Genomic DNA, 50,688 nt, shown 5'->3' with positions numbered 1-50,688 from the left:
CACCATCGAGCGCTTCCGCACCGGCCGCCTCATCGACGAGGCGGCGGCGGCGGCCGTAGCGCACTGATGATGGCCGAGCTGGCTGTCGCGATGCCGCTGGTGCTGGCGGGGGAACAGGGCATGTTCCACATGCCGACGCCTGAGGAAGTGCGTCTGCAGCCGATCAGCCGCGCCGGCAACGAGACGGGCTGGCCGTTTTCGGCCGACGAAGGAACGCTTGCCTGTGTCTGGGCCGCTGGCCAGAAGGTCGTCATGTTCTTCGAAGGCAGGCCGCATGGGCTTGACGAGGATGAGGATTTCAAGCCGCGCGGCGTCATCGTCACGACAGATCCGGTGCAACTGACCCTCGGCAACATCGCCAACCGGGCCCTGTTTCGCGATTCCGCCGATGTGGCCGAACGTCTGCGGCTCGTCGCGCCGTTCGTGACCGTGGGCCAGAAGCTTTGCGATCAACCTCCCGGCGCGCGTGTCGGCCACGGCGAATTGTAGGAACAAACAGAATGCTTCTCATCCGCTGCCCCTATTGCGAGGAAGAGCGTCCGGAACTCGAATTCCGCAATGCCGGCGAGGCGCATATAGCGCGCTCGGGCAACATTGCCGGCGAGAGCGACGACGATTTCGAAAAGTTCTTCTTCATCCGCTCCAACCCCAAGGGCATCATCTATGAGCGCTGGCGGCATATTCATGGCTGCGCGCGCTTCTTCAACGCGGTGCGCGACACGGTCACCGACAAGTTCGTCATGACCTACAAGGCGGGCGAGCCGAAACCCTCCAAGTTGCCCAAAAACGGCAATGAAGGAGTCGCCAAATGAGCGGCGCGTTCCGTATTCCCGCCGCCGGCCGCCTCAAGCAGGCCAAGACCGCGCGGTTCTCCTTCGACGGCCAGTCCTATACCGGCATCGAGGGCGACACGCTGGCTTCCGCGCTGCTTGCCAATGGCGTGCATCTGGTCGGCCGTTCCTTCAAGTACCACCGTCCACGCGGCATCCTGTCGGCCGGCGCGGAGGAGCCGAACGCGCTGGTGCAGATCGTACGCGACGATGCGCGCAAGACGCCGAACGTGCGCGCCACCGTGCAGGAGCTCTATGACGGTCTTGCCGCCAATTCGCAGAACCGCTGGCCGTCGCTGTCCTTCGACGTCGGGGCGGTCAACGACCTGGCGTCGCCGATGTTCTCGGCCGGCTTCTACTACAAGACCTTCATGTGGCCGAAGGCTGCCTGGAAGAGCCTCTACGAGCCCAAGATCCGCGAGGCCGCCGGCCTCGGCGTTTCGCCCGACCGGCCCGACCCGGACCATTATTCCTCGCGCTACGCCCATTGCGACGTGCTGGTGCTGGGCGGCGGCGCGGCGGGCATCGCGGCGGCCCTGGCGGCGGCCGAGACCGGCGTGCGCGTCATCCTCGCCGACGAACAGGCCGAGTTCGGCGGCAGCCTGCGTTTCGAAAGTGGCGCCAGGATCGATGGCCAGGATGGTTTCGCCTGGGCGCAGGGCGCGGTGGCAAAGCTCGCCGCCATGGACAATGTCCGTGTTCTGCCGCGCACGACGGCCTTCGGCTATTACGCGCAGAATTTCGTCGGCCTGGTCGAGCGCGTCAGCGATCATCTGAAGGCTCCCGGCCACGACCTGCCGCGCGAGCGGCTGTGGCAGGTCAGGGCAAAGCGCGTGGTGCTCGCCTCCGGCGCCATCGAGCGCCACATGGTGTTCGCCAACAATGACCGGCCTGGCGTCATGCTGGCTGGTGCGGCGCGCACCTTCCTCAACCACTACGGCGTCGCGGTCGGCAGGAATGTCGGTGTCTACACCGCCAATGATTCCGCTTACGCGGCGGCGATCGACCTCAAGAAGGCCGGCGTCAATGTCGCGGCGATCGTCGATCTGCGTGACAACCCGACCGGCCCGGTGATCGACGAGGCGAGGGCGCTCGGCATCGAGATCAATTTCGGCCGCGCGGTGATCCGCGCCGGCGGCAAATTGCGCGTGTCTTCGATGACCGTGCAGCCGAAGAATGGCGGCGGCGAACGCACCATTCCGGTCGACGCGATCCTGATGTCGGCCGGCTGGACGCCGTCGGTGCACCTGTTCTCGCAGTCGCGCGGCAAGGTCGCCTTCAACGACGAGACTAAGCGCTTCGTGCCGGGCACCTATGCGCAGGACTGCGTCTCGGTTGGCGCCTGCAACGGAACCGACGGCCTGTCGGGGACGGTAGACGAAGCCTATGCCGCTGGCGCCAAGGCGGCGAAGGATGCCGGCGCGAAGGCGGGCAAGGGCTCGAAGCCCAAGGTCGACGCCTCGGAAAGCTGGTCGCGTGGCATGCTGGGCGCGGCGCCCGGCGCCGGGCCGGATACGACGGTTAAAGCGTTCGTCGATTTCCAGAACGACGTCACCGCCAAGGACATCCGCCAGGCGGTGCATGAGGGCATGCGCTCGATCGAGCATGTCAAGCGCTTCACCACCAACGGCATGGCGACCGACCAGGGCAAGACCTCGAACATGCACGGCCTGGCGATCGCAGCCGAGACGCTGGGCAAGCCGATCCCCGAGGTCGGCCTCACTACGTTCCGCGCGCCCTATACGCCGGTCACTTTCGGCTCGATCGTCAGCCATGCGCGCGGGCCGCTGTTCGACCCGACACGCAAGACGGCGATCCATCCGTGGGCCGAGCGCCAAGGCGCCGTGTTCGAGGATGTCGGCCAGTGGAAGCGCGCCTGGTATTTCCCCAAGGGCGGCGAGGACATGCATGCGGCGGTCGACCGCGAATGCGTCGGCGTGCGCACCAATGCCGGCCTGTTCGACGCCTCGACGCTGGGCAAGATCGAGGTGGTCGGGCCCGATGCGGCGAAGTTCATGGAGCTGCTCTACACCAATCCGTGGGAGAAGCTGGAGCCCGGCCGCTGCCGCTACGGCATCATGCTGCGCGAGGACGGCTTCATCTATGATGACGGCGTCGTCGGCCGCCTGGCGCCCGACCGTTTCCATGTGACGACGACGACGGGCGGCGCGCCGCGCGTCATGAACCACATGGAGGACTACCTCCAGACCGAGTTCCCGCATCTCAATGTCTGGCTGACCTCGATCACCGAGCAGTGGGCGGTCATCGCGGTGCAGGGGCCGAAGTCGCGCGACATCATCGCGCCGCTGGTCGAAGGCATCGACATGTCGGACGAGGCGCTGCCGCATATGTCGGTGCGCGAAGGCAAGATCTGCGGCGTGCCGACCAGGCTGTTCCGCATGTCGTTCACCGGCGAGCGGGGCTTCGAGGTCAACGTGCCGGCCGACTATGGTCAGGCGGTTTGGGAGGCGCTGTGGGCCGAAGGTCAGAAGCATGGCGCCGTCGCCTACGGCACCGAGGCCATGCACGTGCTGCGCGCCGAGAAGGGCTATATCATCGTCGGCCAGGACACCGACGGCACCGTCACGCCGAACGACGCGGGCCTTGACTGGGCCGTCGGCAAGAAGAAGACCGACTTCGTCGGTATCCGGGGCATGATGCGCCCCGATCTCGTCGCCAAGGGCCGCAAGCAGCTCGTTGGCCTCAAGACCAAGGACCCGAAGGTGGTGCTGGAGGAAGGCGCGCAGATCGTCGAGGATCCCAGGCAGCCGATCCCGATGAAGATGATCGGCCATGTCACCTCGAGCTATTGGTCGCAGAATTGCGGCCGCTCCATCGCGCTGGCGCTGGTTGCCGGCGGTCGCGACCGGATGGGCGACACGCTCTATGTGCCGATGCCTGATGGGGTGATCGAAGTGGAGGTTACCGGCATGGTGTTCTTCGATGAAACGGGAGGCCGCCTCAATGGCTAAGGCCGCTGCAAAGACCGCCGCCGCGACTTCGCCGTCGGCGGAACGCCGCCCGGCATTGGCCGGCCGCTCGACTTCTGCGACCGGCGTCAAGGTCGAAGTGCTGGCGCCGGCGGAGCGCATGTCGCTGCGCGCGCCGGAGGCTTCGCTTGCCGCCCTGTCGAAGGCGCTCGGCGTGACCTTGCCGAAGCAGCCGAAGACATCGGCGACGAAGGGTGGGCGCACCGCGATGTGGCTCGGCCCGGACGAATGGCTTGTCATCGACGAGGCCGGCAACGACCCGCTCGCCGACTGCGCCGGGGTTTCGGCCCTGCACTCGGCGGTTGGCATCTCGCACCGCAACATCGGGATATCGGTTGTCGGTCCTGCCGCAGCTGCTGCGATCAACTCCGGCTGCCCGCAGGATCTGTCGCTCGACGCCTTCCCAGTTGGGGCCGCGTCGCGCACCATTCTGGGCAAGGTCGAGATCGTGCTGTTGCGCACGGCTCAGGATGCGTTCCGGGTCGAGTGCTGGCGTTCCTTCTCGGACTATGTCTTTACTTTCCTGTCCGAGGGTGCCCGCGACGCCGCTGGCTGACCCCGGAACGTTTGCCGCGCGCGTCCGTTGTGCGGCGACAGGTCGAGGGAGAATGCCGATGCCGTCGAAGTCCGCGCCGAAGCCGCCCACGAAGAGGACAGCGAAAACCGCGGCGGTCCGATCGCTCGAGCATGAGCGGCATCACGAGGCCGATGCCGAGGAGGAACTCGAAGAGGGCCTCGAGGATACTTTTCCCGCCAGTGATCCGGTGTCCGTCACCAGTTCGGCCATTCCCGGTGCGCCGGCCAAGCCCGGCAAGGCCAAGACCGTGCCCGGGCGCAAGACCCGCAAGCCCTGATCCGTTGAAATTTTGATTGGGAGGCATCTTCCCAAGGTCTCGCCTGATAGGGTATTCAAAGCGCTTTGGAGAGGAAAAATGCGTGTCAAAGCCGTTGTCTGGGGCGAGAACGTCCATGAGCAGACCAATGCCGCCGTACGCGACCTCTATCCGCTGACCATGCATGGCACGATTGCCGCCGCGCTCAACCAGGACAAGGGCATCGAGGCGACCACCGCGACCCTGCAGGAGCCGGAGCACGGCCTGAGCGAGCAACGACTGGCGCAAACCGATGTCCTGCTATGGTGGGGTCATGCCGCGCATGGCGAGGTGAAGGACGAGATCGTCGAGCGCGTGCAGAAGCGGGTCTGGGAAGGCATGGGGCTGATCGTCCTTCACTCCGGCCACTATTCGAAGATATTCAAGCGGCTGATGGGCACGCCCTGCTCGCTGAAATGGCGTGAGGCGGGCGAGCGCGAGCGCGTCTGGGCGATCAACCGCAGCCATCCGATCGCTCAAGGCATCGGCGAATGCCTGGAGATCGGCGAGACGGAAATGTATGGCGAACCCTTCGCGGTGCCGGAGCCGCTGGAGACGGTATTCATCTCCTGGTACGAGGGCGGCGAGGTGTTCCGTTCGGGGCTGACCTACCAGCGCGGCGCCGGCCGCATCTTCTACTTCTCGCCAGGTCACGAGACCTATCCGATCTACCACAATGAGGGCGTGCAGCAGGTGCTGCGCAATGCCGTGCACTGGGCGCACAACCCGGCGCCGGCATGGTCCGGCATCACCAATGCGCCCAACGTGCCGACCGACAAGGCCAAGGAGAAGATCGTGCAGAAGGGCCTGCGTCTGCATGCCGACGGCCACAAGGGCTTGAGTTGATGGTGCACCGCCTGCTTCTGCTCGGCACCGGCGGCATTGCCGGGCACCATGTCGAGGAATTCGCCGGGCTTTCCAATTGCAGCATCGTTGCCTGTGTCGATCAGGTGCCGGGTCGCGCGGCGACGTTCGCCGCCGACAACAAGATCGGCGCTTCCTTCGAGAGTCTCGAGGCGGCGATCGCCTGGGGCGAGTTCGACGCCGCCATCAACGCGACGCCGGACGGCGTGCACAGGGCAACGACGCTGGCCCTGATTGCCGCGAAAAAGCATGTCTTCTGCGAAAAGCCGCTGGCGCCGAACCATGCCGACGCGCTTACCATGACCGAGGCCGCGGAAGCTGCCGGCGTCGTCAACATGGTCAACCTGACCTACCGCAACTCGCCCGCCATCCAGGAAGCGCGGCGCATGGTGCAGGCCGGCGAGATCGGCGACTTGCGGCATGTCGAGGCGAGTTACCGGCAGAGCTGGCTGGTCAGCAAGTCCTGGGGCGACTGGCGGGTCGAGGGCAAATGGCTGTGGCGGCTGTCGAGCCGGCACGGTTCGACAGGAGTGTTGGGCGATGTCGGCATTCACATCCTCGACTTCGCCACCTATGGCGCGGCGCAGGACATTGTCAGCCTGCACGCCGATCTGGTGACGTTTCCGAAGGCCGAGGGCGAGCGGATCGGCGATTATGTTCTGGATGCCAATGACAGCGTGGCGATGACGGCGCGGCTGAAGTCAGGCGCATTGGCGACGATCATGGCCAGCCGTTTCACCACAGGCCATGCCAATGATCTGTCGCTGGCGCTGCACGGCACCATGGGCGCCATCAAGGTCGAGACCGACGGCAAGGCGTCGAGCCTGTCCGCTTGCCTTGGCGAGGATGTCGACCAACAGCGCTGGCGCACGCTCGCGCTGCCGGACGTCAAGCGCAATGCCCGGCGTTTTGCCGATGCGCTGGATGCGGGGCGGAACGGCGATCCATCCTTCAGGCGCGCCGCTGACATGCAGAAGCTGATCGACGCGGCCTTCGAGAGTTCGGCGGCCAGGCTGCCGGTGTCGATCAGCTGAAGTCCATCACCTGGCCGGCTTGTGCCGGCCAGACAGTGCTTTACCCGTCTTAGAACGTGCTCGGCACGATCCACGGATTGATGCTGATGCCCAGGCGCGGGCCCTTGCCCTCAGCGGTGTTTTCCGTGGCGCCCTTCTTCTCGACCGAACCGGTCGAGGTGCAATCGAGCTTCACATTGCTTTTGGTGTCGACGCAGGCCGCGGCGGCCGGATGCTTCACCGGCTGAGTGGCGCCGGCGGCAAAAGCCGAGCCGGAAAGGGCCAGAACGGCGGCGAGGGTGAGGAGGGTCTTTTTCATGGTCAGTCTCCAGTTCGATCGTTGAATTTTTTCCGTACATGTACGATGTAACGTACACATACGACTGGAGATGGCGATTTTCAAGATGAAAAACGTACATGTACGATGAAATTTTTTGAACGCCGAAAACTGCGGCGCGCCGGCATTGTCACGCGGGCAATCCCGATGGGGTCATCAGTCAGCTGGAATTGGAGATATCGTTCAGCAGTTGACCGGCGTCTCGGTCAGCGGCGGCACATCCTTGGTGCTGAGCGAGGCGAGCGTGAAATCGCACATCCGCTTCACGAAAGCCTGCGGGTCACCGAAGGGGTAGAACGGAAAGGTGATCAGCAGCGAGATCGTGCCGTGTCCCACCGCCCATAGCATGGTGGCGATGGCGCGCGGATCGCCCTGCAATTTGCCGGCGGCGACGCAGGCCTCGACCCGTTTGATGAGCACTTTCATCGCCGGGTTGCCTTCCTCCATGTCCTCGTAGCTCCTGCCTTCCGGCAGTCTGGTCTTTTCGGTCATGAAGACGGTGCGGTATTCATTGGGATTGCCGAGGCCGAAGGCGGCATACTCGGTCATCACCGCCTGCAAGGCCTCGATCGGATCGTCGGAGGGATGCTCCTCGATGCGCCGTGCCAGCGTCTCGAAGGCGTCCTCGGCGAGCGCGAACAGGATGTCCTGCTTGTCGGCGAAATAGGAATAGACCGACATCGGCGCATAGCCGACCCGCTTGGCGAGCTTGCGGATGGTCAGGCCTTCATAGCCTTCTTCCTGGACGAGCTTGTGGGCGGCCTCGACAAGCTCAGTGCGCAGTTCGGCCTTCTGTTTCTCGCGGCGTTTCTGGACGCTCAGCGGCAATTCGGGTGCCCTTGTATTTGTGGTGCTTGTATTTGTGGTGCCTGGCTAAATTATATACGCTGTACGGAAACGAACAAGGGCACCTTCCGGTTCCCGGACGGCAGGCATCAGATGGCGCCGATGCCGCCGTCGACAGCGAGCGCATGGCCAGTCATGAAGGAATTGGCCGGGTCGGCGGCGAACAGGATGGCGGTGGTGATTTCATCGACTTCCGCCACCCGCTTCATCGGCACGCCGCGCGTCAGTTCGGCCAGGGCTTCCGCTTCCGGCGCGCCGGAAATGCGCACGAAACCGTCCACCATCGCCGTCCTGGTGTGGGCGGGGCAGATGGCGTTGATGCGCAAGCCCTTGCTCGCATATTCGACCGCCGCCGAGCGGGTCAGGCCGATGACGCCGTGCTTGGCGGCGGCATAGACCGAGAGCTTCGGGGCACCGGACAGTCCGGCGGCCGAGGCGATGTTGACGATGGCGCCACCCCTACTGGTCGCCTTGAACTGCCGCTCCATCTGCGGGATCTGGTGCTTCATGGCATAGAAGACGCCGAGCAGGTCGATTTCCAGCACGCGGCGGGCGTCGTCGGAGGGAACCTGCGGCAGGCGGACGAAACTCTGGACGATACCGGCATTGTTGACGGCGACATCCAGCCGGCCGAATTTCTCGACCGCGAGCCTGACCAGGTCCTCGGACAGGCTTTCCTCCGCGATATCGCCCGCCAGGATCGCAGACTCGGCGGGAAGCTTGCCGGCAAGATCGGCAAGTGCCTCTTCATTGATGTCGGACAGAACCAGCCGCGCGCCTTCGGCGGCGAAGCCGTTCGCCGCGCCTCTGCCCAGGCCGCCCGTGGCGCCTGTGATCAGCACTGTCATCCCGGCAAAGCGCGCCATCGCGGTTCCCTCCGTCAACTATCCTTGTCGATGAGCCCGGCGGCGAGATGCGAAAGCAGCTTCACCGCCTCGCCATAGGTTTTGGCCTTTTCGGGATTGGAGGCGTTGCCGTCCAGCGCCCGTTTGTAGACACCCTGGCAGATCGCGGCCAGCCGGAAGAAGGAGAAGGCGAGAAAGAAGGTCCAGTTGCCGATGCCGGCGAGCCCGCGCCGCCGGCAGTAAGCGGCGACATAGTCCTCCTCGGAGGGCAGGCCGAGCGCTTGCCGGTCGACGCCGCCCAGGCCGCGAAAGCCGGACGCGTGCGGCAGGCGCCACTGCATGCATTGATAGGCGATATCAGCGAATGGATGACCTGACGTCGACAGTTCCCAGTCGAGCACCGCCAGCACCTGAGGTCGGTCCGGCGCGAAAATCAGATTGTCCAGCCGGTAGTCGCCATGCACCAGCGAGACGAGGCCGTCATCGGCCGGTACGTGTGTCTCCAGCCAGGCGATCAGCCTGTCCATGTCGGCGATGGCGCCGGTCTCGGAAGCACGGTACTGGCTGGTCCAGCGGGCAAGCTGGCGTTCGAAATAATTGCCCGGCCGGCCGAAATCGCCGAGCCCGACGGCGGCGACATCGACATCGTGCAAGGCCGCGAGCGTGCCGTTCATGGCGTCATAGATTGCGGTGCGTTCGTCGTTGCCGCGCGCCTCGGGCAGGGCCGGATCCCAGAAGATGCGGCCTTCGACGAAATCCATGACATAGAACATGCGCCCGATCGGCGAGGCCTCGGCCGAAAGATGCAGCATGCGCGGCACCGGCACGGCGGTGCCGGCCAGCGCCTTCATCACCGTGAACTCGCGGTCGACCTGATGCGCGGATTTCAGCAACTGTCCCGGCGGCTTGGCGCGCAGCACGTAACGGCCGCTCGCCGCCGTGACGAGATAGGTCGGGTTCGACTGGCCGGACTTGAACTTTTCGATTGCCTCAAGCCGGGAAAAGCCCGGGATTTGCGCCTCGAGATATGGCGCGAGCGCTGCCTGGTCGAGCGCGTTCGGGTCGCTCATGCGGTCTCGGGCTGGCGCTCGATCAGGGTCAGCGTCAGCCAGCGGGCGGTGAGCGCCGGCTTTTTCGAACCCTCGATCTCGATCGTCACGTCATGCGCCGTCTGCACCCAGCCCGACGGCCTGACCTTGACCTCGGCCAGCACGAAATGGGTGCGGATGCGCGAACCGGTCTTCACCGGCGCCAGGAAGCGCAGCGAATCGAAGCCGTGATTGACGCCCATCTTGCTGTTTTCCAGCGGCGGCATGGTCTCGAACGTCATGGCCGAGAGCAGCGACAGCGACAGGAAGCCATGCGCGATGGTGCCGCCGAACGGCGTCTCGCGCTTGGCCCGCTCGGGATCGCAATGGATGAACTGGTGGTCGTCCGTGGCATCGGCGAACTGGTCGATCATGCGCTGCGTCACCACGCGCCAGGGCGATACGCCGACCTCCTTGCCGACACTGGCCAGAAGCACATCGAGACTGATCGGTTCCACGCTCATGTCCTCCAGTTCACCGCCGGCTTCTGCGGCCGGCAAATGTCATTCCTTGAACAGGGTCAGCCCATGCTGCACCGACTGTCCGCCGTCAATCGGCAGGATGGCGCCGGTGACGTAACTGCCCGCACGGCTGCACAAATAGAGCGTTGCGCCGGCAATGTCATCCGGCGCGCCGATGCGGCCGATCGGAACATGGGCCCCGACATGCCTGGCCTGCTCTTCGGTGCCGGTGGCAAAGGCCGTCATGCGGCTCTGGAAGGGGCCGGGGGCAAAGGCGTTCACGGTGATGCGGCGGGCGGCGAATTTCAGCGCCAGGGTGCGCGTCAGATGGTGCACGGCGGCTTTGGATGCAGTGTAGGAATAGGCGTCGTCGGCGAGCGGCTGTGTGCCCATCACCGAGCCCAGATTGATCACCCGGGCCGGATCGGCGTCGCTGGCGGCTGCTTCGAGCAGCGGCAGCAGTTCGCGCGTCAGGTGGAAGACGGCGGTGACGTTGACCCCAAACACCTTGGCCCAGGCATGATAGGGAAAGCTGTCGAGCGGCGCGCCCCAGGACACGCCGGCATTGTTGACCAGAATATCCAGTTTGGCGGTGCGCGCCTTGACCTCACCGACCAGCGCGGCAATTCCAGCCTCGCTGGAGACATCGCCGGCAAAGCCCTCGGCCCGGCCCGAAGCGCCAAGCTCGTTCAACTCGGCGGCGACCTTGACGCAGTCCTCGCCCTTGCGCGAAGCGATCATCACGTTGGCGCCGGCCTTGACCAGCGCGGTCGCAACCATGCGTCCGATGCCGGTGGCGGCGCCCGTCACCAGGGCGGTCTTGCCGGTTACCGAAAACAGGTCGTCCAGATAACTCATGACAATCCCCCGCGTGCTGCCCCTGTGTTCGGGCAGAGTTCGCGTTGACAAGGCTAGCCGAAGTACGGTCATCCTTGCCACAGGCAAAATGCCTGGCATGCATGAAGGGTTAGCGAGCGATGACGCAGATGGATCTCGGCATGACCGAGCGGCTGAAGCCGATCCACGCACGCGTGGCGGCCATGGTGCGCGACGAGATCATGCCGCTCGACAAGGAGTTCCTGGGCGAGGTCGGCAAGGACGGCGACCGCTGGACGTACAGCAAGCGCCAGACCGAGATACTCGAAGGATTGAAGAAGACAGCGCGCGGGCGCGGGCTGTGGAATTTCTGGCTGACCGGCTCTGAGCGCGGCTACGGCCTGTCCACCGTCGAATACGCCTATCTGGCCGAGGAGATGGGCAAGGCGCATCTCGGCGCCGAAACCTTCAACTGCTCGGCGCCCGACACCGGCAATATGGAGGTTCTGGAACGCTACGGCACGGCCGAGCACAAGCGGGACTGGCTCGAGCCGCTGCTGGATGGAAGGATCCGTTCAGCCTATCTGATGACCGAGCCGGATGTCGCCTCCTCGGACGCCACCAACATCGCGATGCGCTGCGAACGCCGGGGAGACGACTATGTGCTTAACGGCGAGAAATGGTGGGCTTCGGGCGCCGGTGATCCGCGCTGCGCCATCTACATTGTCATGGTGCGAACCGGCGGCGACGAGGCGCCGCAGCATCGCCGCCATTCGATGATCCTGGTGCCATCGGACACCAAGGGCGTGACCAAGGTCCGGGCCATGCGGGTCTATGGCGACGATGACGCCCCACACGGCCACATGCATCTTCGCTTCGACAATGTGCTGGTGCCGGTTTCCAACCTTATCCTTGGCGAGGGCAGGGGGTTCGAGATCGCGCAGGGCCGCCTCGGGCCAGGCCGCATCCACCATTGCATGCGCGCGATCGGCCAGGCCGAGATGGCGCTGGAGATGCTGTGCCAGCGTTCTGTCCGTCGAGAAGCCTTCGGCCAGCCCCTGGCGAAGCTTGGCGCCAATTTCGACATCATCGCCGAATGCCGCATGGAGATCGAGATGGCCAGGCTGCTCTGCCTCAAGGCGGCGTGGATGATCGACCAGGGCGACGCGCGCGCCGCGGCGCCTTGGATCAGCCAGATCAAGGTGATCGCGCCGCGCGTCGCGCTGAAGGTCACCGACGAGGCGGTGCAGATGTTCGGCGCGCAAGGCATCAGCCAGGACACGCCGCTTGCCCGTTCCTGGACGCATCTCAGGACACTGCGCCTCGCCGATGGGCCGGATGCCGTGCACCGGCGCCAGGTGGCGCGCACCGAGCTGAAGAAGTACACGCAGGAAAAAGTCTGAGCGGGGGTTCGGCAAACCGCAGGGTCTTTGGGCCCGGCAAACAAGGAGTGTCATCGATGACCATCCCGTCCGAAATGAAAGCGCTTCTCCTGGTCGGCGACGGCTACACCAGGACGCCGAGCGGCAGCGCGCTGGAAGCGATGGAGCCCTATCTGGCGCCCAGCAGCATCGGCGTGCCGACGCCCGGACCGACGCAAGTGCTGATCAAAGTCAGCCTCGCCTCGATCAATCCATCCGATGTCGCCTTCATCAAGGGCCAGTACGGCCAGCCTCGCGTCAAGGGCCGGCCTGCCGGCTTCGAGGGTGTCGGGACGGTCGTCGCCAGCGGCGATGAAGCCTATCCCAGGAGCCTGGTCGGCAAGCGCATCGCCTTCGCCACGGGGCTGAGCAACTGGGGTTCGTGGGCGCAATACGCCGTCGCCGAGGCGGCAGCCTGCATTCCGCTTCTCGACACGGTGCGCGACGAGGACGGCGCGGCGATGATCGTCAATCCGCTGACCGCCATCGCCATGTTCGACATCGTCAAACAGGAAGGCGAAAAGGCCTTCATCATGACCGCCGGCGCCAGCCAGCTCTGCAAGCTGATCATCGGGCTGGCCAAGGAGGAGGGGTTCCGGCCCATCGTCACCGTACGCCGCGACGAGCAGATCCCGCTTCTGAAGGAGATCGGCGCCGCCCATGTGCTCAACGAGAAGGCGGCGGAGTTCGAAGCCGCTTTGCGCGAGGTGATGAAGGCCGAGCAACCGCGTATCTTCCTCGACGCCGTGACCGGACCGCTGGCGTCAGCCATCTTCAACGCCATGCCGAAGCGTGCGCGCTGGATCATCTACGGCCGGCTCGATGCCGATGCCACCGTGATCCGCGAGCCCGGCCAGCTGATCTTCCAGCACAAGCACATCGAAGGCTTCTGGCTGAGCGAGTGGATGCGGCAGTTCAAAGACCGGCGCGGTCCGGCGATCCTGGAGGCGCAGAAGCGTTTTTCCGACGGGCGCTGGTCGACCGACGTGACAGCCGTCGTGCCGCTCGACGAGGCCATGGCGCGGCTGCCGGGGGAACTCGCCAAGCCGAACGGCAAGGTTTTCATCAGGCCCTGATGCCGCTCCAGGAGGTGGCCTGAGTCAGGACCTTCGAAGGCGCTTCCTCGCCCTTGCCTCGCGATGGCGCAGCCTCAGGGGCGGCACGCGAAGTTGATTGCCGTGGCGCTCAGCCCCTATGCCACTTCGCTTTGTCCGTGATATGCCGCCGCCATCGAAATGCCGGACGGCGCGGGCAAGGGCCCACCGTAGAATGGTATAGGGTGCCTTTGATGACGATGTCCAAGCCGGTTTTCGACCGTTTGGGGTTGAGCCTGTGGATCGGGGCGTTCCTGGTCGTTCTTGTCATGGTCCTGCTGTCGCCGGACACGCGTTCGGTCCTGCCGGCCTACAGATATGGCAGTCAGCAATTCCTGGCAGGCGGGCCGCTCTACAATGTCCAGTCCGAGATGGGATATCTCTACGCGCCGGCCTTTGCCGCGCTCTATGTCCCGCTGTTAAAACTCGGCCCGCACCTGGGCGGCCTGGTGTGGCACATCGTCGGCTTCTCGGTCTTGACCTATGCGGCGATGCGGCAAGTGCGCAAACTCGGCGGCACGGAATTGCCATGGCTGCTTTCCTTCGGGCTCTTCCTTGCCTTGCCGATGGCGTTGGGCGCGATCCGCAACGGCCAGGCGACGATCCTTCTGACCGGCGCCTGCTGGCTGCTCACGCTGTCGGCGCTCGAAGGGCGGCGCGCCGAAGCCTTCTTCTGGGCGTCCGTCGCCATCATCGCAAAGCCCACCGCCATCATCATGCTGCTGCTGGTCGGAGCCCTGCGCCTGCGGCTGATACCGGTGCTGGTGCTGGCGGTGCTGTTCGTGCTCGCCTTGCCTTATGCCTTCGCACCCGCCGGCTATCTCAACGACCAGTATCGCGTTTTCGCCGGGATGCTGACCTCGATGGCGGTCGACAACACCAGCCATTTCGTTCCGACCGATTTCACGGCGCCGTTCACCAAAATGGGCCTGCCGATCCCGGACCTTGGCGCCACGATCATACGCACCGTGATGGCGCTGTTCACGCTTTCGGCCGTGCTCTGGTTCGACCGCAGGCTCGACCGGGGACCGGCTGGTCTCGCCATCTTCCTGACGGCCGCGTTCTACATGTGCGTCTTCAACCCGCGCGTCGAGCCCAACACCTATGCCATGATCGCCGTGCCCGCCGGCCTCGCTATCGCCTTGTTGTGGCGCGAGGAGCGCGGCGGCGTGCTGGCCTCGGTGCTGTCGGCGGTCCTGTTCCTGACGGGGCTGACCAGCGTCGAACGCCACATGCATGAATTCTTCTACCCCTGGTTCCGCCCGATCGCGGTCACCGCTATTGCCGGTTTGCTGATCTGGTGGTTCTGGGCCAAGGCGCGCAACAAGGCGTTGAATGAGGGGTCTGTGGCAAATGGCTGAATCGCGGCCTGTTCTCGATATCGTCGCGCCCTTCCTGAACGAGGCGCAGTCGGCTTCGGCATTCGCGGCGCTGCTCGACAGGCTGGAAGCCGCCGTGTCGCAGCGTTTCGGCATGGCCGTGCACAAGATACTGGTCGATGACGGCAGCCGCGACGATGGTGTCGCGCGGTTTTCGCAGGCGCTGACAGGCTCGTGGGAGATCGTGCGGCTCAGCCGCAATTTCGGCAAGGAAGTCGCGGTGCTCGCCGGTCTCGACCAGACACGCGGCGACATGGTGCTGATCATGGATTCCGACCTGCAGCATTCCATGGACATCAGCCTGAAGATGATCACCGAGCTGGTCGACGACCCGGAGATCGACGTCGTCTATGCGCAGAACGACCGGCGCGAGGCGAGCTGGCGGCGCAGCCAGCTGGCGCGGCTTTTCTACAGCCTGATCAATTCGAGCCAGCGTTTCGACATCCCGGAGAATGCCGGGGATTTTCGCGTCATGCGCGGGTCCGTAGCGCGGGCGATCACCACCTTGCGCGACAAGCGGCGCTTCAACAAGGGTCTGTTCGCCTGGGCGGGCTTCCGCCAGAAGGCGATACCCTATTCGCCGGAAAACCGCGCCAGCGGCACGTCGAAGTGGAGCCGGCTCAACCTGATCGCCTTCTCGCTGGAAGGGTTCACCTCGTTTTCGGTCATTCCGCTGCGCCTGATCAGCCTCAGCGGATTGCTGGCGGCGCTGGCGGGCGCCGTCTATGGCGCCAAGGTATTCTTCGAGGTGATGTTCTACGGCATTGCCGTCCCGGGCTATCCCAGCCTGCTGGTCGCCGTCGTGCTGCTCGGCGGCCTCAACCTCACCTTGCTCGGGCTGATCGGCGAATATGTCTGGGTGACGCTTTCGGAAAGCAAGGACCGGCCGGTCTATATCGTGCGTGATGTCGTGCGCGGTGAAGGTTCGGCGAGGCTGCCGGGCAAGCCCGAGGCATGACACGGCGTATCCGCCTGATCGCTGATGATTATGGGCTGGCCCCCGGGGTTTCGACAGCGATCCTCGATCTGCTCGAGCGCGGCCGCCTGACCGGCACCAGCTGCATGACCGGCTTTACGGAATGGGAGGAAGCGGCGAGGCGGATAAAGCCGCTGTGCGGCCACGCGGCCGTCGGGCTGCACCTGACCCTTACCGATCAGCAGGCCGTAACGGGCCGATCGAGCCTGGCGCCCGAAGGCCGGCTGCCACCGCTGCGAGCGCTCGCATTGCCGGTCGTGCGCGGCCGTGTCGAGGAGCGGGATGTCCATGCCGAACTCGACGCGCAGCTCAGCCGCTTCGTCGGGGTGCTCGGCCGTCAGCCCGACTTCATCGACGGGCACCAGCACGTCCACTTCCTGCCTGTCGTGCGCAAATGGCTGCGGATGCGTTTTTCGGAAGGCTCAGGCCGTCCGCCGCTGCGCGGCTCCCCGGCCCTCGGCGATGCAGCGGTGGCGCCGAAGATCGCGGCGATCGCCGCGGTGGCCGCCGGCTTCAACCGGTCGATGGCGCGCGCAGGCTTCACGATCATGGAACCGCTCACCGGCATTTATGACTGGAAGCAGCCCGACAGGTTCGCTCCCTTGCTGCAGGCCGCGGTCGAGACCCTGGGGGAAAACGGCCTGTTCATGTGCCATCCCGGCCATGTCGACGACACGTTGCGCGCGCGCGATCCGATGCAAAGCGTGCGCGAGGTGGAATTCTCGGCTCTTGCCTCGGACGCGTTCGGCGCAAGCCTGGCCCGGGCCGGCGCCGAGATCATGGACGGCAGGGGATGAGCGGCGCCGAGCAGACCGGACGTTCGACCGGCAGCAAGATCATCCGCTTTGCCATCGTCGGGCTCGCCAACACGGCAATCGACCTTGCCGGCTTTTTCCTGCTGCTCAAGCTTCACGTCCCGCCGCTGCCCGCCAACATCGTCTCGTGGTCTATCGCCGTCATCTTCTCCTTCATGGCGAACGGCTTCTGGTCGTTCGAGCGCAATCATGCCATCCGGCTGCGGGACGCCTTCCTGCGCTTCGTCTCGCTCGGAGCGCTGATTTCGCTCGGCGTCTCCAGCCTGTCGATCGCGCTCTTTGCCGGCCCTGCCGGGGTGTGGCCGGCGAAGGTCGGCGGCGTCATCGTGGCGGCGGTGCTGAATTTCCTCGCCGCGCGCTGGTCGATCGAAGGCAAGGTGCTGAAATAGGTCCGAGCCTTACTCCGCCGGCTCCACATTGGTGTAGGCGGCTTCCTCGAGTTCGCGCTTGAGCCGCGCTTCCTCATGGGCCTTCGGCGTGACGAAGCGGCCGAGCAGCAGATAGGCGACCGGCGTCAGGAACAGCGTCGAGACGGTGGCCAGACCCAGCCCGCCGACAATGACCCAGCCCAGCGCAACGCGCGCCTCGGCGCCCGCGCCGGCGGCCAGCACCAGCGGCACGCCGCCCAGCACCGTGCAGATCATCGTCATCATCACCGGCCGCAGGCGGATGATGGAGGCCTGCTCGATTGCCTCGCGCACGCCAAGGCCTCGATCGCGCAGCTGGTTGGCGAATTCGACGATCAGGATACCGTTCTTGGCCATGACGCCGACAAGTAGCACCAGGCCGATCTGGCTGTAGGCGTTGAGACTGGTGCCTGACAAAAGCAGGGCGAAGATCGCGCAGGCCAGGCCAAGCGGCACCGTCGCCATGATGATGACGGCGCTGACAAAGCTTTCGAACTGGGCGGCCAGCACCAGAAGGATGATGACCAAAGCGAAGCCGAAAATGGTGATCATGGCGCTGTTGGTTTCGCCCAACGTCGCGGCCTCGGCCAGGGGCAGGATGCGGCTGCCTGCCGGCAGCAGAGGCGTGGCGATCTGCTCGGCGCGGCTCAATGCATCGCCGAGCGCGAAATTGCCGGCGAGGTTGGTGGTGATGGCCACCGAGGGCTGCTGCTGCTCGCGCGTCAGGGACGGCGGCACGGCGCGTTCGGTCAAGGTGGCGATAGTCGACATCGGCACGAAGCGGCCATCTGCCGTCTTGAGGAAGATGTTTTCCAGGTCGGTCGGATCGTTGATCGGATTGGTGGTCGAGACCAGTTTCACGCCATAGCTGCGGTCGGCGATGTAGACGTCGACGACGTCATTGCCGTCGAGCATGGCCTGCAAGGTGTTGGCGAGGCCCGTAATGTCGATGCCGAGGTCGGAGGCGCGCTCGCGGTCGATGGCTACGGCCAGTTGCGGCTGTGTCGGGTCGATCGACAGGCGCGGTGTCTGGAAGCGCGGATCCTTCCGCATCTCGTCGATGATCTTGACCGCCGCATCGCCGAGCGCCTTGCGGTCATTGCCGACCAGCGCGAACTGCAGGCCGTTGCCGGCGCCGCGGATGCCGAGGCTGTTGGGCTGTACCGGGAAGATGCGCACGCTCGGCACCTGTTTGGTTAGCTCGCTGATCTCGGCCATGATTTCCTGCTGGCTGCGGCTGCGCTCGTTCCACGGCGCCAGCGTCATCACCATGAAGCCTGAATTGTAGGAGCCGTTGTTGCCGGCATTTTCGAAGGTGGCGCGGATCTCGCCGGAATCGCGCATCGGCTGGATCAGCCGCTCTATCTTCTGCATCTGCGCGGTCGTGTAGTCGAGGCTGACGCCTTGCGGGGCCGAGATGCGCAGCAGCACGGCCGCGCGGTCCTCGGTCGGCGTCAGTTCCTGGCGGATGGTGCCGAACAGCGTGAAGGCGACGCCGGCAAAGAGCACCGCGACCAGAACCACGAGCCACGGCGCGCCGAGACATGCGTGCAGGGCGCGCTTGTAGCCTGCATTCAGAACGCCGCCGATGCGCGCGCCGATGCCATGGCCGCCCTCGTGGTGCAGCGAAGCGCTGGTCAGCATGCGCGAGGCAAGCATCGGGCACAGCGTGAGCGCCACCACGCAAGACAGCAGCACCGACATGGCGAGCACGAAGCCGAATTCGCGGAACAGGCCGCCGGTCTGGCCCGGCAGGAATGAGATCGGCACGAAGACCGCGACCAGCGTCAGCGTCGTGGCGACGACGGCGAAGAACACTTCCTGCGCGCCGAGCACGGCGGCGGCACGCGGCCCCATGCCTTCGTTGCGCCGGCGAACGATGTTTTCCAGAACGACGATGGCGTCGTCGACGACCAGGCCGGTCGCCAGCACCAGCGCGAGCAGGGTCAGGATGTTGATGGAGAAGCCGGCGAGATAGATCGCGGCGATGGTGCCGATCATGGCGACGGGCATCGACAGGCCCGGGATCAGCGTGGCGCGCCAGTCGAGCAGGAAGGCGTAGATGACGATCAGCACGATGGAGACCGAAAGCGCCAGCGCGATCTCGACCTCGTGCACGGCGCCGTTGACGAAAACGGCATCGTCGCTGGTGATCTTGATCGACATGCCCGGGGGCAGGTTCTGCTGCAACTTGGCGACAGCGGCCTGGACGCCGGTCGAGATATCAAGCGTGTTCGATTCCGCCTGGCGGATGATGCCGATGCCGATGCCGGTCTTGCCGTCGGAGCGCAGCGCCGTCTGGCCGACATCGGGACCGAGCGTGACGGTCGCGACGTCGCGGATGCGCGTCGTGCCGCCGATGATGAGGCTTTCGAATTCGGCCGGCGTGGTCACGTCGGCCGTGGTGCGCACGATCAGGTCCTGATTGGTCGTGGTGATCGAACCGGCGGGCGAATCGAAGGCGACGGAAGCAAGGGCGGCCCTGAGGTCGGCGACGGTGAAGCCGAGGCTGGCGAGCTTGTTCTGGTCAACATCGATGCGGAAGATCTTGTCGCGGTCGCCATAGACCTGGACGTCGGCGACGCCGGGCACGGCGGCCAGCTCATCCTCGATCTGGTCCTGGACGACGACGGTCATGTCCTGGATCGACATATTGTCCGAAGTCACCGCCAGCCGCATGACCGCGTCGGAATTGGCGTCGGCCTTGACGATGCGCGGCGGATCGGCGGCGGTCGGCATCTGGTTGGCGACGCGGCCGACGGCATCGCGCACATCGGAAGCGGCGACATTGAGATCGACGCCGTCGTTGAATTCGATGGTGACGCGGCTCGAGCCGAAGGACGAGGAGGACGAGATCGATTTGACGCCGGAGACGCGGGCGACGGCGCCTTCGATGGTATCGGTCAGCTCGCGGTCGACCGTTTCGGCGGCCGCGCCCTCGAAGGTGGTTGAAACGGTGACCACGGCGCGGTCGACGTCGGGCAGTTCGCGGACCTCGACGCCATAGAAGGCCGCGAGGCCGGCGACGGCAATGAGGACGTTGAGCACCAGGGCCATCACCGGCCTGCGGATGAACAGCGCGGTGAAGCCGGTATCGCTGGCGGCGTTGGTCATGCCGGTCACGAGCCTTCGGCGGCGTTGGCGCGCCGGTCCTGTCCGGCGATGCGGACCTCACCGCCCTCGCTGACGCTTTGCGTGCCCTCGGTGACCACCATGTCGCCGCTGTCGAGTTCGGCGTCGATCAGCACGGTTTCGGTGTTGCGCTGGATGATGCGCACCGGTACGCGCCGTGCCTTGCCATCCTCGATCTGCCAGACATAGGCGCCGTCCGCGCCCCACAGGATCGCCAGCGGGCTGACGGCCGGATAGGTGTCGCCGGGGAACTTCATGGTGATGGAGAAGGACATGCCGGCGCGCAGCGAATCGGCCGGGTTCGCGATCTTGGCCTTGACCAGAAGCGTGCGGCTTTTTTCGTCGACGTGGTTGTCGATGGCCGCAACCGTTCCGGTATAGGCATTGCTCGGATTGGCGATCGGCGTTGCGGTCAATTGCGCGCCGACCTTGACCGCGGCGGCAAAGCGCTCGGGCACCTGGAAATCGACCAGAATCGAGGTGCGGTCGTCGAGCGTGGCGATCGCGGACTGATTGGTCACATAGTTCCCGGCAGAGATCGGCAGGATGCCGACCGTGCCTGAGATCGGGGCGAGTACGGAGCGGCGCTGCAGCGCGAGTTCGGCATCCCTCAGCGCCAGCCTCGCGCCCGCCAGCACCACTTCCGCATCGGCCACCGCGACCGGCGTCGCGGCATTGGAGGCGCGCAGCGACTTGACCCGGTCGAGCTTGGATTGCGCATCCTGCAAGGCGAGCTTGGCCCGGTCCTGCGCGATGATCTCGGTTTCGGAATCGAGCGTGGCGATGATCTGCCCTTCCGCGACATGGCTGCCGGATTCGACAAGCAGTTCGGCAAGGCGGCCGGAGCTGTAGGGATTCACGGTCACCGAGGCGTTGGCGCGGCCGGTGCCGATAGCCTGCAGGCGGTCGTTGATGGTGGCGGTGCCGGCCGGCGTGGCGACGATCGTCGCCACCTGGCTGGAGCGGTCACGGCCGGCCTGAGTGGCGCCGGCTGTCTTGCCCTCCGTCGCGGGAGGCGTCGCCGCGACGGCCCAGTCCAGGCCCCAGCGCGAGAGCATCTCGGGCGCTCCCGGATAGAAGCGCGCCCAGCCAGAAGCGGCCGCCGCCAGGATGACAAGCGCAACAGCTATTTGTTTCCAGGTCCGCATCGACACTCCGGCTGCAGGGGTCGTCGGCCATTCCAGATAAGGCGGCAGAGCGACGACAGGCTAGGCGGCGAAATTCGGCCGCGCTACATCCCGATATCAGCGGTTTATGGCAATTATCACGCGATCGTGCACATTAAATCTCGGTAACGTGAAGTCGCGTGCTGGGTCGATGCGGGCCGAACCGCCTTGCAAGAGCTTGCTTAACGCAGGCCCTCCATCTCACGGATACGGCGGGCGCCGTTGGCATCGAGCTGCCTCGTGACGGCGCCGATCAGGGTTTCGGCGACGACGAAAAGGGCGGCCGAGGAATCCCATGCGGAGGGCACAGCCGTGCGTCCGGCGATGACGTGACGGGCAAACCTCGCGATCGGCGACAGCCATTGGTCGGTGAACAGCACGATCTGCACACCGCGCTGGTGTGCCTTTTCGGCGAAGCGGACGAGGCTGTCCTGGTAGCGCCTGATGTCGAAGATGACCAGCACGTCGCGCTTGCCCATGTCGATCAGCCGGTCGCGCCACATGCTTTCCTGCCCGGCAAGGTGGACGACATCGGGCTGGACGATGGCGAGATGGGCCGCCATGTAGCGGGCGAGCGGATCGGTGAAGCGGCCGCCGATCAGAAATGTCTTGCCGCGCCGCTCGGCAAGCCTGGCCGCGATGTCGGCAAGCTGCCTGTCCGACAGATGCCTGAAGGTCTCGCGCATATTGTCGAGCGTCGCCTCCAGCATGGGCGATGCGGTGCCGCCCGGCGAGGGCGGATTGAGCGTGCGTATCGCCGGCGACTGCAGTTGCGCCGCCAGTTCGTCCTGCAGGCTCGACTGGAACTCCGGATAGTTCTGGAAGCCGAGCCGGGCGACGAAGCGCAGGATGGTCGGCGAGGACACGCCGGCCGCCGCCGAGAATTCCGCCACCGTCTTCAGGCCGATCATCGGATAGGAGGCGATCAGCGTCTGGGCCGCGCGCCGCTCGCCTGCCGGCATGCTGCCGATACGGTCGGCGATCAGTTCGGCAATACTGGAAATCATCTTTTCCCCCATCCACCGGCCTGGCCCATGAGATCGCATTTGACAAAGCCGGATAAACTGTATGAAATCATCCGCAGGGACGCAATGACGCAAAATACGTAACATACGATACAGCGCTCCCGGGGAACGGCAGGACTATGAAGACAGCGCGGCCCGCCAGCCTTGCATCGTCTGAAACCGTGGGGGTGACGAATCCCGGCGGATCAAGCCCGTTCGTGTTCACCTGCGACCATGCCTCCAATTTCCTGCCGCCCGAATTCGGCACGCTGGGCCTCGCCGCCGGGGACCTTTCGCGACACATAGCCTGGGATCCGGGTGCGCTGCCTGTTGCATCGCGCATGGCGCAGGCGCTCGACGCCACGCTGGTCGAAACGCGTATTTCGCGCCTCGTCATCGACTGCAACCGTCCGCTCGACGCGCCCGATCTGGTGCCGCCGGTCAGCGAGACCACGGCCATTCCCGGCAATACGGGCCTTTCCGATCATGAGCGCGCCGCACGGGTCGCCCTGTCCTGGCAGCCATTCCACGCAGCCATCGATCGCATTGTCGAGGACAGGCTGGCGCGGGGGCAGGAGACGCGGCTGGTCTCCGTCCACTCCTTCACGCCGGTCTACAAGGGCCGCAACCGGCCCTGGCATATCGGCATCATTCATGATGACGACCGCCGCCTGGCGGCGCCGCTGATCGGCGCGCTTCGGCGGCTTGCCGGCATCACCGTTGGCGTCAACGAACCTTATTCGCCTGCCGACCGCGTCTACTTCACGCTGGAACGGCATGCGCGTTCGCGCGGGCTGGCCTGCGCGATGATCGAAATCCGCAACGATGAAATCTCCGGCGAGACCGGGCAGCGGAAATGGGCGGATCTGCTCACAGGCATCTTTTCTAATCTGGAGCCCGAGGAGGCCAGGGGCTCCAGACAAGGCGCAATGGGAAAGTCAGTACAATCGGCCAGCTAAGAACCAACAGGGGACTTCCAATGGCAGCACCGGGTTATACAGACGTCGACAAGGCGGAGGACGTAAAACACCTCCACAGCATGGGCTACGCCCAGGAACTGGAGCGGCGCCTCAGCCGCTTTTCGAATTTCGCGGTTTCCTTCTCCATCATCTGCATCCTGTCGGGCGGCATCAACTCGCTGGCGCAAGGCACGTCGGGCGCCGGCGGCATCGGCGTCGGCATCGGCTGGCTGGTCGGCTGTTTCGTGTCGCTCACCTTCGCGGTCGCCATGTCGCAGATCAGCTCGGCTTATCCGACCGCCGGCGGCCTCTACCACTGGGGCTCGATCCTCGGCAACCGCGGCACCGGCTGGGTCACGGCCTGGCTCAACTTGCTCGGCCTGATCACCGTGCTCGGCGCCATCAATGTCGGCACCTGGACGTTCTTTATCGGCGCCTTCGGACCGGCGCTGGGCATTGACGGCTCGCTGACCAACCAGATGATCTTCCTGGTCGTCATCACCGGTCTCCAGGCGCTGATCAACCATCTCGGCATCAAGCTGACGGCGAAGCTCACCGACTTCTCAGGCTATCTGATCTTCTTCGGCTCGATCCTGATCGCGGTGGTGTGCATGGCCTTTGCGCAGACCTGGGATTTCAGCCGTCTCTTCACCTTCCACAATTATTCGGGTGATGCCGGCGGCGGTGTCTGGCCGCAGGTGTCGAACGCCTGGGTGTTCGCACTCGGCCTCCTGCTGCCGATCTATACGATCACTGGTTATGACGCCTCGGCTCATACGTCGGAAGAGACCATCAAGGCGGCCTCTTCGGTGCCGCGCGCCATGGTCATGTCGGTGGTCTGGTCGGCGCTGTTCGGCTACCTGTTCCTGGCCGCTTTCGTGCTGATGATCCCGAACATGGACGATGCCGCCAAGCAGGGCTGGAACGTGTTCTTCTGGGCCTTCGACCAGCGCGTTCCCTCGGGCCTCAAGGAATTCGTCTATCTCGTGGTCTTCGTGGCGCAGCTGCTGTGCGGTCTCGCGACCGTCACCTCCGCCTCGCGCATGATCTTCGCTTTCTCGCGTGACGGCGGCCTGCCCGGTTCGGCGGCGCTGGCCAAGGTCAGCCCGACCTACCGCACGCCGGTGGCGGCGATCTGGACGGCGTCGATCCTGTCGGTGCTCTTTGTCTGGGGTTCTTCGGTGGTCTCGGTCGCCGGCACCTCGGCCTACACCATCGTGGTGTCCTGCACCGTCATCTTCCTGTTCCTCTCCTTCACCGTGCCGATCGTGCTCGGCATGATGGCCTGGGGAACGCCGAAGTGGGACAAGATGGGTCCATGGAACATGGGACGCGGCGTGTTCATGCTGTTCGCGTTCCTGTCGATCGTGTCGATGATCCTCATCTTCATCATCGGCATCCAGCCGCCGAACGACTGGGCGCTCTACATCACGGTCGGCTTCTTCGTGCTGACGGCGGTCGTGTGGTTCGCGTTCGAGCGTCGCCGCTTCCAGGGCCCGCCGCTGGGCGACATCATCGCGGCGCGCCAGGCGGCGATCAAGGCCGCCGAACAGGCGGTCGGCGAGACCGGCGGCCACTGAGACGCATCACCAAGGCCATGGCCGGCATCCCGCCGGCCATGGTTTCTCACTTCAACGACCAAGCACTGGAGCGCCAAAGGAATGGCCGGAAATTTCTCGTTCGATCAGTTGAAGAAAGCGGTCTCCAGCGGCGAGATCGACACGGTTCTGGCCTGCATCGTCGACATGCAGGGCCGGCTCGCCGGCAAGCGGTTCCTGGCGCAATACTTCGTCGATTCCGCCCATGATGAAACGCATGGCTGCAACTATCTGCTGGCCGCCGACATCGATATGGAGCCCGTGCCGGGCTATAAGGCGGCAAGCTGGTCGAAGGGCTATGGCGATTTCGTCATGAAGCCCGACCTTGCCACGCTGCGGCGCATTCCCTGGCTGGAGAAGACGGCGCTGGTGATCTGCGATGTGCTCGACCACCACACCCATGACGACCTGCCGCATTCGCCGCGCGCCATCCTGAAGAAGCAGGTCAAGCGGCTGACGGAGCGCGGTTATATCGGCTATTTCGCCTCCGAACTCGAGTTCTACCTGTTCAACGAAACCTACGATTCCGCGCGCAAGAAGCATTGGCAGGGCCTCGAGACGGCTTCGCCCTATATCGGCGACTACCAGATCGGCATCACCACCAAGGAAGAAGGCGTCATGCGCCGGCTTCGCAACGAGATGGAAGCGGCCGGCATCCCGATCGAGAACTCGAAGGGCGAATGGGGTCCGGGCCAGGAAGAGATCAATGTACGCTATGCCGAGGCGCTCGACATGGCCGACCGCCACGTCATCCTGAAGAACGGAGCCAAGGAAATCGCCGAGTCCGAAGGCAAGGCGATCTCCTTCATGTCCAAGTATAATTACGGGCTCGCCGGCAGCTCCAGCCACATCCACAATTCGCTGTGGAGCGCCGACGGCAAGACGCCGCTGTTCTTCGACAAGAAGGCCGAATGGACGCTGTCGACGCTCGGCCAGCAATGGGCCGCGGGGCAGCTGAAATACGCCAAGGAATTCACCTGGTTCCTGGCGCCCTACATCAACTCCTACAAGCGCTTCCAGGCCGGCACCTTCGCGCCGACCAAGATCATGTGGAGCGAGGACAACCGCACCGCCGGCTTCCGCCTGTGCGGCGAGGGGACGAAGGGCATCCGCATGGAATGCCGCATCGGCGGCGCCGACCTCAATCCGTACCTTGCCTTCGCGGCGCTGATCGCGGCCGGCCTTGCCGGCATCGACGAGAAGCTGGAATTGCAGAAGCCGTTCGTCGGCGATGCCTACCAGGCTTCGCGCCTGCCGGAGATCCCGAAGACGCTGCGTGACGCGACGGAGACACTGGCCAAGTCGAAGATGCTGAAGCAGGCGCTCGGCGAGGATGTGCTGGAGCACTATGTCCACACGGCCAAGTGGGAGCAGTTCGAATACGACCGCCGGATTACGGACTGGGAACTGCATAGGGGCTTCGAGCGGTATTAAGGTAACTGCGAACGTCGGCGCGGCCCCTCACCCTTACCCTCTCCCCGTGAAGAACGGGGAGAGGGGGCGCCGACGTTGGAGTTCACCTTCTCCCGCCCCTATACGGGGGAGAAGGTGCGGCAGGCGGATGAGGGGCAGCGCCAAGCCAAATGATTTTCGATTGTGTAACACGAGGACCTGCAAATGACCGAAACGGTCAAACTCATCACCCCCATCGACGGATCGATCTACGCCGAACGGCCCATTGCGACGGACCAGGCTGTCAACGCAGCGGTCGAGCGCGCGCGGGCAGCGCAGGAGAAATGGGCGCAGGTGCCGATTGCCGAGCGCGGCAAATACATGCTTGCGATGCTCGAGGCGCTGGTGGCGATGACCGATGAGATCGTGCCTGAGATCGCCTGGCAGATGGGGCGGCCGGTTCGCTATGGCGGCGAGTTCGGCGGCGTCAAGGAACGCACCAACTACATGGTCGAGATCGCCGAGCAGGCGCTGAGAGCGGTGCCGGCGTCGAACCCCAAGGATGGCTTTCGCCGTTACGTGAAGAAGGATCCGCTGGGCGTAGTGATGGTGATCGCGCCGTGGAACTATCCCTATCTGACCGCCGTCAACACCATCGTGCCGGCGCTGATGGCCGGCAATGTCGTCATCCTCAAGCATGCGGCGCAGACGCTGCTGGTGGGCGAGCGCTTCGCTCAGGCTTTCGAAAAGGCCGGCCTGCCCAAAGGTGTGTTCCAGAACATCGTGCTCAATCACGCGCAGACTGAAAAGCTGCTCGGCTCGGGCAAGATCGATCACGTCAATTTCACCGGCTCGGTCGGTGGCGGCCGGGCCATCGAGAAGGCGGCGGCCGGCACCTTCATGTCGCTCGGTCTCGAACTGGGCGGCAAGGACCCGGCCTATGTGCTTCCGGATGCCAAGATGGATCATGCCGTCGCCAATCTGGTCGACGGCGCGTTCTTCAATTCCGGCCAGTGCTGCTGCGGCATCGAGCGCGTCTATGTACACGAGAAGGTCTATGACGAGTTCGTCGAAGGCTTTATCGCCGAGACGAAGAACTATGTCGTCGGCAATCCGCTGGAGCAGGCGACGACCATGGGGCCGATGGCGCAGGCGCGTTTCGCCGACCTGATCCGCGAGCAGAAGGCGGAGGCACTGCGCAAGGGCGCCAAAGCCCACATCAACATGAAGGTGGCTAACGACAAGGCCGGCTCGCCCTATCTGGCGCCGGAAGTACTGACCGAGGTCGACCACCAGATGAGCGTCATGCGCGAGGAAAGCTTCGGCCCCATCGTCGGCATCATGAAGGTGCGCAACGACGAAGAGGCGATCGCGCTGATGAATGACAGCCCCTATGGGTTGACCGCTTCGATCTGGACCCGGGACACCGAGCGCGCGATCGCCATCGGCGACCGCGTCGAGACCGGCACCGTGTTCATGAACCGCTGCGACTATCTCGATCCGGCACTGGTCTGGACCGGCGTCAAGGACACCGGCAAGGGCGCGGCGCTGTCGGCCATCGGCTACGACAACCTGACCCGGCCGAAATCCTTCCACCTGCGCGAAGCCATCTGATTTCCGGAAAGACAAGCCATGTCCAAGCTCATCTCCAAATGGAACTACCCCACCACCGTCCGCTTCGGCGCCGGCCGCATCAAGGAACTGCCTGAGGTGCTGGCCGCCACCGGCATCAAGCGGCCGCTGTTCGTCACTGATCCCGGCCTGGCGAAACTGCCGGTCGTTGCCTCGACGCTGAAGATCCTCGACGACGCCAAGGTTCCCTACGGCGTCTTCTCCGAGGTCCGGCCGAACCCGGTCGAGTCCAACCTGACGGCGGGCATTGCCGTGTTCAAGAAGGGCAAGCATGACGGCGTCGTCGCCTTCGGTGGCGGCTCGGCGCTCGATCTCGGGAAATTGATCGCTTTCCAGGCCGGCCAGACGCGCCCGGTTTGGGATTTCGAGGATGTCGGCGACTGGTGGACGCGCGCCAATTCGGACACGATCGCGCCGATCATCGCCGTGCCGACCACCGCAGGCACCGGATCGGAAGTCGGCCGCGCCGGTGTCATCACCAATGAAGAGACGCACACCAAGAAGGTCATCTTCCATCCGAAGCTCCTGCCGGCGATCGTGATCGCGGACCCGGAACTGTCGGTCGGCATGCCGGGCTTCATCACCGCCGGCACTGGCATGGACGCGCTCGCGCATTGCCTGGAGGCCTATTGCGCGCCGGGTTACCATCCGATGGCCGACGGCATCGCGGTCGAAGGCATCAGGCTGGTGTTCGAGAACCTGCCCAAGGCGTTCGCCAACGGCAAGGATCTCGTCGCACGCGCCCATATGATGAGTGCGGCGGCCATGGGCGCCACCGCCTTCCAGAAGGGTCTCGGCGCCATCCATTCGCTGTCGCATCCGGTCGGTGCGCTCTACGATACCCATCACGGCATGACCAATGCGGTGTTCATGCCCTATGTGCTGGCCTTCAACCGCGACTCCATCGAGGAGCGGATCGCGCGCCTCGCCGCCTATTGCGGCATCAAGGGCGGCTTCGACGGCTTCGCCAAGGCAATCATCAAGCTGCGCAAGGAATTGAAGGTGCCGCACGCGCTGCCGGGCCTGATCAAGGGGCTCGACATGGACAAGAAGCGCAAGGCGCTGATCGCCGACATGGCGGTGGTCGACCCGACCGCCGGCGGCAATCCGGTCAAGCTGACCAAGAAGGCGGCGTTGACCTTGCTTGAAAACGCCATCGCCGGCACCGTCTGAGGCGTTTTTGGCGCATCGAGTTGATCTGAAAATGGGGCAGGGAAACCAGGGGAGGCGGTGAAGGGCAAGGCAGAAACTCGTTAGCCGGAAAAAGATTCGCCGGCCAATTGCTACATCAGGTTAAAAAGAGTTTACTTTTTCGTACTGCGGGCTGCCGGTTTCACAAAGCTTTCATCTGGCTGTCACATGAAAACGATACCGGATCGCAGGCGTCCAACGGCGTCAGTTCAACGGAGAGAACACATGTTCAAATTCACGGGGAAAGTGCTTTCCCTTTCGGCCGCGACCCTGATGGTGTCGTCGGTGATTTCGTCCGCGGCTTCGCTGGATGATCTCGTCAAGGCCGCGAAGGCGGAAGGCCAGCTCACCACGATCGCCCTGCCGCATGACTGGTGCGGATACGGCGACGTCATCGCCGGCTTCAAGGCGAAGTATCCGGAGATCACCATCAACGAACTCAACCCCGACGCCGGCTCGGGCGACGAAGTCGAGGCGATCAAGGCCAACAAGGACAACAAGGGCCCGCAGGCTCCCGACGTCATCGACGTCGGCCTGTCCTTCGGTCCGACCGCCAAGGCCGACGGCCTGCTGATGCCCTACAAGGTGTCGACCTGGGACTCGATCCCGGACAGCGCCAAGGATGCCGACGGCGCCTGGTACGGCGACTATTACGGCGTTCTCTCGTTCATGGTGAACAAGGACCTCGTCAAGGAATCGCCGAAGGACTGGGCTGATCTCCTGAAGCCGGAATTCGCCAACTCGGTCGCCGTCGCCGGTGATCCGCGCGCTTCGAACCAGGCCATCCAGGCGGTCTATGCCGCCGGTCTGTCGACGGGCGCCGCCGCTGGCGAAGCCGCCGGCACCGCTGGCCTCGACTTCTTCAAGAAGCTCAACGCCGCTGGCAACTTCGTCCCCGTCGTCGGCAAGCCCGCGACGCTCGCCCAGGGCCAGACCCCGATCCTGATCAACTGGGACTACAACGCGCTCGCCGGCCGCGACACGCTGAAGGGCAACCCGCCCGTCGACGTCGTCGTGCCGAAGAGCGGCGTCGTCGCCGGCGTCTACGTGCAGGCGATCAGCGCCTACGCGCCGCATCCGAATGCAGCCAAGCTCTGGATGGAATACCTCTATTCCGACGAAGGCCAGATCGGCTGGCTGAAGGGCTACTGCCACCCGATCCGCTTCAACGACCTTGCCAAGAACGGCAAGATCCCGGCGGACGTGCTGGCCAAGCTGCCGCCGGCGGAAGCCTATGCCGCGGCCGCGTTCCCGTCGCTCGACGAACAGGCCAAGGCCAAGGAAGCCATCAGCAAGAACTGGGACGCCGTTGTCGGCGCCAACGTCAAGTAAGACTTGAAATCCACCGGGCGGCCCGAGGCCGCCCGGCTTTCCCTCGAAGACGGTAGCCGGCGCATGACCGATCTCTCGCTTTCAAATCAGACACTTGCCACTAGACCCGCGCCCCCGAAGGAGGCGACGGCGTTCCGTTTGCCGACGCAATGGATCGGCGTGGCGCCATTCTTCATCTTCGCCCTGATGTTCCTGATCCTGCCCACGCTCTACCTCGTCGTGGGCGCGTTTCAGCGCGGGGATGGCTCCTTCACGCTGGACAACATCCTGCAGCTGGTCAGCGATCCGTCGATCAGCAGTTCCTACTGGGTTTCGATCAAGATCAGTTTCTGGTCGGCCATCATCGGTGCTTTCGCCGGACTGGCAATCGCCATCGCGATCGTGCGCGGCGGCCTGCCGAGCTGGACGCGTTCGGCCACGCTCACCTTTTCCGGCGTCGCCTCGAATTTCGCCGGCCTGCCGCTTGCCTTCGCCTTCCTGGCGACGCTCGGCCGTGTCGGCATCGTCACCACCTTGCTGCGTGACGTCCTCAACATCAACATCTACGCGATGGGGTTCAATTTCCTGACCACATCGGGCCTGATCGCGGTCTATCTGTTCTTCCAGATCCCGCTGATGGTGGTCATTATCGTGCCGGCCATCGACGGCTTGAAGAAGGAATGGGGCGAGGCGGCGGCCACGCTCGGTGCCACGCAGTCGCAGTACTGGCGCATGGTCGTCATCCCCGTGATATGGCCGAGCTTCCTCGGCACTGTCATCCTGTTGTTCGCCAATGCCTTCGGCGCCATCGCGACGGCCTATGCGTTTGCCGGCCCGGCGCTCAATATCGTTCCCATCAAGCTCTACTCGCAGATCAATGGCGACGTGCTGCACAACCCGCAGCTCGGCTATGCCATCGCTTTCGGCATGATCGTCATTACCGGGCTTGCCAACGTCTTCTACATCTGGTTCCGGACCCGCTCCGAGAGGTGGCTCAAATGAAGTCGGGCAAATTCTGGGCCTGGGTCGTCTTCATCGTCGGCGCGGCCTATTTCTTCATACCGCTGATGGCGACGGTCGAGTTCTCGCTGCGCATGCGCCGCGGCGTCCACTCTTTCGACGCCTACCAGATCGTGCTGGGCGATGCGCGCTTCCAGTCGACCTTCCTGTATTCGGTGATCGCGGCCGTCTTCACCATCGTACTCGGCGTGCTGATCGTGGTGCCGGCGGCTTACTGGATTCGGCTGCGCCTGCCGCAGCTCAGGCCGATCGTCGAATTCATCACGCTTTTGCCGCTGGTCATTCCGGCGATCGTCATCGTTTTCGGCTATATCAGGATGTACGGCTCGAATTCGCCGCTGCCGTTCCTGGGGAGCAATATGGGCGCCAACGCCTTGCTGGTCATCGGCTATGCGACGCTGTCGCTGCCTTACATGTATCGCGCCGTGGATACGGGGCTGCGCACCATCGACGTGCGCACACTGACGGAAGCAGCGCAGATTCTTGGCGCCGGCTGGGGCACCATCATCGGCCGCGTCATCCTGCCCAATGTGCTGATCGCGGTTCTGTCGGGCGCCTTCCTGACCTTCGCCATCGTCATCGGCGAGTTCACCATGGCCAGCCTGCTCAACCGGCCGGCCTTCGGACCCTACCTGCAGAACATCGGCGCCAACCGCGCCTATGAGCCGGCGGCCCTTGCCATCATCGCCTTCGCCATTACCTGGGGCTGCATGTCGCTGATCCAGATCCTGTCCCGTTTCGCGCCGAAATCCGCGAACCGCCCGAATTGAGCTGAGAGAAAAGCCATGGCCGAGCCATTCCTGTCCATCCAGCATGTGAGAAAGTCCTACGGTTCCAACACCGTGGTCCAGGATTTCAGCCTCGACGTCGAGCCGGGCGAGTTCGTCTCGTTCCTCGGACCATCCGGTTGCGGCAAGACCACGGTGCTGCGCATGGTCGCGGGCTTCGAGGAGCCGTCGGCGGGCAAGATCGTCGTCGCCGGCAAGGACATCACGCGGCTGAAGCCCAACCAGCGCAATGTCGGCATGGTTTTCCAGGCCTATGCGCTGTTTCCCAACCTCACCGTGGCGCAGAACATCGCCTTCGGCCTGAAGGTGGCCGGTATGGCGAAGGCCGACGCCGACAAGCGCGTCGCCGAGATGCTCGACATGATCAAGCTGCCGCAGATGGCCGACCGCTATCCCTACCAGCTCTCGGGCGGCCAGCAGCAGCGCATCGCGCTCGCGCGGGCAATTGCGCCGAAGCCCAAACTGTTGCTGCTCGACGAGCCGCTGTCGGCGCTGGACGCCAAGGTGCGCGTGTCGCTGCGCGAGGAAATCCGCTCGATCCAGAAGAAGCTCGGCATCACCACCATCTTCGTCACCCATGACCAGGAAGAGGCGCTCTCGATCTCCGACCGCATCGCGGTGATGTATGGCGGCAAGGCCGAGCAGGTGGCGACCCCGTTCGAGATCTACAACCGGCCGGCGACCAAGTTTGTCGCCAACTTCGTCGGCACGCTCAACGTGCTCGAAGGCAAGGTCACCGACGCCGCGTCGGGCAAGGTGCAGGTCAACACGCAGGAAGTTTCGCTCAAGGGCAAGCTCAACGGCTCGAAATCAGGCGACACGCTGTCCCTGGCGCTGCGGCCGGAGGCGATCTCGCTCGACCGCCAGCCCGGCCACGACACGAGCCTGTCTGGTGAAATCGCCGAAGTGCATTTCCTCGGCTCGGTCATCCGCGTGCGCGTCGGCATCGGCGGCAATACCGTATCGCTTGACACGTTCAACAATTCGGCCACGCCGCCGCCGGTCGTCGGCGAGAAGGCCGACATTTCCTTCGCGTCGGGCGACATGCTGGTCCTGCACTAGGCAGGCTGGCCGGTATTCGGTTGAGACCGGGCCGCAAACCACCGACCCCTGTGCTTGCGGTGCTTGCACACGAAAAGTGCGCTCGGCTCCGGCCTTCGCCGGCCGAAGCCCTCATAGGTGTTTGCGCTCTATGAAGGCTACGGCCGGCGTAGGCAGGCTCCAGGAATGAGCCATTGTCGAGGCGGGACACCTGGAATTTCGGCACACCGTGTCTCGCCAAGTTCGAACAGTCAGCCCGGCGCTGTAAACGGCTGCGAGATGGCCCGGAAAACAGGCAGCGCCTCCATCCGTGCGGCATGCGCGTGGAGCGCGGGGAAATCGGCCAGCGAAACCAGGCCCGGGTGCACCTCGCCGAGGAATCGCAGAACCACGGCCACGGCGACATCGGCGTGGCCTATGCGGTCGCCAAACCAATAAATGGTGATCCTGGTGACACGATCGGCTTCCAGCATGGCAAGCGCGCTCTCGATCTGGCGGCGGCAGCGTTCGGCCCATAGCTCCAGTGCCTCTTCCTGAAGCCGCTTTTCATAGAACAGGCTGACGATCTTCTCGCCGAGCACCATGGCCATGGCGGCGATCTTGAGGGCTGCGCGGCGGTCCGGCTCGGCAACCGGGAACATTCTCTTCTCGACCGGAACGAGACTGTCCAGATAGTCGAGAATCATGTGGCTTTCGATGAGTACCTCGCCATTGTCCAAAACCAGGGTCGGCACGCGTGTCAGCGGGTTGTAGCGGCGGATCTTGTCGGCATCGCCGAAGGCCGACCAGGGATGATGCTCGAAAGCGATGCCATGCAAGGCCAGCGCGATGCCGACGCGGCGAACGAAAGGCGAATCGTACTGGCCGATGAGGATCATGCCGGTGCTCTACGTCAGGGATGGTTCGAGAGCCAGAGGGCTTGAGTTTGGTGGCCAATCCACCGCATCCAAGGTCACCGACGCCGCGTCGGGCAAGGTGCAGGTCAACACGCAGGAAGTCTCGCTCAAGGGCAAGCTCAACGGCTCGAAGTCCGGCGACAAGCTGTCCCTGGCGCTGCGGCCCGAAGCGATCTCGCTCGACCGCCAGCCCGGCCACGACACGAGCCCGTGGCTTCCAAGCTTGCCGCATGTGTAGCGCGCGTCGGAGAAGACGCAGGTGACGCCAGCCGGCGTATCCGGTGTTGCGCAACCGGTCGATGAAATCCCCCTGGTTGACGGCCGTCTGCGTTGAGAGCGGGCAGTGTCCGTAGGCGCCGGAATCTGATGGAGATTCCGAGCCTTGCGAAATTCTTCAGTATTTTCAAGTTTTTAGCGGTCCGAGAACGCGAGTAGTGGCGTTCCTGAGACGCGGCTATCTATCACCTTACGCGGACAATCAGATGCGAGGTGAACCGATGCCGAACGAACAAGTGAACTGGCTCCTGAAGGTTATCCAGCCTGAGCGGAGTCTGGCCTCTCTCCCAGGCGGCGTGAATTTCGGCCAGGACGTTCATGCAGCGCTGCTTGGCCTTCCGGTCGAGGTCTACGCGGCCGAACTTGGCCGCCTGCAAAGGGAGGCCTCGGAGGCGGCCAGCGCCCTGCTCGCGGACGAGGCCGTGGGATCGATGATCGATCGCCTGCCCCTTCGCAGGGGAGCCAAAATCGTGGTGTTCGGCGACAGCTTGACCTCAGACCCGCAGTCCTGGGCGGTCATTCTGAGGGAAATGCTGATGATGCGCCGCGGCGCCGAGGAGATTTCGGTGACCATCAGCGCCGTGGCTGGTGAGACGACCACCCACGGCCTCGTCCGGTTCGCAGAGATTGCAAATGCGCAGCCGGACTGGGTCCTCTTCCTGTTCGGCACCAATGACGCACGCACGCAGGGCCCACACCCCACCAAGACGCTCATTCACCGCGAGGAGACCGCGCGCAACATCGCGGAATTGCGTCAGCGCGTTGCCGGAGAGACGAGGGCCAGCTCTGTCTGGATCACTCCGCCCGCGGTCAATGAGGCGCAGGTCGCGGCCCATTGGGGGCTTGCCAGATTCGGGGTTCGGTTCCGCAATGAAGACCTGGAACGGGTGGCCGGGATCATCCACGACGGCGATACGCCGGTCATCGATGTCTTCGCCGCGCTGGGCACTCCGCCGCCTCCCGACCTCATGGTCGACGGTCTGCATCTCACTCTCGCCGGCCAGAAGCGAATGGCGCTCGAGGTGATCCGTGGCTGGAGCAAACTGAAATGAAGTACCTCGTCATTGGCGCTACGGGAAACATCGGCGCCCGGGTGGCCCAGCGCCTCATCAACTCCGGGGCACGTCCATCCGTTTTCGTCCGCAACGAAAAGCGGGCCAAAGCGCTTTTCGGCGACCGGGCCGACATCCATATCGGAGACCTCGAAAACCCCGGTTCCTCGCTGGACAGGGCGATGGCCGGAGTCGACGGGATATTCCTCGTCACGGACGGATCGGATCTCGAGAAGCGAGATCGCGCGGTCTCCTTCGCCGCCAGCCATGCGGGCGTCCGACATGTGGTCAAGCTCTCCACGCTGGACGTGCGAACCGGGATCGGCACTGGCGCATGGCACGCGCGGGGCGAGGATGCAATTCGGGAGAGCGGGGTGGCGTTCACCTTCCTTCAGGCAGCCGGATTCATGTCCAACGCACTCGGTTGGTCGCAGTCTATCCGCCGGGACGGCGTGCTGCGCTCATCCACCGGTGAGGGCAGGATCGCATTCATTCATCCAGACGACATCGCTGCCGTCGCTACAGCCTGCCTGACAACTCGCGATCACCGCGGCCAGGCCCTTGTGATCACCGGCCCCGAGGCGCTGTCGTATGGGGAGATGGCAGCCACGATCGGCAAGGCTATCGGCAAGCCGGTTCGCTTTGAGGACATAACAGACGGGCAGGCATACGCCCGCACCGTCGAATGGGCCGGGAAGGGCGCCTATGCGGATGCTCTCGTGGACATCTGGCGAGCGGTGCGCGAGGGCCGGCTCGATACGGTGACGGATGGCGTAAAGCGGATAACCGGGCGGGAACCGATCCCGTTCGATCGGTGGGCCAAGGAGAATGCCGCGTCGTTTCAGTAGTGTTTCGGTGCGTTGCCTTGAAAGGAATTCACGTAGGCCACTACAGTGCGGATTGCCTCGCTCTTTGCGCCATCGCGCGAGAGTGGCGCATGCTCTCCCACATGCACGAGCGATTCCACCATGCGGGGCAGCACAAAAAGCATCCGCTCCGCCTCGTCGAGGCTGTACCGTTCCGGGTCGTCCGCGCGTGACAGGACTTGCCCGAAGGTCTGATGCAACGCGTTCCTGAAGCCGATCGCGCTCTGCGGAACAGCGGACGCGACAATGTCGTGCAGTTCGGCACCTTCCAGGTGCGCGTTCACCAGGCCCAGGACGAGTTCACGCGCGAATTCCTCCAGCGAAGCCGACGCGCAGCCAGCCATCGTCTGCCTGATGACCTGCCGCACCTCATCGACATGTCGGTCGTGAAGGGCCGCGAAGATCGCGCGCTTGTCGGGGAAGTACTGATACAGCGACCCGACGCTGACGCCGGCAACCTCCGCGATGCGGTTGGTGGTAATGGCCCGCGTCCCATGTCGTTTGGCCACAAGCCGGACCGCCTCAAGCACGACATCAACAGTCTGCCGCGAGCGTTGCTGCTTCGGCGTACGCCGCGTAAGGGTTCTTCCTGCGGTCTGCATGCTGCCTTGCTGTCTGAAGTCGCCTGACCCTCGGCACGGACGATAACAGTTGCAACGCCTCCAAACAACGTCGAGGCAGTGACTCGGCCACGAACGCAGGCGAGCCGTACCGGCCGATGAAGATCATCCCAACGCCTAAGCGTGAGACTTGCAAGCAAGACCTGCTGGACAATCGATGCCATCCTGTCACCTTGTCACCGCCAACCGACTTTCAGCCGCGACGATGTTTTCATGGCCCTTTTCGAACTGACGCTCATTCTGTTGCTGGTCGCCGTCGCGCTGACGGCGCTGTCGCGGCGGCTGGAGATTCCCTATCCGTCTCTGCTGGCGCTGGCCGGCGTCGCCATCGCCTTCGTCCCCGGTGCGCCGACGATCGAGATCGATCCGGAACTGGCGCTCGCGCTGTTCATCGCGCCGGTGCTGCTCGACGCTGCCTATGATACGTCGCTGCGCGACCTGAAACGCTACCGGCTGTCGCTGCTGCTGCTGGCGCTCGGCGCCGTGGTCTTCACCACCGTGATCGTCGCCTTTGTCGGCTGGAAGATGGCCGGCCTGCCGATCGCGGCGGCGATCGCGCTCGGCGCTATCGTCGCCCCGCCGGATGCCGTCGCGGCCAGCGCCGTGCTCGGCCAGTTCAAGGTGCCGCACCGCCTCACCGCCATCCTGCAGGGCGAGAGCCTGCTTAACGACGCGACGGCGCTGCTGATCTACCGGCTGGCGGTTTCGGCGGCGCTCGGCTCGATCATGCTGAGCAACGCCGTTCCAACGATCCTGCTGTCGACGATCGGCAGCGTGGCCGCCGGTTACCTGTCCGGCCGCTTCTCGCTGCTGACGCTCACCCGCATCGAGGATGCGGCAAGCAGCACGGTGGTGCAGTTTGCCGGAACCTTCGCCGTCTGGATCATCGCCGACAAGCTCGGCCTTTCAGCCATCATCACCATCGTCGTGTATGCCATCACCATTGCGCGCAGGGCGCCCCGGCGCATGTCGGCGCGGCGGCGCGTCAGCACCTATTCGGTCTGGGAATCGGCCGTTTTCGTGCTCAATGTGCTGGCCTTCGTGCTGATGGGCCTGCAGGCGCGCTCGATCATCGGCCGGCTCTCCGGCGAGGGCCAGGGAGAAGCCTTTCTGTTCGCCGCGACGGTGCTGGTCGTCGTCATCGTGGCGCGTCTGGTCTGGGTGGGCAGTTACGTTGCGATCATGCGATGGTTTGCCCGCCCGGACGAGGAAGGCCGACTGGTCGATGCCCCGACATTCCGCGGCGCCGTGCTGGTCGGCTGGTGCGGCATGCGGGGGTTGGTGACGCTGGTGGTGGCGATTGCGCTGCCGGCGGGCTTTCCCGGCCGCGATCCGATCGTGCTTGCCGCCTTCGCCGTGGTGCTGGGAACGCTCGTGCTGCAAGGCATGACGCTGAAGCCGCTGCTGCGGATCCTCAACTTCGAACCGGACACGACCGTGGATCGGGAGGTGGCTCAGGCGCGCGTCGCGGTCATGCAGGCGGCGCTCGATGTGCTCAGCCGCAAGACGTCGGCAGCGGCCGCCGTGGTGCGCGAACAGTATGAGGCTCAGCGTCTCATCGCGGAAAATCCGGAGGATGCCCAGGCCGCGACCGAATATGACCGCCTGCGCCTCTACGCCATCAACCGCCAGCGCGACACGCTCGAGGAGTTGCGCCGCAACGGCACGATCGGCGACGAGGCCTATCACCGGCTGGAAGAAGAGATCGACTGGGCCGAGCTCGCCGCGTCGCCCGCTGGACGGTTCCAGCCCCTGACGACCTATTAGGCAAGTCCCGTCTTTTTCCGACGCGAGCAGGATACCGGAACAATCCGGAATCGATGCATCATCGTGCCTGGGGGAGGGCGAGTTCTGGCACAAGCCGCTCCCATTCGCCTGCACATTGCAACCAATTTGATGAACCGCTACTGCCTTCACGGAAATTGAGCCGATTAATCAATGAAGCTTGTCAGCTACAACATTCAGTACGGGTTCGGCGGCGATGGCCGCTACGATCTTTCGCGCGCGGCGCGCATCGTTGCCGGCGCCGATATCATCGCGCTGCAGGAGGTCGAGCGGCACTGGCAGCGCAGCAATTTCGACGACCAGCCCGAAATCCTGTCCGGCCTGCTGCCGGATTATCATTGGGTGTATGGGCCTGCCTTCGACATGGACGCCAGCGAACGCCGGGATGGCCGGATCGTCAACCGCCGCCGCCAGTTCGGCACCATGGTGCTGTCGAAGCTGCCGATCGTCTGGTCGCGGCTGCATGCGCTGCCGATGCGCCGCACCTTGCGGCCGCTCAACACGCGCAACGCGGCGCTGGAATGCATGATCCGCACGCCGGCGGGGCCGGTGCGGATCCTGTCGCTTCATCTCGCCCATATCGCCGCCGAGGAGCGGCTGGAGCAGATCGACTATCTCATGGCCGAACATCGCCGGGCGCCTTCCGATGGCGGCCCTTGGAGCGGCATGGACGACGAGCCGTCGCGCAACTGGACCAGCGGCGAGGCCGAACCGGAAAATCCGCCGGCGGCGATCTGGATGGGCGATTTCAACATGGAGCCGGGCAGCGCTGAGTACCGTCGCATCGTCGGCAGCACGCCGTATCATCGTGGCGCGGCCTATCTGGACGGTTTCGTCGATGCCGCCGCCATGGCGATCGAACCGGGTGATGACTTCCACACGCATGAGAAGATCATCGATGGCAGGCTGGCAAAGCGCCGGCTCGACCATTGCTTCGTCGGCGGCATGTTCGCCGGGCGGGTCCGCTCGGTCGGGTCGGACATTGGCGAGGTGGCGTCCGATCATTTCCCGGTCCGTGTCGACATCGATCTCGAAACACCTTTCGGCCTGGGAGGTCGACAAGCCTGAAATGACGCTCTTCGTCTTCTTCGCGGTGCTCGCGGCCGCCGCCATGCATGCGATCTGGAACGCGCTGGTCAAGGTCCATCTCGACCGTTTCCTGTCGATTACGCTGATGACGCTGGGCATGGGATTTGCCGCTTTGTTCGCGCTGCCCTTCGTCGAGGTGCCGAAAGCGGAGGTCTGGCCCTACATCATCGCTTCCGTCATTCTCCACATGGGCTACCGCACCTTCCTCATCGGCGCCTACCAGGCCGGCGACTTCGCCCAGACCTATCCGCTGGCGCGTGGCACCGCACCCTTGCTCGCCGCGATCGGCGGCATGTTCGTGGTCGCCGAAGTGCCGGCGCCGCTTGCCATAGTCGGCATCCTGCTTTTGTCGGCCGGCACGCTGGTGATGTCGTTTCGCGGCGGCGCGCATCTGGAGAAGCTCAATCTGCGCGCGGTCGGCTTTGCCTTCGGCACCTCGGTCTTCATCGCCAGCTACACGCTGTCGGATGGCAGCGGCGCGCGGCTGGCGGCCACCGCGCAGAGCTACGCCGCCTGGCTGTTCGTCTGCGACGCCCTTGGCGCCCTGGTCCTGTGCCTCATCTTTCGCGGACCAAGCGCGCTTCCCGTGCTGGCGCGCGACTGGAAGACCGGGCTGTTCACCGGCGTGCTCAGCGGCGCGGCCTACTGGATCGTGATGTGGGCGATGACCAAGGCGCCGATCGCCTCGGTGGCGTCGCTGCGGGAGACCTCGATCCTGTTCGCCATGCTGATCTCGGTCTATGCGCTGGGCGAGAAGATGACCGGCTGGCGCGGCGCGGCCGCGCTCAGCATTGTTGCCGGCGTGATCGCGCTGCGACTGGGCTGACCCTTCAGCCCAGCACCGTCATCACTTGGCCGCGCCGTTCCGGGCTGAAGCGGATGACGACGATGATGCAGACGGCGACCACGCTGGCGAAAAGCGCCAGCGCATAGCCATAGCTGCTGCCGGGGGCTTCGGCGATGCCGGCCTGATATGGTCCGCCATAGGACGCCGCGAGATTGCCGGCCTGATAGATGAAGCCGGGCAGGGTCGCGCGCACGGCGCCCGGCGAAAGCTCGTTGAGATGGACGGGGATGACGCCCCAGGCACCCTGCACCGCGACCTGCATGACGAAGGCGCCGACGGCCAGCATGAAAGGCGTCGTGCTGTAGGCCCAGAGCGGAATCGCCGGCAGGGCGATGATGCAGGCGAGTGTGATGGCGTTGATGCGGCCGATCTTTTCGGACAGCGCGCCGAAGGCCAGGCCGCCGACGATGGCGCCGAGATTGGCGACGATGGTGATCCAGCTCACCGTGTGCGGATCGAAGCCGTGCTGCTTCTTGAGGAAGGTCGGATAGAGGTCCTGTGTGCCATGGCTGAAGAAGTTGAAGAACATCATCAGCACCACGGCATAGAGGGCGACGCCCCAGTGCTTCTGCAGCGTTTCCAGCAATCCCGGTTTGACGGACTTCTGCGCCTCGACGAAGGCCGGGGATTCCGGCACATGCGAGCGGATGAAGAGCACGATCAGGGCGGGAACGAAGCTCAGCAGGAACATGGCGCGCCAGCCGACCGTGTAGCCGCCGATCGTCTGCTGGTAGAGCAGGCCGTAGACCACGGCCGCCAGGAGGTAGCCGGCCGGATAGCCGCATTGCAGGATGCCCGAGACCATTCCGCGCGCCTGGGGCGGGATGGATTCCATGGCGAGCGAGGAGCCGAGCCCCCACTCGCCGCCCATGGCGATGCCGAACAAGGCGCGCAACGCCAGGAAGATGCCGAGATTGGGCGAGAAGGCGGCAAGGGCGCCGATCACCGAATAGCTGACGATGTTGAGCATCAGGATCGGCTTGCGTCCGTATTTGTCGGCCAACATGCCAAAGAAGAACGCGCCGATGAAGCGCGTCGCCAAGGTCAGGAACAATGCCTTCGACACCGCGGGAACGTCGGTATGGAACTCAGCCGCAATATCGGTGAGCAGAAATGTCAGCAGGAAGAAATCAAAAGCATCGAGTGTCCAGCCCAGGAATGAGGCCAGAACGGTTTTCTTCTGCTCGGCAGTGAGATTCAAGGCGTCCTCCTTTGGTTCCCCCAAAGGAACGATATGTCGCTCTGCTGACAAAAGAGAACAGCGATCAGCCGGCCTTCGAAAGGCCGGCGGTCACTTTTTCGTAATATCGAGGTCGAAGACCATCAGTCCGTCGGTGCCGCCTTCGAGAGCCGCGACCAGCCGCGCCCCGGCGCGCTGGTGCGCTTCGTGCACCAGATAGGCGTCACGGGCCGCCGCATCGCGAAAATCGATGGTGAAGCCGTCGCTGAAGCCGCGCGCGAAGGGCTCGGGGCTGACATTGGCGCTGAAATGCACTGCGCCCATGCCGTCTACGAGCTGCCGCAGCGCTTCCAGGTCGGCATGGATCGCCTTGCGTTCGCCGATGCCGACATCGTTGCGGAATTTGACGAAGACACAGTGCCTGATCATTCTTTTGTCCCTTTGAAGTTAAGCCGCCCGATTGCCGGAAAACACCGCCGGCGGCAGCGGCTCGCGGCCAAGGATCAGGTCGGCGCCCTTCTCGCCGACCATGATGGTCGGCGCGTTGGTGTTGGAGGAGGGGACGCGCGGCATCACCGAGGCATCGCACACCCGCAGGCCTTCGATGCCGCGCAGCCTGAGATCCGGCATCACCACGGCCATCTCGTCATGGCCCATGCGGCAGGTGCCGACCGGGTGATGGTCTGTCTTGGAGGTGCGGCAGGCATAGTCGACCAGTTCGTCGTCGCTGGCGAGCGACGGGCCGGGCAGGACTTCGCGCAGCACGTAGGGCGCAAGCGCCTTCTGCCGCATGATCTCGCGCGCCAGCCTGAGCCCCTTGAGCGACATGGCGCGGTCATACGGATCGGACCAGTAGTTGGGATCGATCAACGGATGGTCGGCCGGATCGGCGCTCCTTAGCCGCACCGTGCCGCGCGAGCGCGGCCGCAGGAAGGCGGAGTTCAACGTGACGCCGGGATTTCTCAGCTTCTCGACGCCAGCCTCGATGCCGGAGCCGAGGCCGAGATGGAACTGGATATCGGGCGAGGCAGCCGTGGGGTCGGCGTACCAGAAGCCGCCGGTCTCGAACAGGCTCGAGGCCACCGGCCCCTTCTTCAAAAGCAGATATTGCAGGCCGGCCCAGGCGGTGCGGTGCAGCTTGGCGTAATTGTCATAGGTGTGGTCGCCGGTGCATTCGGCGATGACGAAGAGGTCGAGATGGTCCTGCATGTTGGAGCCGACGCCGGGCAGGTCGTGCACCGGCGTAACGCCGACCGACTTCAGGTGATCGGCGGGGCCGATGCCGGACTGCATGAGGAGCTTCGGCGAGCCGATCGCGCCCGACGAGACGATGACCTCACGGTCGGCGCGCAGGATTTTCTTCTCGCCGCCCGGTCGGTCGACAACCTCCACGCCGATGGCGCGGCCCTTCTCGACGACGATGCGGGTGACCAGCACATCGGTTCTGACGGCAAGGTTCTTGCGGTCGCGGATCGGCTTGAGATAGGCGACCGAGGCTGAGGAGCGCCGCGCATCCTTCTGGGTCAGCTGGTAATAACCGACGCCCTCTTGGCTGGCGCCGTTGAAATCCGGGTTGAAGGGAATGCCCATCTCCTGGCCGGCGCGGAAATAGGCCTCGCAGATCGGCAGCGGTGAAATCGGGTTGGAGACGCCAAGCGGCCCCTGGTCGCCATGGAAATCGTTGGCATAGCGCTGGTTGTTCTCGGCGCGCTTGAAATAGGGCAGCACATCGCGATAGCCCCAGCCGGCAAGGCCCTCCTCCTTTTCCCAGGCGTCATAGTCGCGGGCATTGCCACGCGTGTAGATCTGGGCGTTGATGGAGGAGCCGCCGCCGACGACCTTGGCCTGCGTGTACCAGAAGACGCGGTCGTTCATGTTTTTCTGCGGCACGGTCGACCAGCCCCAGGACGCGATGCCCTTGGTCATCTTGGCGAAGCCGGCCGGCATGTGGATCAGGGGGTGCCAGTCCTTGCCACCAGCCTCGAGCAGCAGCACCGAGTTGGAAGAATCCTCGCTCAGCCGGTTGGCCAGAACACAGCCGGCTGGACCGGCGCCCACGATAATGTAGTCGGTCATTGTCTTGTCCATTCACAGCCGGGGCACGGAGAGCGCGCCGTCGACATTGATGATCGAGCCGGTCGAAAAACCGAGCTTTCCGGTGGCAAGCGTCGCCACCACGGCGCCGATGTCGGAGGCTTCGCCCCAGCGCTTGGCCGGCACCAGCCCGCTGTCGATCAAGGCATCGTATTTTGCGGTCACGCCCGCAGTCATGTCGGTGCGGATGATGCCCGGTCGCAGTTCGAACACGCCGATGCCTTCCGGCGCGAGCCGCAGGGCGAGGTTCTTCACCCACATGGAAAGCCCGGCCTTCGACATGCAGTATTCCGAACGTTCCGGCGAGGCCATTTCGGCGCTGACTGATGTAACGGTGATGATCGATCTTGCATGGGCGGACGGCGTGGCCAGCATCGTCTTGGCGACAGCCTGGCTCAGGAAGACGGTGCCGCGCAAATTGATGCCGAGCGTGCGGTCGAAATTCTCGGGCTTGAGTTCCAAAAGGTCGCCGCGCACCATGGCGCCGACGCCGGCATTGTTGACCAGGCAGTCGATATGGCCGAAGGCGTTTTTTGCGGCGTCGACAAGGGCTGCGTGGCACCCGAGATCGGCGATGTCGCATTGGGCGTAGGTTAATTTCGCACCGCGCGCGGTGATGTTTTCGACGAGCCCTTCGGGTGGTTTCTCGGCGAGGTCAGCTATCACGATGTTGAAGCCGACATCGGCGAGTGCTTCGGCACAGGCCAGCCCGATGCCGCGCGCGCCGCCGGTGATGATCGCTGCGGGGCGGGTCATCCGAGCATTTTCCCTTGGATGTCAGCGCTGCCCCTCATCCGCCTGCCGGCACCTTCTCCCCGTATAGGGACGGGGAGAAGGAAGATGGCCGCGACGCCGGCGACCCCCTCTCCCCGTCCTTCACGGGGAGAGGGTAAGGGTGAGGGGCGGCGCCGACGGATCATGCGAAGAGCTCCACCTTGCGGATATGATCCGCAACCCGCAGCGCCTGTGCGGCGATCGACAATGCCGGATTCACTGCCGCCGAATTCGGCAGGAAACTGGCATCGACGACGAACAGGTTCTGGTGGTCGAAGGCGCGGCAGAATGGATCCAGCGGAGAGGTCGCCGAGTCATCGCCCATCTTGACCGTGCCGCACTGGTGCGACGGCGTGCGCTTGTCGAAGGGGCGCGACAGCACGATCGGGTAGCCGCAGGCACGCAGGTTCTCGCGCATCACCTTGGTCAGGCCTTCCAGCGACTGCATGTTGGAACGCCGCCACTGCATGACGATATCCTTGCCGTCGACCATGATGCGGCTTTCGGGATCGGGCAGGTCCTCGCACATCAGGTACCAGTCGACGGCGTGCCGGGCCATGTAGTCGAGCGCGAATTTCGGCACCGTCTTCACATTGGCCTTCAGCATGTTGCCGTCGATCTTGCCGAGCAGCTGCACATTGCCCAGCGGTTTGCCACCCTTGCCATCGGAGAGATAGTAGTCGTTGAGCATCAGCGTCTTCTGGTAGACGCTGTCGTTGCGCCGGCGCGGATCGATGGCCAGCATCGCGCTCGAATTGTGGTTCATGAAATTGCGGCCGACCTGGTCGGAGCGGTTGGCCAGGCCCTTGCCGCCCTTGGCCCCGGCAGGCGCGGGAGAGCGCAACAGGATGACGGCCGAATTGACTGCGCCAGCCGACAGGATCACCAGCTTCGGCAAAACCCTCTTCGCCTCGCCGTTCTGGCGGTAATGCACAGCCGCGATGGTTTTGCCATCGGGAGCGGTCTCGAGATACTCGACAGAGGCGCCGGTCTCGAGCCGGATATTGCCGTCCTTGAGGGCTTCGGCCAGCGGCGCGGTCTGGGCGTCCATCTTGCCCTGTCCGGTGTTGGGGAAAGCGTCCCAACCGGTCTTGCCGTCCTTCAGCCAGGTCTCGATATCGACGCCGAGCGGCAGCGATGCCGGGTGCAGGCCGAGGCTTTTCAACTCGGCGCGGGCGCGCGCGATCGGCGCCTCGTCGGGCACCGGCTTGTAGGCATAGGGGATGGAGTGGAACGGTTCCGTGGGGTCCTCGCCCAGCGAGCCGCGTACGCGGAAAAGCTGTTCGGCCCTGGAATACCACGGCTCGAACTCGTCATACGAAAACGGCCACGCGGGAGAGATGCCGCCGAAGTGCTCCATGACGGCGAAGTCTTCCTTGCGGTAGCGGATCAGCACCGCGCCGAAGAATTTGGAATTGCCGCCGACATAATAGTAATTGCCGGGGTTGAAGGAGGCGCCGCCAGCCTCGCGCCACATCTCTTTCGGCCGATAATGCTCGTCGAGGAAAATGGCGCGTGTGTCGCGCGCATGCGGCGTTGCCGGCAGCGGCTCGCCGCGCTCCAGCATCAGGATCGAAGCGCCACTGCCGGCCAGACCGGAGGCGATCGTGGCGCCGCCTATGCCGGAGCCGATGATGACGATATCGGGGTTGGACATGGTCTAAGGATCTTTGTCTTGATGCATGTCGTTGCCCCAAAACCGGAACCACTTTCGGGCGACATGCATCAGCGGATACGGCTCTCGGTCGCCGGATCGAAGAACACTGCCTTGGTCAGGTTGAAGGCCAGCGGCGTGTTGGTGCCGGGCTGGATGTTGGCGTCGGCGCGCAGCCGTGCCACGACGCCCTTGCCGCCGAGGTTGGTGACGGCGAAAGTATCGGAGCCTGCCGGCTCAACCACCTCGATATGACAGTCGGCGGTGGCGATGTGCGAGGCGTTGCGCTCGGCGCCCTCCGGATCGGTCAGCGCCTCCGGGCGGACGCCGAAGATGACCGGCTTGCCCTTGAACGCGGACAGGCCGGCAGGCGCGTTGGCCATCGGCAACGAGATCGGCTGGCGGGCCTCGCGATCGAGCACGACGGCCAGATCGCCGCCATTGCCGCCGATGGTCGCCGGGATCAGGTTCATCGCTGGGGAACCCATGAAGTCGGCGACGAAGACATTGGCGGGGTTGTTGTAGATTTCCGCCGGCGTACCGAACTGCTGCACCTCGCCGTCGCGCATGACGGCGATCTTGGTCGCCAGCGTCATCGCCTCGATCTGGTCGTGGGTGACGTAGACGATGGTGGTGCCGGTCGTGGCGTGCAGGCGCTTGATCTCGATGCGCATGTCGACGCGCAGCTTGGCGTCGAGGTTGGACAGCGGCTCGTCGAACAGGAACAGCTTGGGGTCGCGCACCAGCGCCCGGCCCATGGCGACGCGCTGGCGCTGGCCGCCGGAAAGCTGGCTCGGCTTGCGGTTGAGGAGATGGCCGATCTGCAGGACTTTCGCCACCTTGTCGATCGCCTTCTGGCGCTCGTCGGCCGGCACGCCGCGCATTTCCATGCCGAAGGAGATGTTCCCGGCAACCGTCATGTTCGGATAGAGCGCATAGCTCTGGAACACCATGGCGATGTCGCGCTTGGAAGGGTGCAGATCGTTGACGGCGCGGCCGTCGATGCGGATCTCGCCCGAGGTGATCGTCTCCAGCCCGGCGATGGTGTTGAGCAGCGTGGACTTGCCGCAGCCGGAGGGGCCGACCAGAACCAGGAAACCGCCCTTTTCCAGTTCCAGATTGATCCCCTTGAGGATCTCGACCTGGCCGAAGCGCTTCCTCAGACCATCAATTTCCAGAAAAGCCATCGGTTTATCCTTTGACCGCGCCCGCCATCAGACCGCGCACGAAATAGCGGCCGGCGAGAACATAAACGAGAAGGGTGGGGAGGGCGGCGATCATCGCCGCCGCCATGTTGACGTTGTATTCGACGACACCGGTGGAGGTGTTGACGACATTGTTGAGCGCCACCGTCATCGGCATGGCGTCGCCGGTGCCGGCGTAGGCGGAAGCGAACAGGAAGTCGTTCCAGATGTTGGTGAACTGGTAGATGACGGTGACGACGAAGATCGGCATCGAGTTCGGCAGCATGATGCGCCGGAAGATCTGGAAGAACGAGGCGCCGTCGACCTGCGCGGCCTTCACGAGTTCGGTCGGGAACGCCTCGTAGTAGTTGCGGAAGAACAAAGTGGTGAAGCCGATGCCGTAGACGACGTGGACGAAGACCAGGTTCAATGTCGGATTGCCCAGGCCGAAGCTCGTGCCGACGGCATTCTGCAGCGTCACGCCGAAGCGGCCGAGACTGCCGAGGATCGTGGCCATCGGCAGCAGCACCGACTGGAACGGGATGAAGCAGGCAAACAGCATCAGCCCGAACACCAGCGTGTGTCCGCGAAAACGCCATTTGGTCAGCACATAGCCGTTGAGCGCGCCGAGCAGCGTCGAGATGATGACAGCTGGAACGACCATCTTGATGGAGTTCCAGAAATAGCCCTTGATGCCGGCGCAGGTGAGGCCGACGCAGGTCTCGCCCCAGGCCTTCAGCCAGGGATCGAAGGTCGGTGCCTTGGGCAGCGACAGCATGTTGCCGTTCTGGATCTCGTCCATGGTCTTGAAAGAGGTCACCAGCATGACGAACAGCGGCATCAGGTAGAACAGCGCGAACAGCGCCAGAAGCCCGTAGATGACGACGCGGTTGACGATCTTGACGTTCATGCCGCCGGAATCCTGCCGGGAACGGGCGGGTGTGGCCACAGTGCTCATCGCGGCTTCTCCCTGAGTTCCGAATAGAGATAGGGCACGATGATGGCGACGATGGTCATCAGCATGATCACGGCGCTCGCCGAGCCGACAGCCATCTCGTTGCGCTTGAAGGTGTATTCATACATGAAATTCGAAGGCAGCCAGGCCGAGCCTCCCGGGCCGCCTGACGTCAGCGCCACGACAAGGTCGTAGGACTTGATGGCAAGGTGCGCGAGCACGATGAAGGCCGACAGGAAGATCGGACGCAGGAGCGGAATGACGATGCGCCGGTAGAGCTGGAAGGTGGTGGCGCCGTCGATCTGCGCCGCCTTCATGATCTCGCCGTCAATGCCGCGCAGGCCGGCCAGGAACATCGCCATGATGAAGCCGGAGGCCTGCCAGACACCGGCAATGACCACCGTGTAGATGACGAAATCCTTGTTCTTGATCCAGTCGAAATGGAAGCTCGTCCAGCCCCATTGGTGCAGGGTCTGCTCCAGGCCGAGGCCGGGGTCGAGGAACCATTTCCAGGCGACGCCGGTGACGATGAAGGACAGCGCCATCGGGTAGAGGTAGATCGGCCGCAACACGCCTTCGCCGCGGATCTTCTGGTCGAGCAGGATGGCCAGGAACAGGCCGAGCGCCAGACAGATGGCGATGTAGAGGAAGCCGAAAATGCCCATATTGGTGATCGACGTGTACCAGCTCGATGGCGGGTCGGTGTCGAAGGTCCAGTTCCACAGCCTTTGATAGGCGCGCGCGCCTGTGATGGCGTAGGACGGGAAGGTCTTGGAGTTGGTGAAGGACAGATAGATCGTCCACAGGATGAAGCCGTAGACGAAGACGATGGTGATGGCGAAGCTCGGCGCCAGCACGATCTTGGGCAAGGCGTCCTGCAGCCGCGAGCGCATCGTGGCGCGGGGCCGTGCGTCTTCCGGCGTCAGCTTGATCTGGCTTGTGGCAACTGTGCTCATCGGGCTCCTCCCGTCGGCGTGCGGCCGGGAACCTTCCCCGCCGGAGCGGGGAAGGTCTTCTCGTGCGTGATGCTTACTTGGCGTCGTCGATTGCCTTGACCAGTTCGGTCACGGCTTCGTCCGAGGTCTTGATCTGACCGTGGACGAACTTGGAGACGACGTCCTTGTAGGCATTGGCGACGGCCGGAGGCGCACCATAGCCCTGGGCCAGCGAACCGAACAGCGTGCCGCCGTCATTGGCCTTCTTCAGGTCGGCGATGCCTTTCTTGCCGCAAGCGTCGAAGTCGGTGTCAGGCACGTCAGTACGGGCCGGAACCGAGCCCTTGACCACGTTGAACGCCGACTGGAAGCTCTTCGACAGGGTGGCGGTGGCCAGAGCGACCTGGGCGGCCTTGCGGTCGTCCGGAACGTTGAACATGCCGAACATGTCGGAGTTGTAGATCACCGAGCCGTCGGTGCCGGGGAAGCGGTAGCAGAGGAAGTCGGTGCCCGGGGTCTTGTTGGCGGCGTGGAATTCGCCCTTGGCCCAGTCACCCATCACCTGCACCAGCGCATCGCCCTTGATGACCATGGCGGTGGCGAGGTTCCAGTCGCGGCCCGAGAAGTTCGGATCGACATAGGTGACCAGCTTGGCGAGGTTGTCGAACGACTTCTTCATCGTGTCCGACTTGAGCGAGGCGTCGTCGAGGTCGTTCATCGCCTTCTTGTAGAAGTCCGGCCCGCCCGTCGACAGCACGACGGAATCGAACATGGTCGCTTCCTGCCAGTTCTGGCCGCCGAGCGCGAGCGGGGTCACGCCCGCTGCCTTGGCCTTGTCGAGCAGGGCGATGAAGTCGTCGAAGGTCTTCGGCTCGGTGCCGCCGATCTTGTCCATCACCGCCTTGTTGATCCACAGCCAGTTTACCGAGTGGACGTTGACCGGAGCCGCGACCCACTTGCCGTCATAGACCGAGAATTTCTGCAGGGCCGCCGGAACCGATTTGTCCCAGCCTTCCTTCTTGGCCGTCTCGGTCAGGTCGCCCATCACGCCTGCCTGAGCATAGTCGAGCACGGTATAGCCGAGCATCTGCGAGGCGGTCGGGTAGTTGCCGGCCGCGACCATTGCCTTCAGCGCGGTCATGGCCGCGTCGCCGCCGCCGCCGGCCACCGGCACGTCCTTCCAGGCGTAGCCT

At 64.4% G+C, this 50,688-nt stretch carries 47 protein-coding genes and 1 pseudogene; 28 read left to right on the top strand and 20 right to left on the bottom strand.

Going from position 1 to position 50,688, the window contains the following annotated elements; translation table 11 throughout:
- The first annotated feature begins 66 nt into the window (after positions 1-66).
- The 7 genes from J0I79_RS12360 (at position 67) to J0I79_RS12330 (ending at position 6,590) form a co-directional block, all read left to right on the top strand.
- A complete protein-coding gene (locus J0I79_RS12360) occupies positions 67-489 on the top strand; it encodes a hypothetical protein (RefSeq protein ID WP_292858363.1) in 423 nt (140 codons plus the stop codon).
- 11 nt (positions 490-500) lie between these two features.
- Positions 501-812: a sarcosine oxidase subunit delta gene (locus tag J0I79_RS12355; RefSeq protein ID WP_292858351.1), complete on the top strand. Its 312-nt coding sequence runs from the start codon at positions 501-503 to the stop codon at positions 810-812.
- Positions 809-3,802 (top strand): sarcosine oxidase subunit alpha, encoded by a 2,994-nt coding sequence (locus tag J0I79_RS12350; protein ID WP_292858348.1) that lies wholly within the window; start codon positions 809-811, stop codon positions 3,800-3,802. Before J0I79_RS12355 ends, J0I79_RS12350 begins: the two co-directional genes overlap by 4 nt.
- Positions 3,795-4,376: a sarcosine oxidase subunit gamma gene (locus J0I79_RS12345; RefSeq protein ID WP_292858344.1), complete on the top strand. Its 582-nt coding sequence runs from the start codon at positions 3,795-3,797 to the stop codon at positions 4,374-4,376. The genes J0I79_RS12350 and J0I79_RS12345 overlap by 8 nt, the downstream gene beginning before the upstream one ends.
- A 58-nt stretch (positions 4,377-4,434) precedes the next feature.
- Entirely contained in the window at positions 4,435-4,674 is a 240-nt protein-coding gene (locus J0I79_RS12340; RefSeq protein WP_292858341.1) for a hypothetical protein, read from the top strand.
- 78 nt (positions 4,675-4,752) lie between these two features.
- Positions 4,753-5,538, top strand: coding sequence for a ThuA domain-containing protein (locus tag J0I79_RS12335; protein ID WP_292858338.1), 786 nt, complete (start codon positions 4,753-4,755; stop codon positions 5,536-5,538).
- A gap of 2 nt (positions 5,539-5,540) precedes the next feature.
- On the top strand, positions 5,541-6,590 hold the full coding sequence (locus tag J0I79_RS12330; protein WP_292858360.1) for a Gfo/Idh/MocA family oxidoreductase: 1,050 nt from the start codon (positions 5,541-5,543) through the stop codon (positions 6,588-6,590).
- A 49-nt stretch (positions 6,591-6,639) separates the two neighbouring features.
- On the opposite strand, the gene J0I79_RS12325 is transcribed toward J0I79_RS12330, so the two are convergent.
- The 6 genes from J0I79_RS12325 to J0I79_RS12300 form a co-directional block, all read right to left on the bottom strand.
- On the bottom strand, positions 6,640-6,888 hold the full coding sequence (locus J0I79_RS12325; protein ID WP_292858335.1) for a DUF680 domain-containing protein: 249 nt from the start codon (positions 6,886-6,888) through the stop codon (positions 6,640-6,642).
- A gap of 201 nt (positions 6,889-7,089) precedes the next feature.
- A complete protein-coding gene (locus J0I79_RS12320) occupies positions 7,090-7,734 on the bottom strand; it encodes a TetR/AcrR family transcriptional regulator (RefSeq protein WP_292858332.1) in 645 nt (214 codons plus the stop codon).
- 107 nt (positions 7,735-7,841) lie between these two features.
- Positions 7,842-8,618 (bottom strand): SDR family oxidoreductase, encoded by a 777-nt coding sequence (locus J0I79_RS12315; protein WP_292858329.1) that lies wholly within the window; start codon positions 8,616-8,618, stop codon positions 7,842-7,844.
- Positions 8,619-8,632: 14 nt separating this feature from the next.
- Positions 8,633-9,667, bottom strand: coding sequence for a phosphotransferase family protein (locus tag J0I79_RS12310; RefSeq protein WP_292858326.1), 1,035 nt, complete (start codon positions 9,665-9,667; stop codon positions 8,633-8,635).
- Entirely contained in the window at positions 9,664-10,149 is a 486-nt protein-coding gene (locus tag J0I79_RS12305) for a MaoC family dehydratase (protein ID WP_292858357.1), read from the bottom strand. The genes J0I79_RS12310 and J0I79_RS12305 overlap by 4 nt, the downstream gene beginning before the upstream one ends.
- Positions 10,150-10,188: 39 nt before the next feature.
- Positions 10,189-11,004, bottom strand: coding sequence for an SDR family oxidoreductase (locus J0I79_RS12300; protein ID WP_292858323.1), 816 nt, complete (start codon positions 11,002-11,004; stop codon positions 10,189-10,191).
- Positions 11,005-11,123: 119 nt separating this feature from the next.
- Between J0I79_RS12300 and J0I79_RS12295 the strand changes: the two genes are divergently transcribed.
- The 6 genes from J0I79_RS12295 to J0I79_RS12270 all read left to right on the top strand — a co-directional run bounded on the left by J0I79_RS12295 (position 11,124) and on the right by J0I79_RS12270 (position 17,036).
- Positions 11,124-12,365, top strand: coding sequence for an acyl-CoA dehydrogenase family protein (locus tag J0I79_RS12295; protein WP_292858320.1), 1,242 nt, complete (start codon positions 11,124-11,126; stop codon positions 12,363-12,365).
- A 56-nt stretch (positions 12,366-12,421) separates the two neighbouring features.
- The gene (locus J0I79_RS12290) at positions 12,422-13,459 is read left to right on the top strand and encodes a zinc-binding dehydrogenase (protein ID WP_292858317.1); all 1,038 of its coding nucleotides are present in this window, start codon (positions 12,422-12,424) and stop codon (positions 13,457-13,459) included.
- Positions 13,460-13,671: 212 nt separating this feature from the next.
- On the top strand, positions 13,672-14,838 hold the full coding sequence (locus tag J0I79_RS12285; protein ID WP_292858314.1) for a glycosyltransferase family 87 protein: 1,167 nt from the start codon (positions 13,672-13,674) through the stop codon (positions 14,836-14,838).
- Positions 14,831-15,814, top strand: a complete 984-nt coding sequence (locus J0I79_RS12280) for a glycosyltransferase family 2 protein (protein WP_292858311.1) — start codon at positions 14,831-14,833, stop codon at positions 15,812-15,814. The genes J0I79_RS12285 and J0I79_RS12280 overlap by 8 nt, the downstream gene beginning before the upstream one ends.
- The gene (locus tag J0I79_RS12275; RefSeq protein ID WP_292858308.1) at positions 15,811-16,629 is read left to right on the top strand and encodes a ChbG/HpnK family deacetylase; all 819 of its coding nucleotides are present in this window, start codon (positions 15,811-15,813) and stop codon (positions 16,627-16,629) included. Before J0I79_RS12280 ends, J0I79_RS12275 begins: the two co-directional genes overlap by 4 nt.
- Entirely contained in the window at positions 16,626-17,036 is a 411-nt protein-coding gene (locus tag J0I79_RS12270; protein ID WP_292858305.1) for a GtrA family protein, read from the top strand. Before J0I79_RS12275 ends, J0I79_RS12270 begins: the two co-directional genes overlap by 4 nt.
- Before the next feature lie 9 nt (positions 17,037-17,045).
- Here the strand turns inward: J0I79_RS12270 and J0I79_RS12265 are convergent, their stop codons facing one another.
- The 3 genes from J0I79_RS12265 to J0I79_RS12255 form a co-directional block, all read right to left on the bottom strand.
- Complete coding sequence (locus tag J0I79_RS12265; RefSeq protein WP_292858302.1) at positions 17,046-20,177, bottom strand: efflux RND transporter permease subunit; 3,132 nt, start codon at positions 20,175-20,177, stop codon at positions 17,046-17,048.
- Entirely contained in the window at positions 20,174-21,334 is a 1,161-nt protein-coding gene (locus tag J0I79_RS12260; RefSeq protein WP_292858299.1) for an efflux RND transporter periplasmic adaptor subunit, read from the bottom strand. The genes J0I79_RS12265 and J0I79_RS12260 overlap by 4 nt, the downstream gene beginning before the upstream one ends.
- Positions 21,335-21,534: 200 nt before the next feature.
- The gene (locus tag J0I79_RS12255; protein ID WP_292858296.1) at positions 21,535-22,359 is read right to left on the bottom strand and encodes a MurR/RpiR family transcriptional regulator; all 825 of its coding nucleotides are present in this window, start codon (positions 22,357-22,359) and stop codon (positions 21,535-21,537) included.
- A gap of 137 nt (positions 22,360-22,496) precedes the next feature.
- Between J0I79_RS12255 and J0I79_RS12250 the strand changes: the two genes are divergently transcribed.
- The 9 genes from J0I79_RS12250 (at position 22,497) to J0I79_RS12210 (ending at position 33,309) form a co-directional block, all read left to right on the top strand.
- A complete protein-coding gene (locus J0I79_RS12250) occupies positions 22,497-23,315 on the top strand; it encodes an N-formylglutamate amidohydrolase (RefSeq protein WP_292858293.1) in 819 nt (272 codons plus the stop codon).
- A 20-nt stretch (positions 23,316-23,335) separates the two neighbouring features.
- Positions 23,336-24,895, top strand: a complete 1,560-nt coding sequence (locus tag J0I79_RS12245) for an amino acid permease (protein ID WP_292858290.1) — start codon at positions 23,336-23,338, stop codon at positions 24,893-24,895.
- 81 nt (positions 24,896-24,976) lie between these two features.
- Positions 24,977-26,347, top strand: coding sequence for a glutamine synthetase family protein (locus J0I79_RS12240; RefSeq protein ID WP_292858287.1), 1,371 nt, complete (start codon positions 24,977-24,979; stop codon positions 26,345-26,347).
- Positions 26,348-26,530: 183 nt separating this feature from the next.
- Positions 26,531-27,919, top strand: coding sequence for an aldehyde dehydrogenase family protein (locus J0I79_RS12235; RefSeq protein ID WP_292858284.1), 1,389 nt, complete (start codon positions 26,531-26,533; stop codon positions 27,917-27,919).
- Positions 27,920-27,937: 18 nt separating this feature from the next.
- The gene (locus tag J0I79_RS12230) at positions 27,938-29,110 is read left to right on the top strand and encodes an iron-containing alcohol dehydrogenase (RefSeq protein WP_292858281.1); all 1,173 of its coding nucleotides are present in this window, start codon (positions 27,938-27,940) and stop codon (positions 29,108-29,110) included.
- Between the two features lie 243 nt (positions 29,111-29,353).
- On the top strand, positions 29,354-30,460 hold the full coding sequence (locus J0I79_RS12225; protein ID WP_292858278.1) for an ABC transporter substrate-binding protein: 1,107 nt from the start codon (positions 29,354-29,356) through the stop codon (positions 30,458-30,460).
- 186 nt (positions 30,461-30,646) lie between these two features.
- Positions 30,647-31,441 (top strand): ABC transporter permease subunit, encoded by a 795-nt coding sequence (locus J0I79_RS12220; RefSeq protein WP_292858354.1) that lies wholly within the window; start codon positions 30,647-30,649, stop codon positions 31,439-31,441.
- Positions 31,438-32,229, top strand: coding sequence for an ABC transporter permease (locus J0I79_RS12215; protein ID WP_292858275.1), 792 nt, complete (start codon positions 31,438-31,440; stop codon positions 32,227-32,229). Before J0I79_RS12220 ends, J0I79_RS12215 begins: the two co-directional genes overlap by 4 nt.
- Before the next feature lie 15 nt (positions 32,230-32,244).
- Positions 32,245-33,309: an ABC transporter ATP-binding protein gene (locus J0I79_RS12210; RefSeq protein WP_292858272.1), complete on the top strand. Its 1,065-nt coding sequence runs from the start codon at positions 32,245-32,247 to the stop codon at positions 33,307-33,309.
- A gap of 230 nt (positions 33,310-33,539) precedes the next feature.
- Here J0I79_RS12210 and J0I79_RS12205 read toward each other — a convergent pair whose 3' ends face one another.
- Positions 33,540-34,166: a glutathione S-transferase family protein gene (locus tag J0I79_RS12205; RefSeq protein WP_292858269.1), complete on the bottom strand. Its 627-nt coding sequence runs from the start codon at positions 34,164-34,166 to the stop codon at positions 33,540-33,542.
- Between the two features lie 73 nt (positions 34,167-34,239).
- On the opposite strand from J0I79_RS12205, the pseudogene J0I79_RS35110 reads away from it, so the two are divergent.
- The 3 genes and pseudogenes from J0I79_RS35110 to J0I79_RS12190 all read left to right on the top strand — a co-directional run.
- Positions 34,240-34,392, top strand: a pseudogene (locus J0I79_RS35110) (spermidine/putrescine ABC transporter ATP-binding protein); the annotation flags it as partial.
- A gap of 289 nt (positions 34,393-34,681) precedes the next feature.
- On the top strand, positions 34,682-35,512 hold the full coding sequence (locus J0I79_RS12195) for an SGNH/GDSL hydrolase family protein (RefSeq protein WP_292858261.1): 831 nt from the start codon (positions 34,682-34,684) through the stop codon (positions 35,510-35,512).
- Positions 35,509-36,360, top strand: a complete 852-nt coding sequence (locus J0I79_RS12190) for an SDR family oxidoreductase (protein WP_292858258.1) — start codon at positions 35,509-35,511, stop codon at positions 36,358-36,360. The genes J0I79_RS12195 and J0I79_RS12190 overlap by 4 nt, the downstream gene beginning before the upstream one ends.
- Here J0I79_RS12190 and J0I79_RS12185 read toward each other — a convergent pair.
- The gene (locus tag J0I79_RS12185; protein WP_292858256.1) at positions 36,354-36,980 is read right to left on the bottom strand and encodes a TetR/AcrR family transcriptional regulator; all 627 of its coding nucleotides are present in this window, start codon (positions 36,978-36,980) and stop codon (positions 36,354-36,356) included. The two genes, J0I79_RS12190 and J0I79_RS12185, sit on opposite strands and share 7 nt — an antisense overlap.
- A gap of 231 nt (positions 36,981-37,211) precedes the next feature.
- On the opposite strand from J0I79_RS12185, the gene J0I79_RS12180 reads away from it, so the two are divergent.
- From J0I79_RS12180 to J0I79_RS12170, 3 genes are all read left to right on the top strand, one after another.
- Positions 37,212-38,765 (top strand): sodium:proton antiporter, encoded by a 1,554-nt coding sequence (locus tag J0I79_RS12180; RefSeq protein WP_292858253.1) that lies wholly within the window; start codon positions 37,212-37,214, stop codon positions 38,763-38,765.
- 171 nt (positions 38,766-38,936) lie between these two features.
- Complete coding sequence (locus J0I79_RS12175; RefSeq protein WP_292858250.1) at positions 38,937-39,851, top strand: endonuclease/exonuclease/phosphatase family protein; 915 nt, start codon at positions 38,937-38,939, stop codon at positions 39,849-39,851.
- A 1-nt stretch (position 39,852) separates the two neighbouring features.
- Entirely contained in the window at positions 39,853-40,698 is an 846-nt protein-coding gene (locus J0I79_RS12170) for an EamA family transporter (protein ID WP_292858247.1), read from the top strand.
- 4 nt (positions 40,699-40,702) lie between these two features.
- Here J0I79_RS12170 and J0I79_RS12165 read toward each other — a convergent pair whose 3' ends face one another.
- The 9 genes from J0I79_RS12165 to J0I79_RS12125 all read right to left on the bottom strand — a co-directional run.
- Positions 40,703-41,920, bottom strand: a complete 1,218-nt coding sequence (locus J0I79_RS12165; protein WP_292858244.1) for an MFS transporter — start codon at positions 41,918-41,920, stop codon at positions 40,703-40,705.
- Between the two features lie 90 nt (positions 41,921-42,010).
- On the bottom strand, positions 42,011-42,328 hold the full coding sequence (locus J0I79_RS12160; protein ID WP_292858241.1) for a Dabb family protein: 318 nt from the start codon (positions 42,326-42,328) through the stop codon (positions 42,011-42,013).
- Positions 42,329-42,346: 18 nt separating this feature from the next.
- Positions 42,347-43,975, bottom strand: a complete 1,629-nt coding sequence (locus J0I79_RS12155) for a choline dehydrogenase (protein ID WP_292858238.1) — start codon at positions 43,973-43,975, stop codon at positions 42,347-42,349.
- A 12-nt stretch (positions 43,976-43,987) separates the two neighbouring features.
- Positions 43,988-44,749 (bottom strand): 3-ketoacyl-ACP reductase, encoded by a 762-nt coding sequence (locus J0I79_RS12150; RefSeq protein ID WP_292858235.1) that lies wholly within the window; start codon positions 44,747-44,749, stop codon positions 43,988-43,990.
- A 160-nt stretch (positions 44,750-44,909) separates the two neighbouring features.
- Complete coding sequence (locus J0I79_RS12145; protein ID WP_292858232.1) at positions 44,910-46,424, bottom strand: GMC family oxidoreductase; 1,515 nt, start codon at positions 46,422-46,424, stop codon at positions 44,910-44,912.
- A gap of 68 nt (positions 46,425-46,492) precedes the next feature.
- Positions 46,493-47,608 carry an ABC transporter ATP-binding protein gene (locus tag J0I79_RS12140; protein WP_292858229.1) on the bottom strand — a complete coding sequence of 372 codons (1,116 nt, stop codon included), beginning with the start codon at positions 47,606-47,608 and terminating at the stop codon, positions 46,493-46,495.
- Between the two features lie 4 nt (positions 47,609-47,612).
- Positions 47,613-48,563 carry a carbohydrate ABC transporter permease gene (locus J0I79_RS12135; RefSeq protein ID WP_292858226.1) on the bottom strand — a complete coding sequence of 317 codons (951 nt, stop codon included), beginning with the start codon at positions 48,561-48,563 and terminating at the stop codon, positions 47,613-47,615.
- On the bottom strand, positions 48,560-49,516 hold the full coding sequence (locus tag J0I79_RS12130) for a sugar ABC transporter permease (protein ID WP_292858224.1): 957 nt from the start codon (positions 49,514-49,516) through the stop codon (positions 48,560-48,562). Before J0I79_RS12130 ends, J0I79_RS12135 begins: the two co-directional genes overlap by 4 nt.
- Before the next feature lie 73 nt (positions 49,517-49,589).
- The coding region (locus tag J0I79_RS12125) for an ABC transporter substrate-binding protein (protein WP_292858222.1) at positions 49,590-50,688 on the bottom strand (1,099 nt) is incomplete at its 5' end.

Origin of the sequence: Mesorhizobium sp. (assembly GCF_017306585.1) — a bacterium.
In the GTDB taxonomy this organism is placed as follows: Bacteria; Pseudomonadota; Alphaproteobacteria; order Rhizobiales; family Rhizobiaceae; genus Mesorhizobium.
The sequence above is the reverse complement of the archived record's forward strand: the minus strand, read 5'-3'. Positions and strand labels throughout refer to the sequence as shown.

Bases quoted from the DNA above. Each gene is read 5' to 3' on its own strand.
- J0I79_RS12360 (WP_292858363.1), top strand. From the start codon at position 67: ATGATGGCCGAGCTGGCTGTCGCGATGCCGCTGGTGCTGGCGGGGGAA.
- J0I79_RS12355 (WP_292858351.1), top strand. From the start codon at position 501: ATGCTTCTCATCCGCTGCCCCTATTGCGAGGAAGAGCGTCCGGAACTC.
- J0I79_RS12350 (WP_292858348.1), top strand. From the start codon at position 809: ATGAGCGGCGCGTTCCGTATTCCCGCCGCCGGCCGCCTCAAGCAGGCC.
- J0I79_RS12345 (WP_292858344.1), top strand. From the start codon at position 3,795: ATGGCTAAGGCCGCTGCAAAGACCGCCGCCGCGACTTCGCCGTCGGCG.
- J0I79_RS12340 (WP_292858341.1), top strand. From the start codon at position 4,435: ATGCCGTCGAAGTCCGCGCCGAAGCCGCCCACGAAGAGGACAGCGAAA.
- J0I79_RS12335 (WP_292858338.1), top strand. From the start codon at position 4,753: ATGCGTGTCAAAGCCGTTGTCTGGGGCGAGAACGTCCATGAGCAGACC.
- J0I79_RS12325 (WP_292858335.1), bottom strand. From the start codon at position 6,888: ATGAAAAAGACCCTCCTCACCCTCGCCGCCGTTCTGGCCCTTTCCGGC.
- J0I79_RS12315 (WP_292858329.1), bottom strand. From the start codon at position 8,618: ATGGCGCGCTTTGCCGGGATGACAGTGCTGATCACAGGCGCCACGGGC.
- J0I79_RS12310 (WP_292858326.1), bottom strand. From the start codon at position 9,667: ATGAGCGACCCGAACGCGCTCGACCAGGCAGCGCTCGCGCCATATCTC.
- J0I79_RS12305 (WP_292858357.1), bottom strand. From the start codon at position 10,149: ATGAGCGTGGAACCGATCAGTCTCGATGTGCTTCTGGCCAGTGTCGGC.
- J0I79_RS12300 (WP_292858323.1), bottom strand. From the start codon at position 11,004: ATGAGTTATCTGGACGACCTGTTTTCGGTAACCGGCAAGACCGCCCTG.
- J0I79_RS12295 (WP_292858320.1), top strand. From the start codon at position 11,124: ATGACGCAGATGGATCTCGGCATGACCGAGCGGCTGAAGCCGATCCAC.
- J0I79_RS12290 (WP_292858317.1), top strand. From the start codon at position 12,422: ATGACCATCCCGTCCGAAATGAAAGCGCTTCTCCTGGTCGGCGACGGC.
- J0I79_RS12285 (WP_292858314.1), top strand. From the start codon at position 13,672: ATGACGATGTCCAAGCCGGTTTTCGACCGTTTGGGGTTGAGCCTGTGG.
- J0I79_RS12280 (WP_292858311.1), top strand. From the start codon at position 14,831: ATGGCTGAATCGCGGCCTGTTCTCGATATCGTCGCGCCCTTCCTGAAC.
- J0I79_RS12275 (WP_292858308.1), top strand. From the start codon at position 15,811: ATGACACGGCGTATCCGCCTGATCGCTGATGATTATGGGCTGGCCCCC.
- J0I79_RS12270 (WP_292858305.1), top strand. From the start codon at position 16,626: ATGAGCGGCGCCGAGCAGACCGGACGTTCGACCGGCAGCAAGATCATC.
- J0I79_RS12260 (WP_292858299.1), bottom strand. From the start codon at position 21,334: ATGCGGACCTGGAAACAAATAGCTGTTGCGCTTGTCATCCTGGCGGCG.
- J0I79_RS12255 (WP_292858296.1), bottom strand. From the start codon at position 22,359: ATGATTTCCAGTATTGCCGAACTGATCGCCGACCGTATCGGCAGCATG.
- J0I79_RS12250 (WP_292858293.1), top strand. From the start codon at position 22,497: ATGAAGACAGCGCGGCCCGCCAGCCTTGCATCGTCTGAAACCGTGGGG.
- J0I79_RS12245 (WP_292858290.1), top strand. From the start codon at position 23,336: ATGGCAGCACCGGGTTATACAGACGTCGACAAGGCGGAGGACGTAAAA.
- J0I79_RS12240 (WP_292858287.1), top strand. From the start codon at position 24,977: ATGGCCGGAAATTTCTCGTTCGATCAGTTGAAGAAAGCGGTCTCCAGC.
- J0I79_RS12235 (WP_292858284.1), top strand. From the start codon at position 26,531: ATGACCGAAACGGTCAAACTCATCACCCCCATCGACGGATCGATCTAC.
- J0I79_RS12230 (WP_292858281.1), top strand. From the start codon at position 27,938: ATGTCCAAGCTCATCTCCAAATGGAACTACCCCACCACCGTCCGCTTC.
- J0I79_RS12225 (WP_292858278.1), top strand. From the start codon at position 29,354: ATGTTCAAATTCACGGGGAAAGTGCTTTCCCTTTCGGCCGCGACCCTG.
- J0I79_RS12220 (WP_292858354.1), top strand. From the start codon at position 30,647: ATGTTCCTGATCCTGCCCACGCTCTACCTCGTCGTGGGCGCGTTTCAG.
- J0I79_RS12215 (WP_292858275.1), top strand. From the start codon at position 31,438: ATGAAGTCGGGCAAATTCTGGGCCTGGGTCGTCTTCATCGTCGGCGCG.
- J0I79_RS12210 (WP_292858272.1), top strand. From the start codon at position 32,245: ATGGCCGAGCCATTCCTGTCCATCCAGCATGTGAGAAAGTCCTACGGT.
- J0I79_RS12205 (WP_292858269.1), bottom strand. From the start codon at position 34,166: ATGATCCTCATCGGCCAGTACGATTCGCCTTTCGTTCGCCGCGTCGGC.
- J0I79_RS12195 (WP_292858261.1), top strand. From the start codon at position 34,682: ATGCCGAACGAACAAGTGAACTGGCTCCTGAAGGTTATCCAGCCTGAG.
- J0I79_RS12190 (WP_292858258.1), top strand. From the start codon at position 35,509: ATGAAGTACCTCGTCATTGGCGCTACGGGAAACATCGGCGCCCGGGTG.
- J0I79_RS12185 (WP_292858256.1), bottom strand. From the start codon at position 36,980: ATGCAGACCGCAGGAAGAACCCTTACGCGGCGTACGCCGAAGCAGCAA.
- J0I79_RS12180 (WP_292858253.1), top strand. From the start codon at position 37,212: ATGGCCCTTTTCGAACTGACGCTCATTCTGTTGCTGGTCGCCGTCGCG.
- J0I79_RS12175 (WP_292858250.1), top strand. From the start codon at position 38,937: ATGAAGCTTGTCAGCTACAACATTCAGTACGGGTTCGGCGGCGATGGC.
- J0I79_RS12170 (WP_292858247.1), top strand. From the start codon at position 39,853: ATGACGCTCTTCGTCTTCTTCGCGGTGCTCGCGGCCGCCGCCATGCAT.
- J0I79_RS12160 (WP_292858241.1), bottom strand. From the start codon at position 42,328: ATGATCAGGCACTGTGTCTTCGTCAAATTCCGCAACGATGTCGGCATC.
- J0I79_RS12155 (WP_292858238.1), bottom strand. From the start codon at position 43,975: ATGACCGACTACATTATCGTGGGCGCCGGTCCAGCCGGCTGTGTTCTG.
- J0I79_RS12150 (WP_292858235.1), bottom strand. From the start codon at position 44,749: ATGACCCGCCCCGCAGCGATCATCACCGGCGGCGCGCGCGGCATCGGG.
- J0I79_RS12145 (WP_292858232.1), bottom strand. From the start codon at position 46,424: ATGTCCAACCCCGATATCGTCATCATCGGCTCCGGCATAGGCGGCGCC.
- J0I79_RS12140 (WP_292858229.1), bottom strand. From the start codon at position 47,608: ATGGCTTTTCTGGAAATTGATGGTCTGAGGAAGCGCTTCGGCCAGGTC.
- J0I79_RS12135 (WP_292858226.1), bottom strand. From the start codon at position 48,563: ATGAGCACTGTGGCCACACCCGCCCGTTCCCGGCAGGATTCCGGCGGC.
- J0I79_RS12130 (WP_292858224.1), bottom strand. From the start codon at position 49,516: ATGAGCACAGTTGCCACAAGCCAGATCAAGCTGACGCCGGAAGACGCA.